Genomic DNA, 57,324 nt, shown 5'->3' with positions numbered 1-57,324 from the left:
TTCTTGTCTACCGAGGCCTTGTAGGCATGGGCCCGATTGAGCAGGCCCTTGGCCGCTACGCAGGTCAGCAGCCAGGTCAGCTCGGGGATTTCCGGAATATCGGACTGACGGTAGAAGGTCACACGCTCGACATCAAGGCCGGCCGCCAGCCAGGTTGCAGCGATTTCCTGACGCGAACGCTGGATGCGCAGCGGGTCATCGCACTTGATCAGGGCATGGTAGTCAGCCAGGAAGTAAAACGAATCGGCGTTGGGGTCGCGGCTGGCCACGATCGCAGGGCGGATGGCCCCGGCGTAGTTGCCCAGGTGCGGCGTACCGGTGGTGGTGATGCCGGTGAGGATACGAGTACGAGAGGTCATGGGTAATCGCTTATCAGGCTGCAATCAATTCGAAAGGCGTGGCGCTACCAACTCTTTGAGCTCGGGCAGCTTGCCGTGAAAAAAGTGTCCGCATTCTGCCACTTTCAGCAGCTCATGGGGGCGCGACAGGTCGTTTGACCAGTTATAGACCAGCTGCGGGTCGATCACTTCGTCGGTTTCAGGCTGGATAACGGTCAGCGGGCAGTTATGTGGCAAGGCATCTTCGTCACGCAAACGCATCACCGCAGGGGCGATCATAAACACGCGCTCAAGCTTTTCGCCCTGGGCTTCAAGGCGACCACCCAGGCTGGCGGCAACAAAACCACCAAACGAAAAACCGAACAGGGTGATCGGCAAGTCAGGGTGTCTGGCGCGCAACCACCGGGCTGCTGCAAAGGCATCGTCGACTTCGCCGGTGCCCATATCGTGGCTGCCTTCACTGGCGCCGGTGCCGCGGTAATTAAATCGCAAGGTAATCAGGCCAGCATCGCGGGCAGTGCGTTGCAAGGTCGAAACCACTTTATTCATCATGGTGCCGCCCTGTACCGGATTGGGATGGCACAGCAGCGCAAGGCCCTTTGGCTCAGCACAATCAAGGTACAAGGCTTCCAGTTGGCCGACCGGGCCAGCAATTACTACAGGGGTTTCGCGGGTAAGCAAGAGGGAACTCCGTGACCTCAGATTGGGTCGACTCGTCTAGCTGATAGATTCTGTCTGACATATTTGCGAGTGCATCGCGGTATACAGCGCAGGTCCGAGCCGTTAACGTAAAGCAAAGCCGTTTATAGAGGAAGGACTCGTGGAACACTCGCTCTTGATTTGGTTGTTGCCGACTCTCGCTCTGGTTGCCGGTGTCGCCATTGGTTTTCTGGTTGCTCGTCTGCTGCCCAATGCCGTGCCTAACCGCACGCAGCGTCAGCTGGACGACATCCAGGAACGTTTTGACAGTTACCAAAGTGAAGTGGTTACCCACTTCAACACCACCGCCAACCTGGTGAAGAAACTCACACAGAGCTATCAGGACGTGCAAGAACACCTCGCCGAGGGCGCCAACCGTTTGGCCCTGGACGAGCAGACTCGCCAACGCCTGCTGGCTGCCCTGCACCCGGATGTGCCACAACCGCATCGCGAGCGCATCACCCCGCCGCACAGCACCGAGCCGCCATTGGACTACGCACCAAAAAGCCCGAACGGTCCTGGCATGCTGGATGAGCATTACGGCCTGAAGAAGTAATTTCCCCAGCCGGATGCCCAATAAAAAGCCCCGCGATCTGCAAGGATCGCGGGGCTTTTTGTTGTGTGTCTTGCGCCCCCCCGTAGCCGCTGCCGCAGGCTGCGTTCGACGACGAAGTCGTCGCAATATCAGCCAAACCCCGCACTCAGGGTTTACGACTGCTGCGCAGCCGAACGCAGCCTTCGGCAGCTGCTACGAGGTAATGATCAAGGGTACTGCTGCACCTGACCCGGCTGCTGGTATTGCATGCCCGGGATTGGCGCCAGTGTCACTTGTACGCGACGGTTCTGTGCGCGGCCATCTGCGGTGGCGTTGCTGGCAATCGGATCAGCCGGGCCCATACCTTTGACTGACAGGTACTGGCCGCTCACACCTTGAGACGTCAGGTAGGTCGCTACGCTTTGCGCACGCTGCTGGGAAAGCTGCATGTTGTAGTTGTAGTTACCGGTGCTGTCGGTGTAACCCACGATCTGGATCAGGTTCTGGTTGTTGAACTGCTTGAGCGAATTCGCCAGGTTGTTCAGCGGCTGATAGAAGCTGGGCGCAATGTTGGCCGAGTTGGTCGCGAAGGTAATGTTGCCTGGCATCACCAGGGTGATGTTGTCGCCCTGACGCTGAACTTCAACGCCCGTGTTGGCCATGCTCGCACGCAGGGCTGCTTCCTGCTTGTCGGCGTAATAGCCATAACCGGCTGCACCCAGGCCTGCCACGGCAGCACCGATCAGCGCGCCCTTGCCACGGTTGTTATGGTCGATGGCAGCACCCGCCACAGCACCCGCCAGAGCCCCCAGGCCACCGTAGGTGGCAGTCTTGCTCAAGCCCGTCCCGGAAGACCCCTGGCCCTGGTTGTCATACGGGTTAGGCGTAGCGCAGCCAGCCAGCAAGGCCACCGCACTTGCAGCAACAATCAAACGACGCGAAATGAACATGGTGAAGCTCCTGATCAATCTTTCTAGGGGCAAAGGCCATTGGCATTAGACCTTTATAAATCTTGGAACACGACCAACGGTAAAAATTCCTTGGGTCGTAAACATTCGCACCCCACAAACAATAGTCGCCCGAACGCCTCCCAACAAATTCCGGCCTAGAACTTCACACCCATCGTCAGCGCCACAAAGTCGCGGTCACTGAGGGTGTTGTAGCGCCCACCAAAAAAATTGGTGTACGACAGGCTGCCGGTGTAGGTGCTTTGATAGTCACCCTCCAGCCCCAGGGAGATGGCTTTGCGGCCCTCTTCGAAGCTGGCATCGGGCCCCGGCGAATAGCCGCTGACATCATGGGACCAGCCCAGATTGGGCTTGAGGTTCACCCCGGGAACAACGCTTCTGTATTCCCACACGGCGCGACCACGGTAGCCCCAGGAGGTGGCCGTGGTGAAGCCGTCATTACCTTCAGAGCCAAACACCGGATCACGCCCGTAACGCAGCCCTGAAGGGCTATCCAGGCCACCAACCCGGGTCACCCCCACTTCACCGGTCACGGTCAGGTGATCGGCACCCATCGCGTTGTCGAACACATGGCTGAGGGACGTCTGGAACCGGGTGACTTCCTTGCGCCGATAGCCCTGCACATCTGCGCCGGGAGTGACGCTCAGTGGCGATGCATCGGCAAGCCCGGGCAGCAACGTGACATTGGCGTACAGCAAGTCGTTGCTGTTGAGTTGCACCGGCGCATTGGGACGGTAACTCAACTCGCCCTTCCAGGCCGTGCCTGTGGATAAAGTGGTGGAGAAGCTCAGGCCGTAAAGGCGGATGTCTTCAGGGTATTCAACGTAATAGCCCGAATTGCCGGCAACAACCATCGGCGCCAGCCCTCCGGCGCCTGCTGCCGCGTTATAGGCCGACTGCGGCGCCGCGCTGGCGCTGAGGATCGGGTCGCGACTGTGGTAGTTCATGAAGTAGGCACCGAACTCGGTGCCCAGCGGCTCGAACACATAGTGCATGGCCACCCCGAACTGCCCGCTGTTGCGCGCATAACGATTGGCGCCACGGCGTACCAGCACGCCCTCCTCGTTCACCTCAACCCCGGCACCGGTCAGCGCGGCGAGGTCGGCCACATCGAGTGCCGAACGCTTGCTCATGACCCGGTAATTGCCGCTGCAGCCGTCAGCCATCACGTCTGACCGGGAGAAAAACGTCCCGCAGTTGTCCGCTTCGGACGGCTCCCAATCCAGCTGATAAAAGGCTTCAGCCGACAGGTTGTCGGTCAGGTTTTGCGAGAGATAGAACAGGTTGACCGGCACCAGGCCATCTTTGAACTCAGTGCCAGGCCGACGATAGGCGGCAGGGTCGGTGGGGTTGATCGCATTGATGCCGCCACCGATAAACGCACTTTCGCCCCAACTGACCACCTGTTTACCCAAGCGGACTGCGCCGGGCTGATCGGCAATGGCGTAGTTGTGGTAAACGAACGCATCGAGCAGTTGCGCGCCGGCCGATTGCGCGCTGGCTCGGCGGCCTGAGTCACTGATGGGCTTGAAGGGGCGGCTGTCGTCCTGCAACTCGAAGTCATACCAATACTTGCCGCGCACATACAGGCCGCTGTCGCCGTACTTGAGTTCCAGTGCGTGCATGCCGGTAAAGATTTTCGAAAAAGTTTCGCCGCGTTTGAAGTTAAGGCGGCCATCGTCCGAAATGGCCGATTGCCCCGTGCCGCCATTGTTGGCGCCTATCAGTTTGCTGTCGGCCCTGGCGGTGGACCAACTGGCGCCGATGGACAGCTCGGTATCGATCTGCCCCTCAACCGGGCCGACATTGAAGCTCACGCCCCAAGCGGACGTCGACGCAAGGCTGACTGCCAGCGCCAGCCTGGCGCTGCGCCAGGACCGGTGGACTGAGGACATCGATACTTCTCCGTGGGCACACTGCAATAAGCCCGCAAGGATGAAGCAAATCCAGATTTTGACAAGAACCCGACCATCTCCCCGTAGCTGCTGCCGGACGCAGCCTTCGTTCCTCGGCAGCTGCTACGGAACCAAGGTGTGTCAATGCATCTCGGTAAACGCCAGTTTCACGCCCAACGCCACCAGTACCGCCCCCATGGTGCGGTCAAACCAGTGACCCATGCGGGCAAAGCCTGTACGCACGCGCTGATGGCTGAACAGCATCGCGACCATGCAGAACCACACACCGGTTGCCACTGCCAGGTACACGCCATAACCGGCCTGGATCGACAGCGGGGTGTGCGGGTTGATCACCACGGTAAACAGCGACAGGAAAAACAGCGTCGCCTTGGGGTTCAGGCTGTTGGTCACAAAGCCCGACGTGAAAGCCCCGCGTGCCGTGCGCTCGCCCACCGGCAAGCTGGCCGCCAACGCCGCAGGATCGGCCGGTTTGGCCCGCAGTGCCTTGATGCCGATATACAGCAGATAAGCCGCTGCCAGCCATTTCAGGGCGTTGAACAGGACAATCGATTGCGACACGATGATGCCGATACCCAGCAATGAATAGCCGACATGGACAAAAATCGCCGTGCCCACACCAAACGCGGTAAACATCCCGGCACGGCGGCCGTGAGTGACGCTCTCGCGTACTACCACGGCAAAATCAGGCCCGGGGCTGGCCACCGCCAACAGGTGAATCAAGGCTACGGTCAAAAATTCTGTCCAGTACATGCACGGCTCCATTACAAATTGTTTCTTCTGTTAGGCTCGCCACATTACGCCTTCATTTCACAGCACAAAAGGTACAGTTGATGACTAACACTCAGCGCGCCGTATTCCTTGATTACACCTCACTGGACCTGGGCGATCTCGACCTCGACCCGCTGCGTCGCAGCTTCGGTGACTTGCAGCTGTGCGCAGACACCACGCCAACCAATGTGATCGAGCGTCTGCAAGGCGTCAGTGTGGCCATCAGCAACAAAGCGCTGCTCAACGCCCAGACCCTGGCTGCCTGCCCGGAGCTGAAGTTGATTCTGGTGGCAGCCACCGGCACCAACAACGTCGACCTTGAGGCCGCCCGAGCCCTGGGGATCACCGTGGCCAACTGCCAGGGCTACGGCACGCCATCGGTGGCGCAGCACACCCTCGGCCTGCTGCTGGCACTGGCTACGCGCCTGGTCGATTACAACAAGGCCGTGGCCGACGGCCAGTGGCAGCAAGCGAAGCAGTTCTGCCTGCTGGACTTCCCGATTGTCGAGCTGGAAGGCAAGACCCTGGGCCTGTTCGGTCACGGCGAGCTGGGCAGTGCGGTCGCGAAACTGGCCGAAGCCTTCGGCATGCGCGTGCTGATCGGCCAGATCCCGGGGCGTCCGGCCCGTGCCGGGCGCCTGACGCTGGACGAACTGCTGCCCCAGGTCGACGCGCTGACCTTTCACTGCCCGCTCACCGAGCATACGCGTAATTTTATCGGCGCCCGCGAACTGGCACTGCTCAAACCCGGGGCCTTTGTGGTCAATACCGCACGTGGCGGCATGATCGACGAACAGGCACTCGCCGACGCCCTGCGTAGCGGCCATCTGGGTGGCGCGGCCACCGACGTGCTCAGCGTCGAACCACCACGCGACGGCAACCCATTGCTGGGGGCCGACATTCCGCGCCTGATCATCACCCCGCACAGTGCCTGGGGCAGTCGTGAAGCACGCCAGCGCATCGTCGGCCAACTGGCGCAAAATGCCGAAGCGTTCTTCAACGGTACAGCGCTGCGGGTCGTCAGTTGATAGACTGCGCCCCTTTTTGAGGAGCAGATTATGGATCCGCGCAGTGAAGTACTGCTTCGTCAGCCTGAATACTTTCAAGGCTCGGTGCTATTGGTCGGCTTGCCCGCTGACGAACTGCTGGGCGAGTTGCCCGATGCCCATGGCTGGTGCTGGCATGCCGGCGACCAGGCCGCGCTCGACGCCCGCTTTGCCGGGCGTGTGCAGTTCGGTGTCGATATCCCTGAGCGGGCGTTCGACACCGCCGTGGTGTTCCTGCCCAAGTCCAAGGAACTGAGCGACTACGTGCTCAAGGCCGTGGCCGCCCGCCTGCCGGGTGCCGACGTGTTTCTGGTCGGTGAAAAAAAGGGTGGCATTGAAGGCGCGTCCAAACAGTTGATCCCGTTCGGCAAGCCACGCAAACTCGACAGCGCGCGGCATTGCCAGCTGTGGCAAGTGACGGTGGATAACGCCCCGCCCGTGCCGGTACTGCACGATCTGGCGCAACATTACGAACTGCCGCTGCCCGAAGGCCCGCTCAAGGTCGTGAGCCTGCCGGGCGTGTTCAGCCACGGTCGCCTGGATCGCGGCAGCGCCCTGCTGCTTGAGCATCTGGACAAGTTGCCCAGCGGCCACGTGCTGGACTTCGGCTGCGGTGCGGGCGTGCTCGGGGCTGCGGTCAAGCGCCGCTACCCGCACAACAACGTCACCCTGCTCGACGTGGATGCTTTCGCCACCGCCAGCAGCCGTTTGACCCTGGCGGCCAACGGTCTGGAAGGGGAAGTGATTACCGGCAACGGCATCGACGCCGCGCCCATGGGTTTGAACACGATTCTGAGCAACCCGCCGTTCCACGTGGGGGTGCATACCGATTACCACGCCACCGAAAACTTGCTGCAAAAAGCAGTGAAACATCTGAAATCAGGTGGCGAACTACGGATTGTCGCCAACAGCTTCCTGCGATATCAACCGCTGATCGAAGAGCATTTCGGTGCCTGCACGGTCAAGGCCGAGGGCCAGGGTTTCCGGATTTACAGCGCCAAGCGCCGTTGAGCCTGCGGAAAAATAAGAGCTTGCCGGATCGGATTTGCCTAGGCAGAATCCGCTCCGTCCTAGGGGAGTAGTCTCCCACGAGCGTCAAGCTCGTCCGGCATACGTCAACATACTTGGTCAACAGACCATGGCGTATGCGACCCAGTGTCCGCACAGACGGACCGGGGTTTGACAAGACCTATGACACGAACACCTTACCCGGGGCGGGGAGGCTGTACGTGTCATAGCCGTGTCGACCCGCCCCTGGAAACCACCTGATGATGCTCGATTCCCTGCTTGTCCCTACTGCAATCGTTGCCTTGGCCGAAATCGGCGACAAGACGCAACTGCTCGCCCTTATTCTGGCCGCACGCTTTCGCAAACCCTGGCCGATAATCGCCGGTATCGTGGTCGCGACCCTGGCCAACCATGCCGCCGCCGGTGCTGTAGGCGCCTGGTTCAGCACGTTCTTCAGTGACGCCATGCTGCACTGGATCCTCGCCGCGAGCTTTACCGCCACCGCGCTGTGGACCCTGGTGCCGGACAAGATGGACGACGACGAAGCCAGCACCGCACGCAAGTACGGGCCGTTCGTGACCACATTGATCACCTTCTTCATTGCCGAAATCGGTGACAAGACCCAAGTGGCGACGGTGATGCTCGCCGCACAATACCCGGATCTGTGGCTGGTGATTATCGGTACAACCCTGGGCATGCTGATTGCCAACGTGCCGGTGGTTTTGGCGGGCAACTTTGCCGCTGACAAACTGCCGTTGACCCTGATCCGCAGACTGGCTGCCACCGCGTTCGTAGTACTGGCTGTAGTGGCCGTGTACAAGGCGATGCAGATCAGCGGCTGGGTGTAACCCACACTTTGTGTGGGAGCGGGCTTGCTCGCGATACAGGCACTGCGGTCTTTCAGTTGAACCGCGTAGACGCCATCGCGAGCAAGCCCGCCCCCACAACAAGCGTCACGATTTCGGCGCTTGCTGATACAGCGGCATCACCTTCGGAATGGCCGCCTCCAGCGCAGCAATCCGGCTGCTTGAAGCCGGGTGGGTGCTCATGAATTCAGGCGGCGCATTCTGTGATTGCTGAGCCATTTTCTGCCACAGGGTGATCGCCGCATTCGGGTTGTAGCCCGCACGGGCTGCCAGCTCCAGACCGATCAGGTCCGCTTCGTTTTCATTGCTGCGGTTGTTGGGCAAGGTCAGGCTGTAGTTCACCACCGTGTCGGCCAGGCCCAGGCTGTCCTGGCCCAGGCCCAACAAGGCGCCAGCACCCTGCTTGGCGATTTCGATGCCATAGGCCTTGGACATGGATTCACGCCCGTGCTCACGCAAGGCGTGGGCAATTTCATGGCCCATGATCGCGGCAATTTCATCGTCACTCAGTTTGAGTTGCTCGATGATCCCGCTATAAAAGATGATCTTGCCGCCAGGGCCGCAGTTGGCGTTGAGCTCGTCACTCTTGATCAGGTTGACTTCCCAGTTCCATTGCGCGGCATCCGGGCGAAAGGCCGGCGCCTGGGCAATCAGTCGGTTGGCGATCGCCTGCAGGCGCCTGGCGTTGGCGCTGGTCTTGTCCAGGACGCCCTTGGTGCCCGCCTCGCTGACGGTCTGTTGATACGACTGGGCGTACATCTGGTCAACCTGCTGGCTCGACAGCATGCTGAACATGTACTGCTTGCGCTCTACGCCCACGGCGCCGCCATTGGTGGTATTCACCGCCTGGCATCCACCCAGCAACAACCCGGCGCCCACGGCGCACACTACCGCTAACTTACCCATCAAAAGTCTCCATAAAGATGGCGCGTATCGTATCTCAACCCGGTGTCAGGCACTCGGGCGCGTTGAGTTTTGGATCGTTGACCAGATTGGCCAGCGGTCTTTCTCGCAGCGGCATCTGCGCACTGGCCAGCAGCGCCTGCAAGGCCTGCAGCGGAGTCTGAGGGTCAAGCCAGGCCTGCTGGCCGGCCTCATCCAGAATCAGCGGGCGACGCTGGCTGGCCGCTGCCTGTGTAATCACGGCGGTGCTCAGCCACACATGCCCCTCAACGGGGTATGCCTCCCAGATACCGGCAAAAAACAGCGAGGAGCCTTCACCCGGCGTCAGCCAGTAGGGGCGTTTACGGGTCGTGCCGCGCCATTCATAAAAGCCGTTGGCCGGGATCAGGCAGCGGCGCTCACGCAAGGCATCGCGGAACATGGGCTGCTCGGCCACGGTTTCAGCACGGGCATGGGCCGGAGTCCGTGACAGGTCGGTCAGCCACGCCGGGGTCAGGCCCCAGCGCGCTCGCGCCAGCTCTCGCTGGCCAGGCTCAGCACCGGCGCGCAGAATCAATACCGAATCATTCGGCGAAATATTCCACTGGGCCTGCTGATCCGCCGGGAAACCGGGCAAGGCTGCAAATGCAGGGTTCCAGCGAAACAGGGCAAAACGTCCACACATGGGGCAGCACAACTCTTCTTTTGTATAGCAATGAATAAACCGTCGCTGGCATCAGCAATCCAGCACATCGGGGAAACTCTCAGGCTCATCACCAGCCACCGGTGACGCGGCATTGTACGCATCGATCAACTCCCGTGCGTATTGCGCCCGATCATTGGCCACCGCCAGGCCGAGCAAGCCGAACACCGGCAGCTCCCCCGTGGCGCCGACCAGATCACGGCCCTGTAGCCGGGCCTCGACCCCTTCACTGGCCAGCATGCCCAGCAACAGTTCGGCTTCCATCAGGTTTTCCGGCTCGTAGATGCGTTGCATGGTCTTCACTCACTACTCATTCTCGGTATGCACATCGAGCATCCATTCATGGCCATCGGTCTGAAGGTGAAAAAGGATCGGCCGACAGCACACCGGGCAGTCTTCGATGTAGCTCTGATCACCCCCCGACAGGTCGAGCACCGCTTCAGCCGGCTCGCCGCAATAGGGGCATTCATAGTGTTCAGTTTCAAGCATCGCGGTCTCCAGAGTGACTTGTGCGTATAATCGCCGGTCTATTAGCAGGGCTATTATTTTTGCCCTGCCCTGCGTACCAACCCTAGTCGTTTCCAACAAGAGAGCATGATGGGCCAATTCGATAGCATCCGACCTTACGACGACGCCGAAGTACCAGCAGTGCTGGCCCGGCTGCTCAGCGACAAGGCGTTTCTGGATATCCTGACCCACTTTCGCTTTCCGCGCCTGGCTGGCGCTTTCGGTTGGCTGTTAAAACCACTTATAGCTCATCGCCTGCGCAAAGAGTTCGCCAGCGTCAATTCGGTCGCGGCCCTGCAGGACAAGGTCGAGGTGTACGTCGATCGCACCATCGAACATGCCACCGACGGCGTAACCTATACCGGCGTCGAGCAACTGAAATCCGGCAGCGCCTACCTGTTTCTGGCCAACCACCGCGATATCGTGATGGACCCGGCGTTCGTCAATTACGCCGTGTACCACGCCGGCCTGCCAACGCCGCGCATCGCCATTGGCGACAACCTGCTGCAAAAGCCGTTTGTCAGCGATCTGATGCGCCTGAACAAGAGCTTTATCGTGCACCGCTCGATCACCGGGCGCCGGGAAAAGCTCGCGGCTTATCAACTGCTGTCGGCATACATCAACCACTCGATCCGCAACGACTGCCAGTCAATCTGGATCGCCCAGGCTGAAGGCCGGGCCAAGGACGGTGATGACCGTACCGATTCGGCGATCCTCAAGATGTTTCATATGAGCCGTAAAAACGAGCCGTTTGCCGAGGTCATTCAGTCATTGAACCTGACCCCGGTTTCCATCAGCTACGAATACGACCCCTGTGACCAGGCCAAGGCCCGCGAGCTGTTTATCCGCGCCACTACCGGCACCTACAGCAAGGCTCCTGGCGAGGACGACACCAGCATCGCCAACGGCATTACCGGCTACAAGGGTCGCGTGCACGTGAACTTCGGGGCGCCGGTGACCGAGTTGTTCGAAGACAGCAAATTGCTGGCCGCCGAAATGGATCGTCATATCCTCGGTGGCTACCGCCTGTTCCCCGCGCACTACCTGGCGTATGCGCAGTGGAGCGACCACGACCCCGAGTTACAAGTGCCGACGGCCGCAGAGGTATTCGGTGCCGAAGAACTGGCCAAGGCCCAGGAAGAATGGCAACGCCGCCTGGACGCCTGCCCGGCCGAGCACCGTCCGTATCTGGTGCTGCAATACGCGATGCCGGTGCGTAACCAGTATCGGATCAAGGCTGGCCTGGCGCTGTAACCCAATAAACCCGTGGGAGCGAGCCTGCTCGCGAAGGTTGTTCGCGAGCAGGCTCGCTCCCACAGAAGGGCTTAAATTCTGCTGTCACCGTATCGTCATATTGAGAGGCCACTCTGTGGCCCCTCGACACCGACACGGAGCTTGTCATGCTGCACGCAGAAAACCAGGACCGCCTTTACCTTATCGCGCCCAGCGACGAACAACAGGCATTGATCGAGGGCTTGGCCTTTAACGTGCAAGACCGCCACTGGCTGGTTTACTGCGCCCTGAGCGGCCACGCCCATGCCGACCTGCCCGAGACGGACCTGCTCACCGGCGTCAGCCGCCTGGAGCTGTATGCCGAAGCGGCCTGAATGTTTCGAACACAAAAAAGCCCGAGCTCACTGAGTTCGGGCTTTTTTATTTTGCCGGCTTACTCGCTGAGCAAACGACCGATGGACGGGTCCTTGAACACACGGGTCAGGGCATCACTCAACACATCGCTCACCAGCTTGGTGTTGGTCTCCTGGTTCGGCGCCATGCCGAAGCGCTGATCCAGGGACGCGCCATAACGGCCGCTGTAGGTACGACCACCGTTCTTCACATCGGAACGGAAGGTCGCGCCAATGGTGGCTTCAGTCACGTACATGGTGTCCTTGGGCGACTGATACTTGAGTTCGGCCAGGGTCACGGTCAGCGTTGGCGCGTTCATCGCATTGGCTGTCGGGGTGAAACCCAGCAAGCGCACGGCTGCTTCAGCCTGGGCTTGCAGCTTGGGAACCAGGTCGGCACTGCTGACGCTGATCGCGCTGGTCTCGGGGTACATGCCACCACGGGTCCCCAGGGTTGGGGAAGGACGACCGTCCACCACACGCACAACCACCGGCTGGCCACGACCCACTGGCGCAAGCTGGGTGGTCAGCTTAGGTTGCGGGCTGAGTTGTTGCGGGCTGTGGGCGCAGCCGACCAGGGTCAAACTGGTCACAGTAATCAAACCGAACAACAGGCGTTGCAACATGCTTATCTCTCCAGGACTGGGTATAACAGGCCGTCAGTATAGGGTGCCGGACGCCTGCGAACTAGCGGCTTGCCGTCACCCGCCTGTCATCGCCAATTCATCCGTATGTCACCTGCACAGGGCATAGTCTCGACGACTGACTCAACAGGTGCCGCCATGAACATGCTCTTGACCCTGCTCGGCTTCAACCGCCCCGAGCGCTGCTTCGCCCGCCTGGATTCGGCAGGTCGCTGCCAGGCCTTCAAGCAGTGCAAACAACCGCCGGTCGGCGACAGCTGGGTCGAAATCGAAGAAATCCGTCTTAACTGGTTGCACCAGGTGCTACCTGCCAACGCCCGTATTGCCTCGCCCGCAAGGCATTCGTCAGGGCACCCGCTGCCGGGCCTCTGAACGGCGCACCAATAAAAGTCATTTAACAGGATCAATTGCCCACGTTTCTTCGCTACAATCTCCCCCCGATTATAAGGACGTCTCCTGATCGGGCCCCGCAACATCGCTAATGCGCTTGTATTGGCACCCCAAAACCGCCCACAGAGAGCCGCCCACACAGATCATGTGAAGCTGGCGCGCTTGAATTTCATTGCGTAACCCCCACTTTCTGCATGGTCTGCCAGAGCTGCCACAACGCTCGGCCACTGGTTCGGTGCCCAGCGTGCGGTAGCCCTTTTTTGAGGTTCACGTCTTCAAGAGAGCGTGAAAAAAACGGGTTTCACAACTTCACAAGAGTGTGGCGAGCAAATGAAAAGTTTTGCGTCTGAACATGCACCATTAGCGTCTGATATTGCCTCACCAAGCAGGATCGAAGTCGGCTCCACAGCACGAGACTGAAAGCCTGTCCGCTTACGGATTTGGTTGCACAAACGGACGCTCTAGACATTAAGTCGAATTGCCTCCCGAGTACTGAAATGCGTTCATATGAACCTTGAAGGCCCGGTTGGTGGCGTCCGCTAAAGTTGCAAGAAATTGCGAAGAATCGGACATGGCGATCCTGGCCATGAGTGGCCCGGGGCTAATCAGAACCACGCCCCGGACACCTGGCAGCTATGCCGTCAATTTGGTGCCGTAGATTTTGGAGACGCGTTAATGGCGCATAACGAAGCAGTCGACGTAGTACTGGTTGGGGCGGGCATCATGAGTGCCACCCTCGCCGTACTGCTCAAAGAGCTCGACCCCGGCATTAAGCTGGAAGTTGTTGAGCAAATGGACTCAGGTGCTGCGGAGAGTTCCAACCCGTGGAACAACGCAGGCACCGGTCACGCCGGCCTTTGTGAGCTGAACTACACGCCGCAGGCGGCTGATGGTTCGATCGACATCAAAAAGGCTGTGCATATCAATGCCCAGTTCGAAGTGTCGAAACAGTTTTGGGCCTACCTGGCGCAAAAAGGCACCTTCGGTTCCTGCAAGTCCTTCATCAGCCCGGTTCCTCACCTGAGCTACGTTGAAGGTGAAAAAGGCGTGTCGTTCCTGAAAAAACGCTTTGACGTGCTGAGCAAGCACCATGCGTTTGCCGACATGGAATACACCGAAGACAAGGCCAAAATGACCGAGTGGATGCCCCTGATGATGCCGGGCCGCCCTGCGGATCAGCTCATCTCGGCCACCCGCGTGGAACATGGCACCGATGTCAACTTCGGCGCCCTGACCCAGCAACTGCTCAAGCATCTGGCCAGTGCACCGGACACCCAGATCAAGTACAGCAAAAAAGTCACCGGCCTCAAGCGTAACGGTAACGGCTGGACAGTAAGCATCAAGGACACCAACAGCGGCAATACTCGCCACGTTGATGCCAAGTTCGTATTCCTGGGCGCCGGTGGCGCGGCCTTGCCGCTGCTGCAAGCCTCGGGCATCGAAGAAAGCAAAGGCTATGGCGGCTTCCCGGTCAGCGGCCAATGGCTGCGTTGCGATAACCCGGAAGTGGTCAAGCTGCATCAGGCCAAGGTTTACAGCCAGGCTGCCGTCGGCTCTCCGCCGATGTCGGTGCCGCACCTGGACACCCGTGTGGTCGATGGCAAAAAGTCGCTGCTGTTCGGACCTTATGCCGGTTTCACCACCAAGTTCCTCAAGCATGGTTCGTTCCTTGACCTGCCGATGTCGATCCGTCTGGGCAATATCGGGCCGATGCTGGCCGTGGCTCGCGACAACATGGACCTGACCAAGTACCTGGTCAGCGAAGTGCGCCAGTCGATGGAACAACGCCTGGAGTCCCTGCGTCGTTTCTATCCACAGGCCAAGGCTGAAGACTGGCGTCTTGAGATTGCCGGGCAACGGGTACAGATCATCAAGAAAGACCCGAAAAAAGGCGGTGTGCTGCAGTTCGGTACCGAACTGGTTGCGGCCAAAGACGGTTCGCTGGCCGCTCTGCTGGGGGCTTCGCCGGGCGCCTCGGTAACCGTTTCGATCATGCTGGACCTGATCGAGCGCTGCTTTGCGCAGAAAGCCACGGGCGAGTGGGCGACCAAGCTCAAGGAAATCTTCCCTGCACGGGAAAAGGTCCTCGAAACCGACGCCGACCTGTACCGCGAAATCAGCACCCGCAACTCCGAGCTGCTGGAACTGGTTACGCCTAAAACAGCCAGCACCAGTATCGCTTAATGCAACATTGACGTTTCATGCGTCATAAAAAGCCCCTCGCCCTATTTCAGGGCGAGGGGCTTTTTTGTTGCCCTGATTCGGGGCACTGCAAAGGCGTAAGCCCAATGCAAGGTAACTCGTGAATCAGAACATGAAACAAGATCCGTAGCAGCTGCAGGAACACTGCAGCTGTGGGAGCGAGCCTGCTCGCGAAGGTCGTTCGCGAGCAGGCTCGCTCCCACAATAGGGCTTGACCTGCAACAGAGTATCTACAGGGTGTGGATCAACCGCGAGCCTGGTTGATCAGCTCGATGTAGTCGTCAGCATTGCGCTGGTCCTTGATGATGTCCACGAACGTCTGACCCTGTTCGTCTTTGCCATCCAGGTCGTAGCCAGCTTCCTTGAAGAAAGCCAGGAAGCGCCCGAAGTCATCGATGCGCAGGCCACGATAAGCCTTGATCAGTTTGTGCAGCGACGGTGAAGTAGCGTCCACAGGCTCAAAGTCCAGGAACAACTTGATCTGCTCGTCGCCGATCTCGTCACCAATCAACTGCTTTTTGTCTTTACGCATGTCCGGCTCCAGCCTGTTGATACTTCACGGGGCCCGCAGTTTACCCAAGGCTTATCGTGCGCGCACGCTGCCGGTGTGCAAGTCGGCCCAAATATGGCCATTGGCATAGGTCAAGAACTGGACATAAAGCGTGTCATTGCGCAGCAAATCAATCACGACCCGGTACTGGCTCTGTGGATAAGACAAGCTCAGGGTTCGCGTCTTGCTGTCGAACACGGGCTTTTTCAGGCTTTTGCTTTCGCCATCAAATGAAATCAGCACCTGACGCACGGTAGCGCCCTGGCTCATCGGCTTGCCCTTCAAGCGCACCAGCAGTGGCGAAGTCACCGGGATAGGCTGCTGATTGGACTGGCGCTGGCTACCCACCACCACCGAGTACGAAGTCACCAGCATCAACTGCTGTTGCTCGGGTACTTCGCTGCGCACTTGCAGATCATCGGCAGGCAGAAACTGCCCGTGCAACAGCGGTGTGGCCACAGGAGCCGCCGCCAGAGGCAGGCTGGCCAGCAGCAGGCTCAGGGCAACACTGCGAAATAGAAGACTCATGTCAGGTTCCAGAAAACGGGAAGCAGCACTCTAGCATGTCGCGCGCCCGCCTCTTCTACTGTGCAACCAACTGCCCCGCCACGATCCGCACATGCTGCGGATGAAAGCGCGCCAGGCTGCTGCGATGGCCCACGCTGACAATGCTCAAGCCCGGCAGTTGATCGATCAGGGCCTGGTACACCATGGCCTCGTCTTCCTCGTCCATTGCCGAGGTTGATTCATCCATATACAGCCACTGCGGGCGATACAGCAGCGCGCGGGCAAAAGCCAGGCGCTGCTGCTCACCACCGGACAGCAACCGTTGCCAGTGATTGATCTCATCAAGCTTGGGAATCAGGTGCTCAAGCCGGCAAGTACGCAGCACCTCTACATAACGCTCAAGGGTGTAGGTGTCCCCGGTCTGTGGATAACTCAGGGCATCGCGCAAGGTGCCTATGGGCAAGTAGGGTTTTTGCGGCAGAAACAGTGCACGCTCGCGGGGCATGCAGATCGCCCCGCCCCCTCTAGGCCAAAGCCCGCCCATCGCCCGCAGCAAGGTACTCTTACCACTGCCGGAGCGACCGCTGAGCATCAGCCTCTCGCCCTCCTGCACCTGCAGGCTGGCGTCACGCAGCAGCGGGCGACCATCGGCCAGATCCAGGCTCAAGTCATGGATCTGCAAGTTTTCGCCCAGATGCTGCACATCAATCGCCGGGCTGCGCTGCTCGTTGTCGGTCATGGCCTGACGAAAACTCAGCAACCGGTCGCAGGTGGCACGCCATGCCGCCAGAGTCACGTAGGCATCGATAAACCAGCTGAAGTTCTCTTGCACATTGCTGAAGGCCGAGTTGATTTGCATCAGCTCACCCAGCTCGATCTTGCCGGAAAAGTAACGCGGGGCCGCGACGATAAACGGAAAGATAATGGCGATCTGCGAGTAACCGGCGGTGAAAAACGTCAGGCGTTTTTGTACCTTCATTTGCGTCCAGAAGTTTTTCCAGACCTTGTTGAAACGCGTGCTCAGTTGCTCATGCTCATTGGTTTCGCCGTTGTACAAGGCAATGCTCTCGGCATTCTCGCGCACCCGCACCATCGAGAAACGCAAGTCAGCTTCGAAGCGCTGTTGCTGGTTGCTCAAGCCAATCAGCCGCCGACCGATCAGATGCGCCAGCCAACTGCCCACGGCGGCATACAACAGCGCGCACCAGAACATATAGCCGGGGATGGTGACGCCAAAGACTTCGATGCTGCCCGAAACGCCCCACAGGATGATCGAAAACGACACCAGGCTGACCACGTTACGGATCAGCCCCAGGCCCAGGGTCAAGGTGCTGTCGGTGAACGAATTGATATCTTCACTGATGCGCTGGTCAGGGTTGTCGGTATAGCCGCCCTGCTCCAGCTGGTAATAGTTCTTGTGGGCCAGCCAGCGTGCGAAGTGCTGCTCGGTAAGCCAGCGGCGCCAGCGAATGGTCAGCATCTGGGTCAAATAGAGCCGATACACCGCGCCGACAATACCCGCCGCGGCAATGATGCCGAAGTAGCCGATCAGGCTCCAGAACGCCTTGGCGTCCTTGTTTTCCAGGGCATTGTAGAAGTCCTTGTACCAGTGGTTGATCCACACCGAAATGCCCACGCTGACCAGCGACAAGGCAACTACGGCGATCAACAGCAACCACGCCCTGGCGCGTTCTTCACTGCGCCAGTAGGGGGTTATGAGGCGCCACACCCGAGGGATGAAATCCCCACGCACAGCATCATTCACTACAGAAGGCTCGGCGTTCTGATTCATCGTTCAGGCTCGTTCGGAGTAAAGAGCAACCTGCAAGCTGGTCAGGACAACCGGCCCACGACGCTGGGACACGTCTTGTTACAGGTTAGAAGCTGTAGCCGTCAGCATGCAAGGCGCAATGCAAATGCTACAGCTCCCGTTCAGCGTCGCACCGGACGCTTCTGCAATTTGCGCTGCAAGGTACGCCGATGCATGCCCAGGGCGCGGGCAGTGGCCGAAATATTGCCTTCATGCTCACCCAGCACGCGCTGGATGTGTTCCCACTGCAGGCGGTCAACCGACATCGGGTTGTCCGGCACCAGGGTTTCCAGGTCGGCATGCTGGGACAGCAAGGCAGCGAGCACGTCATCGGCATCGGCTGGTTTGCACAGGTAGTTGCAGGCTCCGCGCTTGATCGCCTCAACGGCGGTGGCGATGCTCGAATAACCGGTGAGGATCACCACCCGCATCTCCGGGTCGAGTTCCAGCAGCTTGGGCAGCAGGACCAGGCCGGAATCGCCGTCCATTTTCAGATCCAGCGCGGCAAAATCGGGCAGATCCTGTTGTGCCAGGATCAGCCCCTCTTCGGCGGAACCTGCCGTGCTCACGCGAAAACCGCGTCGGCTCATGGCGCGAGCCATCACACGGGTAAAAGTGGCGTCGTCATCTACCAACAACAAATGCGGCAGTTCTTCGCCTTCGACCTGAATTTCTTCACTCATTTTCATTTCCTCGGGCGACACGTGGCAGGCGCAGCTCAGTGAGCGTACCGCCATCCTCATGACTGTAGAGTTTTACCGAGCCGCCAGCGCGGGTCACGCTGGCCTTGCTCAAGAATAGGCCCAGACCGAAGCCTTTGCCCTTGGTAGTAAAAAAGGGTTTGCCGATTTGTTCGGCGATGGCCAACGGTACACCCGGACCGTGGTCACGAATACTGATTGTCAGATCAACCGCATCCCAGTCGACTGTCACTTCCAGCCCTTCCGGGCAGGCATCGGCGGCATTGTTGAGCAGGTTGAGCAGCGCCTGGGTCAAGTCAGGTGGCGGCGCCAGGCGCGGAACCGGCGCGTGGCCCAGGCACTGGAAGCGATAAGTGGCTTCAGGCCGCATCAAGTGCCAGCGGTTCAGGGCTTCATCCAGCCATTGCGTAACGTCCTGAACCTCGATCGCCAGCCGGCGGTTGGCCTCGGCGGCACGCACCAGTTGCTGCAGGGTTTCCTTACACAGCTTGACCTGATCCTGCAGCACGCTCAGATCGTCCTGCAAATCCGAGTCAAGGTGATCGCGACGCATCTCCTTGAGCAGCACGCTCATGGTCGACAACGGCGTCCCCAGTTCATGGGCTGCACCGGCCGCCTGCGTGGCCACGGCCAGCAATTGCTGGTCGCGCAGGCCTTCTTCACGGCGCAGGGCGCGCAGTTCTTCCTGACGGCGCAGTTCCTCACCCATTTTGGCGGCAAAGAACGTGATCACCGCAGCTGACAGGGCGAAACTCAACCACATGCCATAAATCTGCAGCTTTTCGCGAAAGAACGGCACGGTATCTATAGGGTAGAACTGCATCAACAGCAGCGTATACAGCGCCAGCGCAATCCCGGTCAGCACCAGCGAATAGCGCCAGGGCAGCGTGACGGCGGCGATGGTCAGCGGCACCAGATAATACGAAACAAACGGGTTGGCCGAGCCACCCGAAAAGTACAGCAGGGCACTGTGGATAAACAGGTCACAGGCCAGTTGCAGCGCATATTCCAGCTCAGTCACCGGCCAGGTGGTGCGCAACCGGATCGCGGTAAACGCGCACAACAGCATGGAAAACCCAAGGGTGATGCTGAGCTGAAACCAGGGTAATGGCAGCAGGTTGAACAGATAGGCAAAGCCCACTGAACCCGCTTGCGCGGCCAGCACCAACATGCGGATAAACGTAAGACGCCAGAGGTTCTGGCGTGTTGCGGACAATAACTGAACGGGGGCGAGCATGAGCTCTCCTGATGAGCGCTCCAGGCGGATCACCGGGAGTATAACCAAGCAGGCGGCCCCGCAGGCAAAAGTGCGGCAAACAGCCACAGTGTTTTTTATGAAAATGCGGCTAAAAGCCTGCGCAAAAAACGCCCTCGTAGCAGCTGCCGAAGGAACGAGGCTGCGTTCGGCTGCGAAGCAGTCGCGAAATCAGACATTGCGATCTATTAGTTAAATCTGGTTCTCAGCATTGACGACCGCTTCGCGCTCGAACGCAGCCTCGTTCCTTCGGCAGCTGCTACGCAATCTGTGGAGACCATATGTATCGAAAATGTAATTGGGCGAACTGATGGCCACTGATTAGAGTCATATGGCCATTGCTGTTCTCAATCAAGGAGCTTCCATGTCCAACTTCCAACGCACCGCTGCCCTTTTGACCCTGAGCATCGGCGCACTTGCCAGCCTGCCGGCCCTGGCAGACGACATTCATTACAACCAGATTTCCCTGCGTGCCGAAGCCAGCCAGGAAGTGCCTCGCGACTTGATGATCGTGACCCTCTATACCGAAGCGCAAAATACCGACGCCGCCAAGTTGGCCGCAGAAATCACCACGTCGATGAACAAAGCCATCGGCCAGGCCAAATCCGTCAAGGAAGTCACCCTGCGCCAGGGCAATCGCAACAGCTACCCGATTTACGACAACAAAACCCAGAAGATCACCGGTTGGCGTGAACGCGCAGAACTGCGCCTTGAAAGCACCGATTTTGCAGCTCTGTCCAAGCTCACCGGCGATCTGATGCAAACCCTGAAAATGGGCAGCATGCAGTTCACCGTCGCCAATGCCACGCGCAAAACCAGCGAAGACGCGCTGCTCAAGGACGCTGTCAATGCGTTCAAGGCTCGCGCCCAGTTGGCCACCGACGCCCTGGGCGGCAAGGGTTACAAGATCGTCAACCTGAACCTCAACACCAACGGCTACCCGCAACCTTACCTGCGCAGCGCAATGATGATGAAGGCCGCAGCCCCGGCGATGGACTCGGCGCCTACCCCGGAAGTCGAAGCCGGCACCAGTGAAGTCAGCATGAGTGCCGATGGCGTGATTGAAGTGCAGATGCAGTAAGCCTGATACGCCCTGCCAACCCCTGAAGCCAGACCGTTTCAGGGGTTTTTTTATGCCCCCGGGAAAACGCCTGCAATCGTTCTAGAATCTCAAGGTGATTACCTGCAGCAGCGCTGCCCTTCACAACAATGTTTCCCGCACAGGGGTATTGATTAGTAACAACACTGTCCTAAAACAGTGCAAGAAGGTCGCAAAAGCCCCCCGCAGATGTAAGCAAATGAGTCGAAATGCCATGCGCAAACGATCAAATGCGTCATAAGTTATATAAAAGCGACATTCCTGTACGATCGTCCCACCTTTTCAAGCTTCAACTGCTTCCACATATTGCATTGGGTATGGGCTGTGCATAAGTATCGCCGGGTCGACTCATAAGGTCGCCCTCAAACCAAAAATGACAAAAATCATGAGGCCACCATGTTCAAACACGCGGTCATTCCGTTTTTAGTAGGCGCCAGCCTGTTGGCAAGTGCACCTTTCGCCCACGCTGCTTCCAACCTGGTGTTTTGCTCTGAAGGCAGCCCGGCAGGTTTTGACCCTGGCCAGTACACCACCGGTACTGACTTTGATGCGTCGGCCGAGACCATCTTTAACCGCCTGAGCCAGTTCGAACGTGGCGGCACCAAGGTTGAGCCCGGCCTGGCGACCAGCTGGGATGTCTCGCCAGATAACCTGACATGGACTTTCCACCTGCGTGATGGCGTCAAGTTCCACACCACCCCTTACTTCAAGCCAACCCGCGATTTCAACGCCGACGACGTGCTTTTCACGTTCAACCGCATGCTCGACAAAGACATGCCGTTCCGTAAGGCTTACCCCACCGAATTCCCTTATTTCACCGACATGGGCATGGACAAAAACATCGCCAAGGTGGAAAAAATCGACGACAAGACCGTCAAGTTCACCCTGAACTCGGTCGATGCCGCGTTTATCCAGAACATGGCGATGCACTTTGCATCCATCCAGTCCGCCGAGTACGCCGACAAGCTGCTCAAGGAAGGCAAGCCTGCCGACATCAACCAGAAACCGATCGGCACTGGCCCGTTTGTGTTCAAGAGCTACCAGAAAGACTCGAACATCCGCTACACCGGCAACAAGGACTACTGGAAGCCAGAAGACGTCAAGATCGACAACCTGATCTTCGCCATCACCACCGACCCCTCGGTACGCGTCCAGAAGCTCAAGAAGAACGAGTGCCAGGTCACCCTCTTCCCGCGTCCGGCCGACCTCAAGGCCCTGAGTGAAGACCCGAATCTGAAGATGCCCCATCAAGCGGGCTTCAACCTCGGTTACATCGCCTACAACGTGATGGACAAGATCAAGGGCAGCAACGAGCCAAACCCGATGTCCCAGCTCAAGGTCCGCCAGGCCCTGGACATGTCGGTGAACAAACAGCAGATCATCGACTCGGTATACCAGGGTGCAGGCCAACTGGCGGTGGGTGCCATGCCTCCGACCCAATGGTCCTATGACACCAGCATCAAGGACGCACCTTTCGATCCGGAAAAAGCCAAACAACTGCTCAAGGAAGCAGGCGTCAAGGAAGGTACCGAGATCGTACTGTGGGCCATGCCGGTGCAACGCCCGTATAACCCCAATGCCAAGCTGATGGCTGAAATGCTCCAGTCGGACTGGAGCAAGATCGGCATCAAGGCCAAGATCACCAGCTACGAATGGGGCGAGTACATCAAGCGCTCCAAAGGCGGCGAGAACGGCGCTATGCTGATTGGCTGGAGCGGCGACAACGGTGACCCGGACAACTGGCTCGGCACCCTGTTTGGCTGCGACTCGCTGGAAGGCAACAACTTCTCCAAATGGTGCGACCCGGAGTTCGACAAACTGGTCAAAGCCGCCAAGGCCACCACTGATATTGCAGAGCGCACAAAACTGTACCAACAGGCGCAGCAACGACTCAAAAGCCAGATTCCGATGACACCTATCGCACACTCGACGGTGTATCAACCGATGCGCAAAAACGTAGAAGATTTCAAGATCAGCCCGTTTGGCCTGAACTCCTTCTACGGGGTCAGCGTCGGCAAATAACAAGGACCGGTGAATGCGGCTACAAGGCTGCATTCACTTATCTACCAGGACGGTGGAAATCACCTACAGCCTAAAGCCATATCTGACTACATCAGAGGCTATAGGAAGCCAAGACGATTCCTACAAGATTGTCAGATCCCATGTATTTACTGCTGAGCGCCGGCTGCTTAACTTCGGCCAAGGGCAGTCTATTGCAGCGGGTGAGGCGCAGTAGTTGATGGCATCGACGCCCTGAACCGTACGCCTTCGATCAAGGCGCGCTCAGGACTCAAAAATAAAAAAAGGATAGGGAACGCCATGCGCAACCCTCTGGTTTTATCAGTATTGATCGGCGCCGGCGTACTTGCCGGCAGCCCACTCGCAAACGCAGCCAACAGCCTGGTGTTTTGTTCCGAAGGCAGCCCGGCCGGTTTTGACACCGCGCAGTACACCACCGCCACCGACAACGACGCGGCCGAGCCCATTTACAACCGCCTCGCTGAGTTTGAAAAAGGTGGCACCGCAGCCGTTCCGGCCCTGGCAACGAGCTGGGATGTTTCCGAAGACGGCCTGACGTGGACGTTCCACCTGCGTGACGGGGTCAAGTTCCACACCACAAAATGGTTCACCCCGACCCGCAACTTCGATGCCGATGACGTGCTCTTTACGTTCAACCGTATGCTCAACCCGGACCATCCCTTCCGCAAGGCCTACCCCACCGAGTTCCCGTACTTCAACGGCATGAGCCTGGACAAGAACATCGCCAGCGTCGAAAAAACCGGTCCCATGACCGTGGTCATGAAACTCAACTCGGTAGACGCCGCCTTTATTCAAAACCTGGCCATGAGCTTTGCCGCCATCCTGTCGGCCGAATACGCCGACCAGTTGCTCAAGAGCGGCAAGCCCAGCGATATCAACCAGAAGCCTGTCGGCACCGGCCCGTATGTGTTCCATCGTTATCAGAAAGACTCGAACATCCGCTACGCCGCCAACAAGGACTATTGGGCCCCCAGCCAGGTCAAGCTCGACAACCTGATTTTCTCGATCAGCGTCGATGCCTCGGCGCGCATGCAAAAGCTGCGTAAAAACGAATGCCAGGTCTCGCTCAACCCGCGCCCGGCCGACGTTGCCGGCCTCAAGGCCGATCCGAAGCTGCAGGTGATTGAAAAGCCCGGCTTCAACCTCGGTTACATAGCCTACAACGTGCAGCACAAACCGTTCGACCAGTTGCAGGTGCGCCAGGCCCTGGACATGGCGGTCAACAAGGACGAGATCCTCAAGGCGGTGTATCAGGGCGCAGGCCAAAAAGCCGTCAACGCCATGCCGCCAACGCAATGGTCCTACGACGAAACCATTACCGACGCCCCCTACAACCCGGAAAAAGCCAAAGAGCTGCTCAAAGCCGCTGGGGTCAAGGACGGCACCGAAATAACCCTGTGGGCCATGCCCGTACAGCGCCCCTACAACCCGAACGCCAAGCTGATGGCCGAAATGCTGCAGTCGGACTGGGCCAAGATCGGCCTCAAGGTCAAGATCGTCAGCTATGAATGGGGCGAGTACATCAAGCGCACCAAAAACGGTGAGCACGACATCAGCCTGATTGGCTGGACCGGCGACAACGGTGACCCGGACAACTGGCTCGGCACCCTCTACAGCTGCGACGCGATTGGTGGCAACAACTACTCCATGTGGTGCAACAAGGAGTACGACACCCTGGTCAAGAATGCCAAGGTCGTGACCGATCGCGATCAGCGCACGGTGCTCTACAAACAGGCCCAGCAGTTGCTCAAGCAACAGGTGCCGATCACCCCCATTGCGCACTCCACAGTCAACCAGCCGCTGAGCGCCAAAGTCGAAGGGTTCACGGTCAGCCCCTTTGGCCGTAACGCCTTCTCAGGTGTCAGCCTCAAGGACTGATTACTCCAATAGAACAGTGCCACTGTGGGAGCGAGCCTGCTCGCGAAGTCCTCAAGAGCAGCGCGGTATCGCCAACGACCTTCGCGAGCAGGCTCGCTCCCACAACAGAGATCACAAACAACACCGCTCTTTCAGCAGGTCACTTAACCCATGGCCCGCTAAAACTTCGCCAAATCTGCACCAGGCAAACGTTTGCAATGCTTTAAATCGTTTTACAACAGCCGAGTCATCACAAAAAAAGACCGGCCATAAAAAGAAGAAACCAAAGAGGAGCCTCAACCATGAAACTCACCAGCCGCGCGTTATTGGCCTTGTCCATCAGCAGCATCACTGCGATGGCCAATGCCGATGAATTCATGCCGACCGAACTCAAAGCCAGCAGCGCTCAAAGCGAGACCAAGGGCTTTGTCGAAGACCAGACCCTGGGCGGCACTACCCGCAACTGGTACGCCAACGAGCTCAAGCGTCGCGATGACCGTTTCAGCTACAACAACCACGGCACCCGTGAATCCACCCCGCGCCGGATCAACTGGGTACAGAGCACCATCCTCGACTACAAGTCGGGCTTCACCGAAGGCACCGTAGGCTTCAGCACCCAGGTCGCGGCTTACAACGCCATTGCCCTGGATCGCGACGCCAAGGACATCGCCGGGCCAAACAACCGCACCCTGACCCACAGCGACGGCGACGCCGTCGGCCAGTGGAGCAAGCTGGGCCTGGCCAACCTCAGCGCCCGCATCTCCAACACCACGCTGACCGTAGGCCGACAGAACTTCAGCAGCCCGACCATCGACGTGATCGGTAACCGCGCACTGCCTTCCAGCTTTCAAGGGGTGGGCCTGCACAGTGAAGAGTTCAACAACCTGTCGTTCGATGCCGGCTCCTTTGACCGCGTGTCCCCGCGTACCGAGTCGAGCCTGAGCAAGTTCCGCAGCGAATACGGCGCAACCGGGGTTGAAACCGATCGCGCCAGCGTCGCCGGCCTCAACTACCAGCCGTTCAAGAGCCTGAAGACCACGCTGTACGCAACCCACGTTGAAGACTTCTGGAACCAGTACTACTTCGGCGCCGTACACGACATGGGCGACAACGCCACCCTGGGCCTGAATACCAACTTCAACTACTACAAGACCCTGGATACCGGCAGCAAGGCCCTGGGCAACATCAACAACGACGCCTACAGCCTGGCCTTTGCCCTGACCCACCAGGCCCACACCCTGAGCCTGTCGTTCCAGCAGATCGTCGGCGACGAATACTTCGACTACCTGCACGAAACAAACGGCATCTACCTGGCCAACTCCCTGCTCTCGGACTTCAACGGCCCGAACGAGAAATCCCTGCAACTGGCCTACAGCATCAACATGGCCCAGTACGGCATTCCGGGCCTCAAGTTCAACGCCTACCACGCCCGCGGCTGGGATATCGATGGCACCAAGTACACCGGCACCGCCTACGACGTGAAGAACATGGACGGCGAAACCCATTACGAGTACAGCGTTGGCACGTCCTATGCAATCCAAAGTGGCCCGCTGAAAGCCACCGCGATTCGCGCGACGTACACCACGCACCGCGCCAGCAAAAACCAGTCTGACGGCAACATCAACGAATTCCGCCTGGTGACCACCATTCCGTTCAACATTCTGTAAAAAACTGCTCAAACCCGAAGGCTGCGGCTGATTCGACGAATCAGCCGCAGCCGTTACGCTGGCTCACCCGACTCTGGAGAGGGTTGCTATGAAAAGATTCCCACTACGCACTGCCCTGGCCGCGGCACTGCTCTGCACCACTGTGAGTGTCAGCGCGAAAACCCTGGTGGTCTGCACTGAAGCCAGCCCTGAAGGGTTCGACATCGTCCAGTTCACCACCGCCGTGACTGCCGATGCTTCGGCCGAGACCATACTCAACCGCCTGGTCGACTTTGCCCCCGGCACCACGGATGTGGAGCCCGCCCTGGCCGAGCGCTGGGACATCAGCCCGGACGGGCTTGAATACACATTTCACCTGCGTCCCGACGTAAAGTTTCACACCACTGATTATTTCAAACCGACCCGAACCCTGAACGCCGATGACGTGGTCTGGAGTTTTCAGCGCCAGCTGGACCCGAATCACCCGTGGCACAAACTGTCGCTGGTCGGTTACCCCTACTTTGAAAGCATGGGTTTCAAGGACCTGCTCAAGAGCGTCGAGAAAGTTGACGACCTGACGGTAAAAATCACTCTCAACCACCCTGAAGCGCCGTTTCTGCGCGACGTGGCCATGCCGTTCAATTCCATCTACTCCGCCGAATACGCCGACCAGTTGCTCAAGTCCGGCAAAACCGCCGACCTCAATGCCAAGCCGATCGGCACCGGCCCGTTTATCTTCGTGCGCTACAACAAGGATGCCCAGGTACGCTTCAAGGCCAACCCGGACTACTTCCGTGGCAAACCGCCCAGTGATGCGCTGATCTTCGCCATCGCCACCGACAGCAACGTGCGCCTGCAAAAGCTCAAGGCCAACGAATGCCAGATCGCGCTGTACCCCAAGCCTGATGAGGTCAAGAACATCCGCAAGGACCCCAACCTCAAGGTCGATGAGCTGGCCGCCCTGATGACCAGCTATATCGCCATGAATACCAGTCACAAGTACCTGAGCGATGTGCGCGTACGCAAAGCCATCGACATGGCCTTCGACAAGCAGACCTATCTGAACTCCGTCCACGGCGAAGGCAACGCACTGCTGGCCGTCAACCCTTACCCGCCGACCATGCTGGGCTACAACACCAGCATTCAGCGGCCGCCCCGCGACCTGGACAAGGCCCGGGCCTTGCTCAAGGAAGCCGGGGTACCTGAAGGCACGGTACTGACCCTATTCACCCGCAACGGCGGCGGCCCGACCAACCCCAACCCGATGCTGGGTGCGCAGTTGCTGCAGTCCGACCTGGCACAAATCGGCCTCAAGCTGGATATCCGGGTCATGGAATGGGGCGAAATGCTCAAGCGCGCCAAAAATGGCGAACATGATCTGGTGTCGACCGGTTGGGGCGGCGATAACGGCGACCCGGATAACTTCCTGACCCCGCTGCTTAGCTGCGAGGCGGCCAAAAACGGCGAGAACTACGCCCGCTGGTGCAACAAGGACTTCGAAAGCCTGATCACCAAAGCCCGTGGTATCACTGAACCCTCGCAACGGGCCGAGTTCTATCAACAGGCACAGATGATTTTTAATCAGGACCAACCCTGGATCAACGTAACCCATCCTATGCTGTTCACGGCGATGCGCAAAAACGTCGAGGGCTATACCCTTAGCCCCCTGACCAACAACAACTTCGCCACAACCCAGGTGAAGTAGAACAATAAAAACCCGCCAGGGTTTACCTCAACCCCGGCGGACCTGCCTGACCGGCTGATAAGGAACACCACACGATGTTTAGTTTTATTGCCCGCCGAGTGGGGTTGTTGATCCCCACGTTCTTCGGCATCACCTTGCTCACCTTTGCCCTGATTCGCATGATCCCGGGTGACCCGGTCGAAGTCATGATGGGTGAGCGCCGGGTAGACCCTGAAATGCACGCCCAGGCCATGGAGCGCCTGGGTCTGAACAAGCCGCTGCACGAGCAGTACATCGACTACGTCAGCAAACTGGCACATGGCGATCTGGGCGAGTCATTGCGCACCCGTGAAAGCGTGTGGAGCGAATTTTCCGCACTTTTCCCCGCCACGCTGGAACTGGCCAGCGCCGCCCTGTTGTTCGCCGGCATCCTCGGGCTACTGGCGGGAGTGATCGCGGCACTCAAACGCGGCTCATTGTTTGACCACGGCGTGATGGGTATCTCCCTGGCGGGGTATTCGATGCCGATCTTCTGGTGGGGCCTGATCCTGATCATGTTCTTCTCCGTGGGCCTGGGCTGGACCCCGGTGTCCGGGCGTATCGACCTGCTCTACGACATAGAGCCCAAAACCGGCTTCATGCTTATCGACACCCTGCTCAGCGACGAGCCCGAAGCCTTCTGGGACGCGTTGCACCACCTGATTCTGCCGGCCATTGTGCTGGGTACCATTCCGCTGGCCGTGATCGCGCGGATGACCCGCTCATCCATGCTTGAAGTGCTGCGCGAAGACTACATCCGTACCGCCCGCGCCAAAGGCCTGTCACCCGCCCGCGTGGTGTTCGTGCACGGCCTGCGCAACGCCCTGATCCCGGTACTGACCGTGGTCGGCCTGCAAGTGGGCACCCTGCTGGCCGGTGCAGTCCTGACCGAAACCATTTTTTCGTGGCCTGGTATCGGTAAATGGCTGATCGAAGCCATTGGCGCCCGGGACTATCCCGTGGTGCAAAACGGCATCCTGCTAATCGCCTGCCTGGTGATTCTGGTCAACTTCGTAGTCGACATCCTCTACGGCTTTGCCAACCCACGCATCCGTCACCAGCGCTGAGATCCTGACCATGAGCACCTCCCCAAGCACGACCGAAGTGGATCAAAGCCTGCTTTATCCATCACCGTACAAAGAATTCTGGCATGCCTTCTCCCGGAACAAGGGCGCTGTGGCGGGTCTGATTTTCATGACCATCATCGTGTTCTGCGCGATCTTCGCCCCGTGGGTCGCCCCCCATAGCCCGAGTGAGCAATACCGCGACTTTCTGCTGACCCCGCCGGTCTGGCTGGAAGGCGGCAACTGGCAATTTCTGCTGGGCACCGATGAACTGGGTCGCGACCTGCTGTCACGCCTGGTCGAAGGTTCACGGCTGTCGCTGTTGATCGGTTTGTCGTCTGTGGTCATCTCGCTGATTCCGGGCGTGATCCTGGGCCTGTTTGCCGGCTTTTTTCCGCGCCTTCTCGGCCCGGGCATCATGCGGTTGATGGACATCATGCTGGCCCTGCCTTCCTTGCTGCTGGCCGTGGCGATTGTCGCCATCCTCGGCCCTGGCCTGATCAACACCGTGATCGCCATTGCCGTGGTGTCGTTGCCATCGTACGTGCGTCTGACCCGTGCCGCCGTGATGGGCGAGCTGAACCGCGACTATGTGACCGCTGCCCGCCTGGCCGGTGCCAGTCTGCCGCGCCTGATGTTTATCACTGTGCTGCCCAACTGCATGGCGCCGCTGATCGTGCAGGCCACCCTGAGTTTCTCCTCGGCGATCCTCGACGCCGCAGCACTGGGCTTTCTTGGCCTCGGCGTACAACCGCCAACCCCTGAGTGGGGCACCATGCTGGCTTCGACCCGCGACTATATCGAACGCGCGTGGTGGGTCGTCAGCCTGCCTGGCTTGACCATTTTGCTCAGCGTGCTGGCAATCAACCTGATGGGCGACGGCCTGCGCGATGCGCTGGACCCGAAACTCAAGAACGCCGCCTGAGGAGATTCCCATGTCACTGTTAGAAATCAAGAATCTCAATGTCCGTTTTGGCGACGCTACGGCCGTGCCGGTGGTAGACGGCCTGAGCCTGTCTGTGGATAAAGGCGAAGTACTGGCAATTGTCGGTGAGTCGGGGTCGGGCAAGTCCGTGACCATGATGGCGCTGATGGGCCTGATCGAGCACCCTGGTATCGTCAGCGCCGACGCGCTGACCTTCGACGGCAAGAACATGCTGACCCTCAGCGCGCGTCAGCGCCGCCAGATCGTCGGCAAGGACATGGCGATGGTCTTCCAGGACCCCATGACCGCACTGAACCCCAGCTACACCGTGGGTTTCCAGATCGAGGAAGTGCTGCGCCTGCACCTGAAAATGTCCGCCAAGGCAGCGCGCAAACGGGCCATCGAGCTGCTGGAAAAAGTTGAAATCCCGGGGGCTGCCAGCCGCATGGACGCCTACCCGCACCAACTGTCAGGCGGCATGAGCCAGCGCGTGGCGATTGCCATGGCGATTGCCGGTGAACCCAAACTGCTGATCGCCGACGAACCTACCACGGCCCTGGACGTAACCATCCAGGCGCAGATCATGGACCTGCTGCTGAGCCTGCAACGCGAACAGAACATGGGCCTGGTGCTGATTACCCACGACCTCGCCGTAGTCGCCGAAACCGCCCAGCGGGTATGCGTGATGTACGCCGGCCAGGCCGTGGAAGTCGGCAACGTGCCGGGGCTGTTTGATGTGCCCGCGCACCCGTACAGCGAGGCACTGCTGGCTGCGATCCCGGAACACAGCATGGGCGCTGCCCGTCTGTCGACCTTGCCCGGCATCGTGCCCGGTCGCTATGACCGGCCCAAAGGCTGCCTGCTGTCACCGCGCTGCCCGTATGTACAAGAGCAATGTCGTCAACAACGTCCTGCGCTGGAGCAACAGGCTCACAGCCAGGTGCGCTGCTTCTTCCCCTTGAATCAGGAGGTGGCGTAATGACTGTTGTTCTTACCGCCCGCGACCTAACCCGTCACTACGAAGTATCCCGTGGCATGTTCAAAGGCCATGCGCTGGTGCGCGCACTCAACGGCGTGTCATTTGAACTGGAAGCCGGTAAAACTCTTGCCGTGGTGGGAGAGTCCGGTTGCGGAAAATCCACCCTGGCCCGCGCGTTGACCTTGATTGAAGAGCCCTCCTCGGGCTCGCTGAAAATTGCCGGGCAAGAAGTTGCAGGGGCCAACAAGGCCGAGCGCAAACAACTGCGCAAAGACGTGCAGATGGTGTTCCAGAGCCCCTACGCCTCGCTCAACCCGCGGCAGAAAATCGGCGATCAACTGGCCGAGCCGCTGCTCATCAACACCAGCCTGAGCGCCAGCGAGCGCCGCGAAAAAGTCCAGGCCATGATGAAACAGGTCGGCTTGCGCCCCGAGCATTACCAGCGCTACCCGCATATGTTCTCGGGGGGCCAGCGCCAGCGTATCGCCCTGGCCCGGGCCATGATGTTGCAACCCAAGGTGCTGGTGGCGGACGAACCAACCTCGGCGCTGGACGTGTCGATCCAGGCGCAGGTGCTTAACCTGTTTATGGATTTGCAGCAGGAGTTCAACACTGCCTACGTGTTCATTTCCCATAACCTGGCGGTGGTGCGACATGTGGCCGACACGGTACTGGTGATGTACCTCGGTCGCCCGGTAGAGATGGGCCCCAAGGAGGAGATCTACACCCGGCCGTTGCACCCCTACACCCAGGCGCTGCTGTCGGCCACGCCGACGATCCACCCCGATCCGCTCAAGCCAAAAATCAAGATCGTCGGCGAGCTGCCCAACCCGCTGAACCCGCCATCAGGTTGCGCCTTTCACAAGCGCTGCCCGTATGCGACCGAGTTGTGCAGCACAGACGAACCTGTACTGCGCCTGCTCGACAACCGCCAGGTTGCCTGCCATCACGCGGAGCAGTTTTTGCAGAGCTAAACACGACCCGTAGCAGCTGCCGAGGAACGAAGGCTGCGTTCGGCGGCACAGCCGTCGTAAAATCGAGGCCCGCGGAGTAACAGACATACCGCAAGCTCAGGTTTTACGATTGCTTCGCAATCGAACGCAGCCTTCGGCAGCGGCTACACATAGAGGTAATGCATTACGTCTGGCTATCGCCTTCATCGCCCTCATCGCCGTTATCCCCACCGTCACCGCCGCCATCACCATCGGTCTGGTCATCATCCCCCGAACTGCCGCCCTGCCCCTGGTCCCCAGGTTCGGAATCCGACTTGTAGATGGCATGAAGTGTCGGCCCCGGCACGCCTGTTACTGAAAACCCGGCCCCCGTGCTGCTCAGCGGGTTGCTCGCCCAAGCCGCCGAGGCACTCACCGTCAGCAGCACCAGCACCTTGAGCAACAGCACAATGCGTTGAAAAAGCTTCATCGCGATTTCCATCCTGTTATGAGAAAAGCACCCTTTAAACCTAGTTCGCCCCTTTCAGCTTTTCCAGAAACTCACAGGCTGGGATATACCCATTCGGAGTAACGCAGCCGCGTTTGTCGATACTATGTGGTGGGCCATACGCTCACTTGTAGCCGTTGACGAGCAGCGCGAGGCTACGTCCGACTGCGTAGCAGTCGTAAACTGCTTCGGACGCGATCACAGCCTTCGGCAGCGACTACTGAAGACACGTGCGTTAGATAGTTGAATTGATAGCCGTAGACATTTAGCCAATAAAAAGCCCAGCCACCCATGATCACTGGATGGCTGGGCTGAACAAGCAAAAATCAAGCAGATTTGAAGCCAGGCTTACCGTTGGCGGCTCGCCATTCACTGACTTTCTTGGTTATAGCTTCTGGAGTGCTGTCCAAATCAGATGCGGCATAGTAGATAAGGTCTGTACCTTCAGGATGCTCAGTGACTTTTTCAAAATGCGCCAGAAGCTTGTCAAGGCGTTCATCAGTTTCAGCAATGTTCTCCTGGAATATTTCTTTCATAAACACCAAGAACTCGGCTTCCGTATACTCAGAGAAACTACTTTTCAGCTCCATCATTTCGCTCCTTTATGAATATCCAGGTGACGCTTAGGGGTCAAAATCAACATATTTTCAACATTGTAAATATCTCCCCCCTTAGCGACTTCATGGACATGATGTATTTCAAATGAGGACCGCTTGCCCACTGCATCACTTTTCCTGGTCTTAGCTGCATTACCGATGCTCATTCGGGCTCTATTTGGAGCTATAAACTGCTGTGACAGCACCGGATCTTTCGTTATTTCTACCCAAAACGCCTCTCGAAACGCCTTGAAATTCTTGAACTCCCTTCCCCGAAGCCGATCAGCAATCTGTGACGGCACCGCAGCACCCTCACCCTGCGCCGCAGCCCCCAGCCAGATACCCGTACTGGCGTGACAGTGGCGCCAGTGTAAACCGTTGGCACTGGTTGCTCGGCAGGGGAAGTAGTCGAGCTATTCCCCGGATCGACGATGGGTGTCCAGGTCAACGTCCTTGGCGGTACATCTTCAGTGGTTACGCTGTAAACATTCAGCTGTGCGTTAAACGTTGCAGCTACAACCCTGACATTCGACGGCACAGTTATGCCATCCGCCAAAGCGACAAAAACTTCAGACTGCCCATCTGCGGCTGTTTTTGAACTGATACGCACTGGCAGATCAACATTGCCATTGGCGGCAGCAATTGCTGATAGATCGTCGTTGAGCCCAGGTGCCAGATCCGAGAGCGGCCTACTAAATGCATAGCGCTCAGGCAATTCGCCATTTGCCAGTTTGGGCGAATACACCAAGGCAGACACCCCCACCAAAAACCCCGAAGCTGTGCCTGCGAATAAACCGGACAAGGCGCGAATAGGTCCGCAGGCCTTTGCGCTCCTAAGGGCTCGATCGCAGTCTGCGGCAGCGGTTACAAAATTTGCGCAAAAAAAAGCGAAGCCCAAGGGCTTCGCTTTTTTATCAACCAGACACCTGAGTGCTTAGTGATGCTCGCGGGTTGCGCGGAACTTCACATCCGGCCAGCGCTCTTCCATCAACGCCAGGTTGACGCGGGTCGGAGCCAGATAGGTCAGGTGACCGCCACCGTCCACGGCCAGGTTTTCCACAGCTTTGACGCTGAACTCTTCGAGCTTCTTCTTATCGTCGCAATCAATCCAGCGAGCCGAGTACACAGTGATCGGCTCGTAGGAGCATTCCACTTTGTATTCTTCTTTCAAGCGGCTGGCGACCACGTCGAACTGCAGCACACCCACGGCGCCCAGGATGATGTCGTTGCTGCGCTCCGGGAAGAACACCTGGGTGGCGCCCTCTTCGGCCAGTTGCTGCAAGCCCTGGCGCAATTGCTTGGACTTGAGTGGATCGCGCAGACGTACGCGACGGAACAGTTCCGGGGCAAAGTGCGGAATACCGGTGAAGCTCAGGCTCTCACCTTCGGTGAAGGTGTCACCGATCTGGATGGTGCCGTGGTTGTGCAAACCGATGATATCACCCGCAAAAGCCTCTTCGAGCTGTTCACGCTCGGAGGAGAAGAACGTCAGCGCATCGCCGATACGAACATCTTTGCCGGTGCGCACATGGCGCATTTTCATGCCCTTTTCGTATTTGCCCGAGCAAATGCGCATAAAGGCGATACGGTCGCGGTGTTTCGGGTCCATGTTCGCCTGGATCTTGAACACGAAACCGGTGAATTTCTCTTCAACCGGCTCGACGGTACGCTCGTTGGCAACACGGGCCAGCGGCTTCGGGGCCCAGTCAACTACCGCGTCGAGCACATGGTCGACACCAAAGTTGCCCAGTGCGGTACCGAAGAACACCGGGGTCAACTGGCCGTCGAGAAATTCCTGCTGGTTGAATTCATGGCAAGCGCCCTGAACCAGTTCCAGTTGATCAACAAAACGATCGTACTCGTCACCCAAGTGGGCACGGGCTTCATCGGAATCGAGCTTTTCGATGATTTTGGTTTCGGTGCGCTCATGCCCATGACCGGCGGTGTAGACGATGATGTAGTCGTCTGCCAGGTGGTAGACACCCTTGAAATCGCGGTAGCAGCCGATCGGCCAGGTGATCGGCGCCGCCTTGATTTTCAGGACCGCTTCGATCTCGTCCAGCAACTCGATCGGGTCGCGAATATCGCGGTCGAGTTTGTTGATAAAGCTGACGATTGGCGTGTCACGCAGACGACACACGTCCATCAGGGCGATGGTACGTGGCTCAACGCCCTTACCGCCGTCGAGGACCATCAGCGCCGAGTCGACCGCGGTCAGCGTGCGGTAGGTGTCTTCGGAGAAGTCTTCGTGGCCCGGGGTGTCGAGCAGGTTGATCATGTTGTCGCGATACGGGAACTGCATGACCGACGTGGTAATCGAAATACCCCGTTGTTTCTCCATTTCCATCCAGTCGGAGGTGGCATGGCGGTCGGACTTTCGCGATTTCACCGTACCGGCGACAGCAATCGCCTTACCCATCAGCAAGAGCTTTTCGGTGATGGTGGTCTTACCCGCATCGGGGTGGGAAATAATGGCGAAAGTGCGGCGTTTCGCGACTTCGGCGGCCTGGTTGGTCATGGGAAATCGCCTGACGATTGATTCAAAAAAGGGCGCGGATTATAGCTCAAATCAGGCGCCTACAGCCACCGTTGGAACCGTGGCTCGTCGGACAAGGGTGGCAATGTGCCGTAAAAAATGTGAACCTTTTAAACAGTGGAGGCGTCCACTCTCCTGATACGACAAAGCGTCAGGGGCTGAAATATCAGCAAGTTAGCCTGACGAGGCTGCGCTAATGACAGGTGTTGAGGGCGCATTTTCGCCACCACCTGTTGCTCTTCGCGAACATATTGCCGGCAGCCAGGAATGGCCTTGCCACACGACGATGTGTTCGCCGACTGAAAAAAAAGGAGTCCGTCTATGGCGAATCGCTATGGAAAAGGGCTTATAGGATGCGCGGTCGTTATCGCGCTTCTGGCCCTGTTGGTCCACTGGATCGGCATCAGCACTATCGAACACTATCAAGATGATTTGTTGTTCTACCTGCAAGCCCACCTGTACCTGGTACTCGCTTCAATGCTCGCCGCCCTCCTTGTAGGGATACCTGCCGGCATTTTCCTCAGCCGACCTTCAATGGCCGGACGTGCGGAACGCTTCATGCAAGTCTTCAACATCGGCAACACCGTGCCTCCTCTGGCGGTACTGGCCATTGCCCTGGGTTTCCTGGGCATCGGTAGCGGCCCTGCCATCTTCGCCCTGTTTCTCGCCTCGTTGCTGCCCATTGTGCGCAATACCTACGAAGGCTTGAAAAACGTCCAGGGTTCGCTCAAGGAAGCCGCCGTCGGTATCGGCATGACCCCGCGCCAGGTGCTGTGGCGGGTCGAGTTGCCCAACGCCGTGCCCATCATCATGGGCGGTGTGCGCGTGGCACTGGCGATCAACGTCGGTACCGCCCCGCTGGCGTTCCTGATCGGCGCCAACAGCCTGGGCAGCCTGATTTTTCCAGGCATTGCCCTCAACAATCAGCCGCAACTGATTCTCGGCGCCGCCTGTACTGCGCTGCTGGCACTGCTGCTCGACGGCCTGGTGATACTCATCAGCCGCCAGTGGTTGGAACGCGGTCTGCGACCTGCTTAAGGTCTGGCTGAGCAAAGGAATAACCATGAAAAAAATTAGCTTTTTACTAGGCTGCATCCTGCTGTGTGCAGGAATTGCCCAGGCTGCGGAAAAACCCTTGATTCGCATTGGGGCGCGGGTGTTTACCGAGCAAACCCTGCTCGCGGAAATCACTTCGCAATACCTCAACAGCAAGGGCTATAACGCTCAGGTCACCGGCGGGCTGGGCAGCAGCCTGGCGCGTTCGGCCCAGGAGTCGGGGCAACTGGACATGGTGTGGGAATACACCGGCGTTTCGCTGGTGGCCTACAACCACATCACCGACAAACTCGACAGCCAGCAATCCTACGACCGGGTAAAAGAGGTCGATGCTAAAAAAGGACTGGTCTGGCTGCATCCGTCCAAGTTCAGCAACACCTATGCGCTGGCACTGCCACAAAAGGTGGCCGAAGCGTTTCCGGGCATCAACAGCATCAGCGACCTGAACAAGGCAATGCGCGAACCGGACAACAAAAATGCGCTGGTGGCCCTGGACACCGAGTTCGCCAACCGCTCCGACGGCTTGCTGGGTATGGTCAAGCTCTACGACATGGACCTGACCCGTCGCAATATCCGCCAGATGGACGCCGGGCTGGTCTACACCGCGCTGAAAAACGGCCAGGTGTTTGCCGGACTGGTCTACACCACGGACGGTCGCTTGAGCGCCTTCAATCTCAAATTGCTTGAAGACGACAAGCACTACTTCCCGGACTACACCGCCGCGCCGGTAGTGCGTCAGGCCTATCTGGATCAGCACCCCGACCTTGCGGGGCTGCTTAAGCCACTGGCCGATCTGTTTGACGATGAAACCATGCGTCAACTCAACGCCCGGGTCGATGTAAACCACGAAAGCCCGTCCAAAGTCGCCGCAGACTTTCTGCGCCAGCATCCACTGAACTGAAAAGAGGAGAAGACATGGAATTTTTAAACGCCTTTTCCCACATGGACTGGTCGCTTGTTCTGCATCTGACCTTGCAGCACATCACCCTGGTCGGCATTGCCGTGATTCTGGCAATCCTGATCGGCGTGCCGCTGGGCGTGCTGATGACACGCTTTCCGTCACTGGCCGGCCCGCTGCAAGCCAGCGCCACGGTGCTGCTGACCATTCCGTCAATTGCCCTGTTCGGCCTGCTGCTGCCGTTCTACTCGAAGTTCGGCCAGGGCCTTGGCCCTATGCCGGCCATTACCGCCGTGTTTTTGTACTCACTGCTGCCGATCATGCGTAACACCTTCCTGGCCCTCACCGGCGTGGAACCGGGTATTCGCGAAGCCGCTCGCGGTATCGGCATGACCTTCAGCCAGCGCCTGCGCATGGTTGAACTGCCCATCGCCGTGCCGGTGATTCTGGCCGGTGTGCGTACCGCCGTGGTCATGAACATCGGCGTCATGACCATTGCCGCCACCATCGGTGCCGGTGGTCTGGGTGTACTTATTCTTGCTGCAATCAGCCGTAGCGACATGTCGATGCTGATCGTAGGCGCCGTGTTGGTCAGTGTTCTGGCCATCATCGCCGACCTGCTTCTGCAATGGCTGCAACGCTCGCTGACTCCAAAAGGACTGCTCAAATGATCGAACTTCAAAACCTCAGCAAAACATTCCAAAGCAACGGCAAAGATGTAAAGGCCGTGGACTCGGTAAACCTGACCGTCAATGAAGGCGAAATCTGCGTATTCCTCGGGCCTTCGGGCTGCGGCAAAAGCACCACGCTGAAAATGATCAACCGTCTGATCAAGCCCACGTCGGGCAAGATCCTTATCAATGGCGAAGACACCACTGACCTCGACCCGGTAACCCTGCGTCGCAATATTGGTTATGTGATCCAGCAGATCGGCCTGTTCCCCAACATGACCATCGAGGAGAACATCACCATCGTTCCGCGCCTGCTGGGGTGGGACAAGCAAAAGTGCCATGACCGTGCCCGCGAACTGATGAGCATGATCAAGCTGGAGCCCAAGCAATACCTCAACCGTTATCCGCGCGAACTGTCTGGTGGTCAGCAGCAACGAATCGGCGTGATTCGCGCCCTGGCGGCCGATGCGCCGCTGCTGCTGATGGATGAACCGTTTGGTGCGGTGGACCCGATCAACCGCGAGATGATCCAGAACGAATTCTTCGAGATGCAGCGCGCGCTGAACAAGACCGTAATCATGGTCAGCCACGACATCGACGAAGCGATCAAACTGGGCGACAAGATCGCCATCTTCCGTGGCGGCAAACTGTTGCAAATGGACCACCCGGATACCCTGCTCGCTCACCCGGCGGACGACTTCGTGAGCAACTTTGTCGGCCAGGACAGCACCCTCAAGCGCCTGCTGCTGGTCAAGGCCGAAGATGCCGCGGACAACGCGCCATCGGTGAGCCCGGAAACCCCGGTGGCCGAAGCCCTGGAGCTGATGGACGAACTGGACCGTCGCTATGTGGTGGTCACCTGTGCCGACAACAAGGCACTGGGGTATGTACGTCGTCGTGACCTGCATCGCCAGACAGGCACCTGTGGCCAGTTCCTGCGGGAGTTCACCGCGACCGCTGCGTCGGAAGAACATTTGCGCATCCTGCTGTCGCGCATGTACGAGTTCAACCGCTCGTGGTTGCCGGTGATGGACGCCGAACGCGTATTCCAGGGCGAAGTGACGCAAGAATCGATTGCGGCGTACCTGAGTTCGGGTCGTTCGCGTGGCGCCAAGACCAGCATTGTTTCACCGGCTGAAATAGCTTCCGCTTGAGCCCTGTAGCCGCTGCCGCAGACTGCGCCGGGTTGCGCAGCCTGCGGCAGCGGCTACAACCTGTTGTATCCAACACGAATCATGTTCTGAGCCATCACTGCATCGCCATTGATGGTGCTCCCCGCGTCCTTATGATGGTTCGCACGCCTCCCGCTGCGAGCCATCACCATGCCCCATGCCAAAACCCTCTACGACAAGCACATTGATGCGCACACCGTGTGCGCGCTCGATGATCAAGGTCACGTCTTGCTATACATAGACCGTCAGGTCATTAACGAATACACCAGCCCGCAAGCCTTCAGTGGTTTGCGTGAAGCCGGGCGCGAAGTGTGGCGCCCGGAAACCGCCCTGGCGGTGGTTGACCATGTGAACCCGACCGCCCCCGTGCGCGTGGCCGCCATGGCCGATGCAGGCGGCGCTTTGCAGGTGTCGTATCTGCAACAGAACTGCGAAAAGTTTGGCATCGAGCTGTTCGATGTGCTCGACCAGCGCCAGGGGATCGAACACGTTATCGCCCCCGAGCAAGGCTTCATCCTGCCCGGCATGATGATCGCCGCAGGCGACAGTCACACCACGACTTATGGCGCGCTGGGTGCCTTCGGCTTTGGTATCGGCACCTCTGAAATCGAGCACCTGCTGGCCACTCAGACACTGGTCTACAAACGTCTGAAAAGCATGCGAGTGACCGTCCAGGGCGCGCTGGGCCTGGGGCTGACGTCAAAAGACCTGATCATGGCCCTGATCGCCAAAATCGGCGCTTCAGGCGCCACCGGCTATGCCATTGAATTTACCGGCTCGACCATCGATGCATTGAGCGTCGAAGCGCGCATGACCATCTGCAACATGGCCGTGGAAGCCGGTGCCCGCGGTGCTTTTATGGCGCCCGATGACAAGGTGTACGCCTACCTCAAAGACAAACCCCGTGCCCCACAAGGCGAGTTGTGGGAACAAGCGGTTGAGCATTGGTGCCTGCTTTATAGCGACCCCGACGCGCAGTTCGATCAAGAGGTGCAAGTGGACGCCACTGACCTGCAACCGATGGTCACGTGGGGCACCAGCCCCGATCAGGCCGCCGCCATTGGCAGCCGCGTACCGGACCCGCAGGCGATCAGCGACTTGATCTTGCGTCAGGACATGCGCCGGGCCTTGAACTACATGGGCCTGGAGGCTGGCGCGCCGCTCAATGAAGTGGTGATCAGCCATGCCTTTATCGGTTCGTGCACCAACGCCCGCATTGAAGATTTACGTGACGCCGCACAGGTGGTGCGCGGCCAGAAAGTGGCCACGCATGTGCGGGCGATGATCGTGCCGGGGTCGACTCAGGTGCGTGATCAGGCCGAGGCCGAAGGGTTGGCCGCGATCTTTATCGACGCCGGTTTTGAGTGGCGCCAGTCCGGGTGCTCCATGTGCCTGGCCATGAATGATGACGTACTCGCCCCCGGCGACCGCTGCGCCTCCAGTACCAATCGCAACTTCGAAGGCCGCCAGGGCGCCGGGGCACGCACCCATTTGATGAGCCCGGCGATGGTCGCGGCCGCCGCCATTACCGGCCATCTGGTCGACGTTCGCCAACTGTCAGGGAGAGTCTGAGCATGCAACCTTTCACCACCGTCAGCGGCAAGGCAGCACCGATGCTCGCGGCCAACATCGATACCGATGTGATCATGCCCAAGCAGTTTCTTAAAGGCATTGATCGCAACGGACTGGATCGCGGTCTGTTTTTTGACCTGCGTTTCCTGCCTTCGGGCGAGCCGAACCCGGCGTTCGTCCTTAATCAGCCGGGCTGGCAAGAGGCACGCTTTTTAGTCACCGGGCCGAATTTTGGCTGTGGCTCCAGCCGTGAACATGCGGTCTGGGGATTGAAGCAACTCGGTATCCGGGCCTTGATTGGCAGCAGCTTTGCCGGGATCTTTTATGACAACTGCCAGCGTAACGGGGTGTTGGTGATTACCCTGGAAGAGGCGCAGGTGCAGGCGCTAGGGCACACTGTCAGCCACGCAGATATGGCTGAAATTGCCGTTGACCTGCCGAGCCAAAGCATTTGTCTGGCCGATGGTTCAACGGTTGAGTTCCAGATCGACGGCCTGCGTAAAACCGCGCTGTTGCAGGGGCTGGATGCCATTGGCAGCACCTTGCAACGCAGTCGGCAGATTCGCGAGTTCCAAGAGCGGCACTTGCAGGCCAACCCTTGGTTGAGCTGAAAAGCGCCCTCACGGCAGAGGTCACAAGCGCCCCAATTGCGTCTGCAAAAACTCCACACACACCCGCAGCTTGCCCGAGTTAGCCAGCCGTGTCGGGTACACCGCCCACACGTCAGCGCTTTGCCAGTATTCAGGCAGTACCTGCACCAACCTGCCCTGTTCCAGCAGTGGCCTGACATCCCACATCGAGCGCAGCAACACGCCACGCCCGTCCAGTGCCCACTGCAACACTATCTCGCCACTGTTAGACGACAACGGCCCGCTGACGCGCACGCTGGCTTCGCCTTCCGGGCCTTGCAGTTGCCAGATACCAAACGCGTTGTCGCGCTCTTTAAGCACCAGGCAATCGTGCTGCCCCAGGTCTTCCAGATGTTGAGGTACACCCCGGCGCTTGAGGTAGTCAGGGGAAGCGCACAACACGCGATTGTTGGTCACCAGCCGGCGCCCGATATGCTGGCCCGGAATGTCATCGCCCACATGAATCTCCAGATCGAAGCCTTCATGGACGATATTCACCACTCGATCAAACACGTCGAGGCGAATCTCCAGCTCGGGGTACTGCTCGGCCAGCAAGGAAATGGCAGGCGCCACATGGTTGCGGCCAAAACCGAAAGTACTGCATACGTGCAAGCGTCCACGCGGGGCCGAATGCGCTTCGGACAGCTCATCCTGTAGCTGCTGAACATCATCCAGAATCCGTACCGCCCAGCGCTGCACCCGCTCGCCGTCATCGGTCAGCGCGATACGGCGGCTGGTGCGATGCAGCAAGCGACTGCCCAGGGTAGTTTCGAGAATTTGAATACGTTTGCTGACATAGGCTGGAGACAACCCCAGCTCTTCTGCCGCTGCGGCAAAGCCACCTTTGCGCACCACCGTGAGGAAGACCCGCAGGTCTTCAGGCAACGGCGCACTGTATTTTATTGGCGGCATGGTCATGAGCGGCTTGGCGGCAAGAGCGTACAGAATAGCTCAGCGCAGAAAAGGCAGCACATGTTCAAGCAGCAGTTCAGGGACTTCTTCGGCAATGTAGTGCCCGGACGGCAACGCCTGGCCACGCACATCGGTCGCGACTTTCTGCCATTCGCCAAGCGGGTCGAAACAACGCCCCACCGTGCCCTCCGCGCCCCACAACAGCAACACGGGCATATTCAAATACCGACCTGCGGCAATGTCCTCGCGGTCATGCTCAAGGTCAATCCCGGCGCTGGCACGATAGTCTTCGCAGATCCCCCGCGCCGCGCCCGGCAGTTTGATGCAGCGCACGTATTCAGCCAGCGCTTGGGCCGTAAACGGTTGCAAGCCCGCACTGCGGCTGCCCATCACGCTGAGCAGGTACTGTTCAGGATCGGCCTCGATAAGGCGTTCAGGCAACGGCGCCGGGCGAATCAAGAAGAACCAGTGCCAGTAAGCACGGGCAAAGGCCTCATTGGTTTGCGCGTACATGGCCAGCGTCGGCGCAATGTCGAGCATGACCAGGCGGTTAATCGCCTGCGGATGGTCCAGCGCCAGACGATGGGCAACTCGCGCGCCACGGTCATGGGCCAGTACCGAAAACTGCTCGAAACCCAGGCTGCTCATCAGCCTCAGCGAGTCACGGGCCATTTCACGCTTGCTGTAGTTGCTATGGTCGGCTACCGCTTCGGGCTTTTCACTGTCACCGTAGCCACGCAAATCGGCCACGACCACTGTGAAGTGCTCGGCCAATTGCCCGGCAACCTTGTGCCAGATCACGTGCGTCTGCGGGTGCCCGTGAATCAACAGCAACCCCGGCCCGTGACCGCCGACCCGGAAGGCAATCTGCACGCCATTGACCTGGCGCTGTACTGTGTTAAAACCGGCGAACATGAGGCTGCTCCTTCTAATGGTCAGCCCATGCTAGAGCTCCCAGATTCGGCGACAAGGGCCAAACCGTGGCGGCTTGATTCATGAAGTGTGGTACACCAGCTCGGCATCAAGGTCGGTGACTTAAATAGATCTCTCTACCCCCGGATCAAGGCTTTTGAAGTTCCGACTTGTTGAGTTGATCTCAAGCCTTTGCCTGAGCGCTTGCGCCCTCACCCTCCCTGAGCGGCAAGAAAATACAGGCGGTCAAACCTCCTCCTTCACGATTGCCAAGCACCAGGCTGCCCTTATGGCTGACGGCAATACGCCTGGCGATACTAAGCCCCAGTCCAAAACCGCCAGATTGATCATTGCGTGAGGTATCCGCACGTACGAACGGATCGGTGACTGAATGCAGAACAGATTGCGCTATACCAGGCCCGCGATCATTGACTCGCAATGTCACACCGCTTGACGAGCGCTCGACCTCAATCGTTATTTCCCGGGCATAGGCTTGCGCGTTCACCAGCAAATTCTGCAAGCAACGGTGCAGCAACACGCCGTTTGCGTAGATCATCCCGCCCCGGCCACTGACAGGCAATGGCTCGGCGGGTGTCGACAACTCGGTACACAGGTTGCGCAATACGCTGTCGAGATCAATAAACTGGCATGTGTGTTGGTTGGCACTCTGCAGATAGACGAGTACCTGAGTAATCATCTTGTCCATTTGATAAATGTTTTGCTTCAAGCGCTCACGCTGATCGAGATCGTTCAACCGCTCAATGCGTAAACGCATGCGGGTCAAGGGCGTTCGCAGATCGTGGGACACTGCCGCCAGAAAAAAACTCTGGTCATTGACCATCGCGACAATCTGTTTCTGCATGGTGTTAAACATCTGGGCGGCCTGGCGGACTTCCAGAGGCCCTTCAATCGCCAACGGCGTCTGATCAAGGTTATCGCCCAACGCATTGGCGGCGTCACTGAGCCGTTTTAGAGGGCGCAGGCACAGTCGCACAGCCAACCAGCACATCCCGATGACGCCGATAATGCGCACCACATAGACCCGCAGAATGTAGTCGGCAATTAACGCCCATGCTGACTCGCCGCTCCAGCCCTGCAACTCGTGCCCCTCGATGCTCAACCAATGACCATCGGCCAGGGGCACGGCGAAATCCACATGGGCGGTGGCCGTTTGCAGGCCAAAAAGGCTGCGCCAGACCAGCGGCTGACCGGATGCATCGGTCAGGTCGACCTCTATCATCTCAATCGCTGGCGCGTATCCCAACTCATACGCCAGTGCCTGTTTCAACAGCAAAGCCGTGCGTCGGGCCGCGCGATCATTGCCGGGTTGAGTATCGGGTTTCGTGGCCAGGCACCTGGCCGTGTAATTGGCCGGTGCTGTCTGGGGTTGCCCCGCAATGCAACTGTCTTGGTTAATCAATTGTGCCGTTCGGCTGGCCATCAACCGGACAGGCGCTTCGAGGACTTGCGCATAGCGCACGTCGAACCAGATGCTGCTCGACAACAATTGAATAGCCAGCGTGCCGCTGACCAGAATCAGCGTCAGTTGGCCGAACAGGGTTTTGGGCCACAGGCGCATCACCCCCCGCACCAGAGCATCGCGCACCTGGTTAAACCGCCGCTTCAGGGCTGTAGACACTTAGCAGGTAACCTTCATTACGCACGGTCAGTATCTGGACGTGCCCCTCCTTGAAATGCTGGCGCAGACGGCTGATGCACATGTCGATCGAGCGGTCGTCGGGCGAGTATTCTCGTCCCATCGCACTGAGTGTCAATTGATCACGCGACAACACTTGTTCACGGGCCTGGAGCAAATCACGCAACACCCTGAAGTCGGAGCGCGGCAAGGTCAGGGTCTGGCCACCCGGGGTGTGTAACAGGCGCTTTACATAATCGAGGCGATAGCCGACGAAGTCGCGGTGGGTCGTGACCGGGCGATCCGCGATGGGCTCGGCCCGTGCTTGCCGGCGCAGCACCGCCTTGATTCTGGCCACCAGCTCACGGGGCTCGAAAGGCTTGGTCAAATAATCATCGGCGCCTACCTCCAGGCCAATGATGCGATCCAGCGCTGATCCCTTGGCGGAAAGCATGATCACGCTAAGGCCGGGGCGCGATTGAAGCTGGCGACACAGACTCAGGCCGTCTTCTCCCGGCAGCATGACGTCCAGCACGACCAGATCGACAGCCTGGCGCTCCAACTGCGCCCACATCTCAAGGCCATCGGCTGCTGCCAGCACATGGTCGCCGTTCTCACTCAGGTAATCACATAACAACTCGCGAATTTCATCATCGTCATCCACCACCAACAGCGTTTTGGCGGCCACGGGAGGTTTTGACGTGGGTAAAACATGGCGCTCATTACATTCCATTACATACCCACACATATCCGTAATAGTGCCTGGCGGCGTGATACCTAAAATGCTACCAAACATTATCTGCAAATACGAAGTATTACCAATGACAACGCAGGGCATGATGACGGATCTCTCAGCACGACCTTTGATGCTAACCACCCCGGCTCGCCGAAATGCACCCCGCAACCAGGCCGCGCTCATGGCCGCTATCAGCCTCAGCGCCATGGTCGGCTTGGCCAGCCAACCGGCAATAGCGGGGACGATTGAACTGGACACCCTGAATGTCGAAGGTACCCAGCCATCAGCCGATGAAAACACCGGCCAACTGGGTTACACCGTCAAGAGCACCACCAGTTCCACGGGCATGAAACTCACCCCGCGCCAAACGCCACAATCGGTCACCACCATCACCCAGGAACAAATGGCAGACCGCCAGATCACCAATATCGAGCAAGTGCTGGACAGCGCACCCGGCGTCACCATGAGCAAGTCAGAAGTGGGCGGACGCACCGAGTACCGCGCACGCGGCTATCCGATTACCAACTGGAAAACCGACGGCCTGCAGTTTCAGGGCGGCTCGGACTTCAGTGGCGCAGGCAGCTCGCTGAACATGGATATGTACGAGCGTATCGACATCGTACGCGGTGCCAATGGCCTGCTGGGCGGCACCGGCGACCCATCGGCCACCGTCAACCTGATCCGCAAACGCCCTGGCTACGAGTTCGGCGGCAGTGCATACGCCACCTATGGCAGTTGGGACAAGCGACGCCTGGGCGCTGACCTGAACCTGCCCTTGTCTGAAGATGGCCGATTGCGCTCTCGCCTGGTCATGACGCAAGAGGACGCCAACTCTTTCCGCGATCAACAGTCCGAGCGTTCACGGGCCGCGCTGGCCAATGTCGAGTTTGACCTGACGGATGCCACGACCCTCGGTGCCGGCTATCAATATGAGTACTACAAGATCGTGGGCGGCGGCTGGGGCGCGAACATCCCTATCTGGTACGGCGATGGCAGTAAAACAAGCCTGCCGCGCAGCACCAACGTGGTGCCCAGCTGGAGTTTTGGCGAGTACACCACGCGTACAGCGTTCGGCTCGCTGGAGCATCGCTTTGATAATGACTGGACGCTCAACGTCAAAGCGGCGCAAAGCACCACCGATGCGTTGAATCACCGCGGGCTGGCCAAGGTCAACTCCATAGGTGGCGGCGCATTCGGCGGTTACTGGAACCAGGATGGTACCGGGGCCATTCTCAATGGCCTGCACAGCTCCACCGACACGACCCAGCAATCGGCACAAGTCGACGTGACCGGACCTTTCAGCCTGTTCGGACGCACCCACCAGGCCATGTTCGGCTACAACGACAGTCGCACCGTCGCCTGGTCACCTCAATATCGTTGCAATATGGTCAGCGATGACCGCACCAGCCCTAGCGCGCTGGGGTGCCAGTTCCGGGCAAACAACGGTTTCCCGATTACCGACTGGCACAACGGGGTCGATAGCGACTACCGGATCAACGCTTACAAAACCGGCCTGCACAGCAAAACCACCACCCGCCTGCAAGGCATGTATGCGGCCACCCGCCTGAGTATTACCGACCCGTTGTCGGTGATCCTGGGCGCGCGCATCAGCGATTACAGCAGCACCACGGTGTCGACCGCCGGAGTGCGCAGCAATCAGCAACAAAACGGTATCGTCACGCCTTACCTGGGGGCGGTGTATGACCTCAACGACACCTACTCGCTGTACGCCAGCTACACCGATATCTTCAGCCCGCAAAGCGAAGAAAACGCCAGCGGCAACAAGCTCGAGCCGATTCGCGGCCAGAGTTATGAAACCGGTATTAAAGGAGAATGGTTTGACGGTCAGGTCAATGCGCAAGCGGCCTACTTCCTGACCCGCCAGGAAAACAAGGCAGTGACCGATGGCGCCAACCTGACGCCCACCGGAGCCCAGGCCTACACGACCGGCACCGGCGTAGAGACAGAAGGTATCGACCTCGAAGTCTCCGGCGCGTTGACGCCCAACTGGAATGTCTACGGTGGCTACACCTATCTGCACTTTCGTCGCCTTAACGCCGACGGCCAAAGTGACCCGTCGCACCTGTTCAAGGCTTCAACCACCTACCGCCTGTCGGGTGCTCTTGATCGCTTGACCGTGGGTACCGGTGTCACCGCGCAAACCAGCATTCGCGCCACCTCTACTCCGGCAGGCATTCCCACAGACGGTGTGAGCCGCGGCCCCACCGATGTGACCTGGGCAGGTTATGCCATCTGGAGCGCAATGGCCAAATACGACCTCACCGAAGATACGGCCGTTACCCTGAACGCCAACAACCTCTTCGACAAAACCTACTACACCCGCTACGGCTTCTACGCTGGCGCCATATACGGTGATCCGCGCAGCCTGTCGTTGACCCTGAGTACTGCATTTTGAGACCTGGCCTGTTCCTTCCCCCAAGGTAAGCCCTGCTTCAACATGCAACTACCGAAGCCCGCCCAATGGCGGGCTTCGTCTGTTTGGCAACGGCCAAAAAAGCCACTGGGGGAACATCACACCGTCATCAAGGTCGGTTACTTAAATGGCTCACTTTGGCCCCACGACGAAGGCTTATAAAATTGCGACATTTTTTGTTGATCTAAGCGCAGTCACGCCCTAAAGTTCGCGCCGAACATCCATGCTGGAAACGATCCATCCGGCTCAAGTACTGACGACGAGACAGCAAGGTCCATTTACCTTATTTGCTTTCGGCGGACATGCCTTGGGAAGTAGGCGAACCAAAGTGGGGATACGGAGGATGTTCAGCTGCACCCATTTATTGATGACGTTTGCCACAGGAGTTCCCCAGCATGTCGATCCAGGTCGAAGACTATTACGCGCGCGACACCTTCAACAAAATGAAGGCGTTCGCTGACACCCAGGAAACACCGTTCGTGGTGATCGATACCGCCATGATCAGCAAGGCTTACGATGACCTGCGCGCAGGCTTCGAATTCGCCAAGGTGTATTACGCGGTGAAGGCCAACCCGGCCGTCGAAATCATTGATCTGCTGCGCGACAAAGGTTCGAGCTTCGATATCGCGTCGATCTATGAGCTGGATAAAGTCATGGACCGCGGCGTCAGCCCGGACCGCATCAGCTACGGCAACACCATCAAGAAATCCAAAGACATTCGTTATTTCTACGAGAAAGGCGTGCGTCTGTTTTCCACCGACTCCGAAGCCGACTTGCGCAACATTGCCAAGGCCGCACCGGGCGCCAAGATTTACGTGCGCATCCTTACCGAAGGTTCGACCACCGCTGACTGGCCTCTGTCGCGAAAATTCGGCTGCCAGACCGATATGGCCATGGACCTGCTGATTCTGGCCCGTGACCTGGGCCTGGTGCCTTACGGCATTTCGTTCCACGTAGGTTCGCAGCAACGTGACATTAGCGTGTGGGACGCAGCCATCGCCAAGGTCAAGGTGATCTTCGAGCGTCTGAAAGAAGAAGACGGCATCGTCCTCAAGCTGATCAACATGGGCGGCGGCTTCCCGGCCAACTACATCACCCGTACCAACAGCCTGGAAACCTACGCCGAAGAAATCATTCGTTTCCTGAAAGAAGACTTCGGTGACGACCTGCCAGAAATCATTCTGGAACCGGGCCGTTCGCTGATCGCCAACGCAGGCATCCTGGTCAGTGAAGTGGTTTTGGTCGCACGTAAATCGCGCACCGCCGTCGAGCGTTGGGTGTATACCGATGTGGGCAAATTCTCTGGTCTGATCGAAACCATGGACGAAGCCATCAAGTTCCCGATCTGGACTGAAAAGAAAGGCGAGATGGAAGAAGTGGTCATCGCCGGCCCAACCTGTGACAGCGCCGACATCATGTACGAAAACTACAAATACGGCCTGCCCCTGAACCTGGCCATCGGCGATCGCCTGTACTGGTTGTCGACCGGTGCCTATACCACCAGCTACAGCGCCGTTGAGTTCAATGGCTTCCCGCCGCTGAAATCGTTCTACCTGTAACAACTGGCCCCCCGCGCAAGCGTGCGGGGGGCAGCCCCTATCGGCTGATGTGCCGTAAGAAACGCAGAAAACCCGCCAGCTCTGCCGAGGCTTGCACCATCGAGTGCTCATTTGCATCAATGGCTGCATTGACCCGAGTGGAAAACACGGTCAACCCGTTGGCAATCCGCTTCATGTTGTCGACCCAGTACGCCCGCGCTTCAACCAGCTCTGCGTGACGCCTTATTTTTTCAGCGCGCTCCTTGAGCACGCGCCTGTCTGACTTGTCCCTGGATTTACGCATGCTCAAATCAGCCAGTTTGTCGGTGATTTTGTTGCGTGCTTCAATCAGCGAAAACATCCTGTACCCACTGTCAATAAAACCCAGGTACTGCGTTATACGCTCAATGGCGGCAGTCACCACATCCGCCTCGACCTTTCCCACTGCAGCTGTTGTCACAAGTACCTGAATTTGTTCAATACCAGGCAGCAAATCCCTTGCATGATCAAGCCAGGTCCTGGACTGAAGGATCTCCAGAGCCGCGACGACAACCTGTTTGTCCGCACGCAATTGATCTTCTTCCAGTTGCAGCGTAATCGCCTGTTGCTCCAGTTCATCCAGCCTGGCCACGTCATACGCCAGCAGCGGATCGGAATAGTGTTCGAGATTCAGTCCCTCGCCTTCGGCAGTACGCAATGCTATTTGCGCTTTGGCCGCCGCAACAGCACTCACCAGGCGCCGGCTTCGCTGAGTGAAAGTTTCATTCAGAATATGGATTGCAGAGGTGCGAGCCTCAGGCGTTAATGGGCCATGAGTGTGAATGGCTGCCCATTGTTCCGCCAGTTCATCAAAACCCGCACTGTCCACCATTACTTCAAGGCTACGCACCTTGTCGACAATACTGCGCGCACCACGACTCAAGCATCTGGCCGCCAGGCTTAAACGCTCCTGCAACGATGGAATAAAATCGTATTCATGACTGACCGCCACTGCATTAAACTTTTTTAGCCCGCTGAAAACACCTGGCATATCAGGGGTTTCATACTCCACTTCATCGACGCCCGCATTCATATTGTGACTTCCTTTTCAAATACGCTTTTCAATAATCTCATTAAATGCATTGGATATTTGCACGCTGTAATCCTTAACACGCTTCCACGGATTCAGCAGCTGTGCAAAATCAACTTTAAGTTTGTATAAGCGACCAAAAGAATCCACGCACCCCAATTCATGATCAACTTCATCCAGGTAGTTACTTATATAGCTCCATACTTGCGCCAGACGCTTGGCGCCCTCTTCTGCTCCCAGCATGCGACTGCGCAAGTCGGTAAAACGCTGCTGGGTGGCATCCAGCACCATCGCGAGTTGCTCTTGCTCCTGGCTGCCTTGCCTGGCAATGTCACGCTCGGCAATCAGTTTGTTTTTTCGTGTGCGTATTGCTTCGGCCTTTACCCCGAATATCCCGCCTGTGACAGCCAAGCCGATAGGCCCCAGAAAAATCCCTGAGTGCCCGTACAAAACCTGAGACCTGTAATCCCTTATCAATCGCTCGATTTCGCTGTCCAGCTCTTTGATGCGCGCAGTCAGTGTTTCACGGTCCCTGGAAAGGCCCGCTTTGGCATAGGCATCCAGTTTGGCATTGACTTCATGAATCAATTCATCGGACAGGACGCGCTCAAACTCGGCCGCCAATGCCCCCACTGCGTAGGCTCTTTTTATATAGGAATCGGTGCTGCTTTTGATCGACTTTACATGTTCGCGCATGATGGTGACTGCCTTGAGTTCTGTAGAGCTAAGCCCATCAGCCAACTGCGCGGTTTCCGCGGCCGTCAGATCGTCCAGCCCACCAGAGAACAGCCGATCGGAATCCAGCCTGTTTATTAATTCAATGATGCCATTGGCATGGGTAATGAAACTGTCCGAGAACCGGTTCAGTTGGCGAGCAAGTTCCTTTGTTTCCCGCTCGAGCGCCGACCAGCTGCCGGCATGCTGCACGACGCGTTGATGAAAAGACTGAATACTGGCGGGTTCTAGCCCCGGAATACTTGTAGTGTCCAGACCAAACCAGGCCACAATCTTGTTGTAGTCCACGGGTAACTTGCGTGACTCACTCACATAGGCTCGAACACTGTGAATATCACTGCGCCGGATAATAAAACCCAATTCTCCCTTTGAAACAGCGGAATCTTTTTCACCGACCAGCATTTGAATATAATGCGATGGCAAATAGATAGCCGCTTCCAGAGCGCTCATTTTCTCAAGCGATCTGGCCTCCTCAGCACTGTTGCTGAACGCCTTATTATCAACCTGCATATTAATTCCCTTTAAAAAATGATCCTGTTCGAACAGCATCACTTCTCAAAGAGCATCCATCAATAACAGAACTACCCGAGTACCTGTAAGACCGGGACAAAAATAAAAATGAATAATTACCCGAATAAACAGTTATTGGCTAGGACACGCTTGAAAGCCGCGTACGAGCATTAACTTTGACGGTGTAATCACGGTCAGCCGTTGTTGCCCTGCAAGGCATCGATACGCACTTGCCAGGCAGCGCTCAGTGCCCGGATACGGGGTTCCCGAGCCTCTAGCAGGGTGCCCAGGGTCACCCGCAAGAAGTTCAGATTGCCGCCATTCAGAGCACGCTCGAACCAGCGCAACGCGTCATCAATATTGCCGTCTTCGGCCAGTACCGAGGCATGGCTGAACTGGCCACGAAAATCACCGCCGCGTGCCGAGCGCTCGTACCAGAGACAGGCCTCGGCTTTGTCGGCCGGGCAATGCTCGCCTTCTTCGAGGTAACGCCCCAGCAGGTTCATCGACTTGGCATGGCCCGCCTGTGCCGCCACCCGGTACAGCTGGTACGCCGCGTTCTGGTCTTGGGTTACGCCGCGACCGGTAGCGAGCAAGTTGGCGTAGTTGTAGAGCGCCCAATCCAGTCCAGCTTCAGCGGCTTGTCGATATTCCAGGCTTGCCAGGGTGCAGTCGACGGGCCCGCCCCAACCATGCTCCCAGCAGCGACCCAGCATGTTGCGGGCCATCAAGTGGCCGGCATTGGCCGCAATCTGAAACCAGCGCTTGGCCAGCACCGGGTCGCGCTCGATGCCCTGGCCGTCGAGCAGGATCTGCCCCAGCAACGCCTGACCATCGACGATGCCCTCTTTGGCCGCCATCAAAATGGCCTGGGCCGCTTTGGCCGGGTTCTCGCTCAACATGGCGCTCAGCTGGTCACCATTGAGTACTTCTTCGCGGCGTAATTGAAAGCTCATGAATTACACCTCGGCCCATCGACGCAACAGGTTGTGATAAGTGCCGGTGAGCTGGATCAGCGAAGGATGATCAGGAACGTCACGGGTCAGTTGCTGGATCGCGCCGTCCATTTCAAACAGCAACGTGCGCTGACTGTCCTCGCGTACCAGGCTCTGAGTCCAGAAGAACGACGCAAAACGTGCCCCACGGGTAACGGCATTGACCTTGTGCAAACTGGTACCGGGGTACAAGACCATATCGCCAGCAGGCAGTTTGACCTGCTGCACACCATAGGTGTCCTGAATCACCAGTTCGCCGCCGTCGTACTCCTCGGGGTCACTGAAAAACAGGGTCGCCGACAGATCAGTACGCACCCGTTCAGGGCTGCCCTTGGGCTGGCGCACGGCATTGTCGATATGGAAGTCGAAACTGCCGCCCCCGGTGTAGCAGTTCACCAACGGCGGGAAGACCTTGTGTGGCAGGGCCGCCGACATATACAGCGGATTTTTCCACAGCCTGTCTACCATCGCCGCGCCGATCTCCTTGGCGAGGGGATGGTCTTCGGGCAGTTGCAGATTGTGCTTGGCCTTGGCCGATTGAAAGCCGGCGGTGATTTTACCGTCAGCCCATTGCGTCTGCTGCAGCGCCTCACGGATGCGCTGCACCTCTTCACGGGAGAACAAGCCGGGGATATGCAGCAACATGACGCAATACCTGATAGCAAAGGGATGGCAATGGTATTGATTCTTATTGTCTATGTAAAACTTTGTTAAGAGACCTGTAGACGAACGAGTGTGAAAAAACCGTAAAGGCAATTTGTAAAGAATGTAAATTCAGCGCAAATAGTAATGCCTCTCAATTGATAGTCAGAATTGTTTGCCATATATTTCGCGGCTCAAATTCTGGGGGAAGGGATCTTCAAATGTCGCGCCAACAAATAAAAATACCCGTCAGCTCACCGCGTTTACTGGCTTCGGCCATCGGTGTCGCGATTACCGCGACCTCGGCAGGCCATATGGTTCAGGCTGCCGAGAGCACTGACAGCAAGGCACAGGGCAGCAGTATTTCCCTTGGCGCGACCACAGTTACCGGTGAACAGACCGAGCAGTCTTATCAAACCGAAAAAGCCAGCTCCCAAAAATACACAGCGCCCCTGGTAGATACCCCGCGCTCTGTCACCGTGATCCCACAGCAAGTGCTGCAGGACACCGCAGCCACTTCGCTGCAGGATGCATTGCGCACCGTACCGGGCATCACCTTCGGCGCAGGCGAAGGCGGCAACCCACAGGGCGACCGTCCATTTATCCGTGGTTTTGACGCACAATCCGATATGTACCTGGACGGCGTGCGCGATGCTGGCGGCCAGACCCGGGAAATCTTCGACATCGAATCGATCGAAGTCAGCAAAGGCCCGAACTCCACCTTTGGTGGTCGTGGCTCGGCTGGCGGCAGCCTGAACATGGTGAGCAAGACCGCCAAGGCGGGTGACTTCCTCAACGGCGGCTTCACCTATGGCTCCGACCAGACCCGCCGCTACACCCTGGATGTAAACCGCCAGTTCCTGGACACCGCAGCGTTCCGCCTGAACCTGATGAGCCACGAGCAGAATGTCGCTGGCCGTGAGTCGGTCAACTACGACCGCTGGGGCGTAGCGCCATCGCTGACCTTCGGCCTGGGCACTGAAAACCGCCTGAACGTCAGCTATTACCACCTGGAAAGCAACGACCTGCCGGACTCGGGCATTCCATACGGCTACAGCAACAGCTCCAAGACCGCTGTTCACGCCCACGACAAACCGGACGATGGCGGCGACAGCAAAAACTTCTACGGCTTGAAAGACCGTGACTTCCGCAAGACCCGCGTGGACATCAGCACCATCTCGTTCGAGCATGACTTCAACGATGCGATGACCCTGAAAAACACCTTCCGTCACGGCAACACCGGCCAGGACTACATTCTCACCCAGCCGGACGACAGCCAGCACAACGTCAACCAGTACGGTACCGTATGGCGTCGCGCCAACACCCGGGTTTCGACCACTGAAACCACTACCAACCAGACCGATCTGTTCGGCAACTTCCAGGTCATGGGTTTCAAGAACAACTACTCCACAGGTGTTGAATTCACTCGTGAAGAGACTCGGGCCAGCAGCTACAACGTATATGGTCCAGATGGTCTGATTCAGGGCAATCCAAAACCTAACGGATGCACGCCTAGCATGGTAGGCAATAGTGGCGGCGTATGCACCTCGCTTGATAACCCTAACCCGAATGATGTCTGGGGTGGCTCCGAATCACGCAACTACTACGGCACCAACACCGTGGGTGTGACCAAAGCTGCCTACGTGTTCGACACCATCGAGCTGGATCCGAAGTGGCTGTTGAACGCCGGCCTGCGTTACGACGCATTCAGCACCACCGCCAATACCAATGCGGCGAGCGGTCGTACCAAAGCCTCAAACGACAGCCATTTCTTCAACTGGCAGACCGGCCTGGTCTGGAAGCCACTGGATAACGGCAGCGTTTACCTGTCCTACGCGACCTCGGCTACCCCGCCAGGCGGCGTGGTGGGTGAAGGGGTCGAAGGTAACGGCATACCTGCTCCAGGCAGCGGTATCACCAGCGACCTGAAGCCGGAAGAAACCGTCAACTACGAACTGGGCACCAAGTGGGACGTGTTCCACGATCGTCTGTCGCTGACTGCAGCCATCTTCCGTACCGAGAAAAAGAACACTCGCGTCCTGACTGACTCGTTCACCTACGAAAACGCCGGTGAATCCCGCGTTGACGGTCTGGAACTGTCGGCCAGCGGTAAAATCACTGACAAATGGCAAGTGTTTGCAGGCTACAGCTACCTGAAAAGCGAGCTGGTTGATCCAGGCCAGAAAGCCAACCGTAACGGCACTATCAATACCGCAGCGGTTTCGGACAAAGGCAACGAAATGCCGAACACCCCGAAAAACAGCTTCAGCCTGTGGACAACCTATGAAGTGATGCCAAAGCTGACCATCGGCGGCGGCGCGTTCTATGTTGACGAAGTCTACGGCGACACGGCCAACACCGTTTACGTGCCGGCTTACACTCGCTACGACGCAATGGCCAGCTACAAGCTGACCAAAAATATCGACCTGCAACTGAACGTACAAAACCTGACCGACAAGACCTACTACGACAAAGCCTACGCTGCGCATTTCGCCAGCCAGGCAGCGGGCCGTACTGCCCTGTTGACCACCAGCTTCCACTTCTAACTCGAAGTTGAGCTGAACCAAGCCCCGTCCATTCAATGGTCGGGGCTTTTGTGTGTAAAAAGACGTACACGGCATACTGCGCCGTGATGAATTCAATTGAGCAAGCAAGGCGGTCGTTGTGTTCAAGAAAACACTGTTTCAGCTGCACTGGTTTTTCGGCATAACCGCCGGGCTGGTTCTGGCCCTGATGGGGATAACCGGTGCCACGGTGTCGTTTCAGGACGAGCTGCTGAACTTGCTCAACCCTTCAGTGCTCAAGGTCGAGAAACTCGACAGCGGCGTGCTGCCACCGGCCGAGCTGGTGCGCAGGGTCGAGGCCACCGAGGGCAAGCAAGTCGCCATGCTCTGGGTGGGCGTGGACAGCGGCACCGCTGCACGCATCTTCTTCACCCCGCCACCGGGCGAGCGTCGTGGCCAGTTGCGTTATGTTGACCCCTATACCGGTACCTATCAGGGCGAGGCCAACGGCCAGGGCTTTTTCGACCTGATGCTGCAATTGCACCGTTTCCTGGCCATGGGCCAGAGCGGTCGCCAGATCACCGGCGCCTGCACCCTGATGCTGGTGTTCTTCTGCCTGTCGGGCCTGTACCTGCGCTGGCCGCGCCAGGCGCTTAACTGGCGCACCTGGCTGACCCTGGACTGGGCGAAAAAAGGTCGCAGCTTCAACTGGGACCTGCACGCCGTGGCGGGCACCTGGTGTATGGTCTTTTATCTGCTGGCCGCACTGACCGGCTTGTCGTGGTCCTATGAGTGGTACAACCAGGGCCTGCAAAAACTCCTGTCCGATGCCCCGAGCGGCGAGCAGCGCCAGGGCGGCGGTCGCGGCCCCCGTGGTC

55 protein-coding genes and 1 riboswitch (1 of these 56 only partly in view) are annotated in these 57,324 nt (G+C 58.3%); of the genes, 27 read left to right on the top strand and 28 right to left on the bottom strand.

The features are described 5' to 3' along the window. Together GHO03_RS07800 and GHO03_RS07795 are read right to left on the bottom strand one after the other, a co-directional pair. Positions 1-359, bottom strand: the start of a protein-coding gene (locus tag GHO03_RS07800) for a tryptophan--tRNA ligase (RefSeq protein ID WP_095001552.1). Its footprint begins 997 nt before the window's first position; only the first 359 of its 1,356 coding nucleotides appear in the window; its start codon is at positions 357-359; its stop codon lies beyond the left edge, outside the window. Between the two features lie 24 nt (positions 360-383). Then, positions 384-1,019 carry an alpha/beta hydrolase gene (locus GHO03_RS07795; RefSeq protein WP_095001553.1) on the bottom strand — a complete coding sequence of 212 codons (636 nt, stop codon included), beginning with the start codon at positions 1,017-1,019 and terminating at the stop codon, positions 384-386. A 139-nt stretch (positions 1,020-1,158) separates the two neighbouring features. Between GHO03_RS07795 and GHO03_RS07790 the strand changes: the two genes are divergently transcribed. Then, positions 1,159-1,593, top strand: a complete 435-nt coding sequence (locus GHO03_RS07790) for a YhcB family protein (protein WP_016779504.1) — start codon at positions 1,159-1,161, stop codon at positions 1,591-1,593. Between the two features lie 206 nt (positions 1,594-1,799). On the opposite strand, the gene GHO03_RS07785 is transcribed toward GHO03_RS07790, so the two are convergent. The 3 genes from GHO03_RS07785 to GHO03_RS07775 all read right to left on the bottom strand — a co-directional run bounded on the left by GHO03_RS07785 (position 1,800) and on the right by GHO03_RS07775 (position 5,206). Then, positions 1,800-2,522 carry an OmpA family protein gene (locus tag GHO03_RS07785; RefSeq protein WP_095001554.1) on the bottom strand — a complete coding sequence of 241 codons (723 nt, stop codon included), beginning with the start codon at positions 2,520-2,522 and terminating at the stop codon, positions 1,800-1,802. 155 nt (positions 2,523-2,677) lie between these two features. Further along, a complete protein-coding gene (locus GHO03_RS07780) occupies positions 2,678-4,435 on the bottom strand; it encodes a DUF1302 domain-containing protein (RefSeq protein WP_133144786.1) in 1,758 nt (585 codons plus the stop codon). A gap of 141 nt (positions 4,436-4,576) precedes the next feature. Then, positions 4,577-5,206, bottom strand: coding sequence for a LysE family translocator (locus GHO03_RS07775; RefSeq protein WP_153399519.1), 630 nt, complete (start codon positions 5,204-5,206; stop codon positions 4,577-4,579). 80 nt (positions 5,207-5,286) lie between these two features. Here GHO03_RS07775 and GHO03_RS07770 point away from each other — a divergent pair, with 80 nt between their 5' ends. The 3 genes from GHO03_RS07770 to GHO03_RS07760 all read left to right on the top strand — a co-directional run bounded on the left by GHO03_RS07770 (position 5,287) and on the right by GHO03_RS07760 (position 8,126). Continuing rightward, a complete protein-coding gene (locus GHO03_RS07770) occupies positions 5,287-6,252 on the top strand; it encodes a 2-hydroxyacid dehydrogenase (RefSeq protein WP_095031988.1) in 966 nt (321 codons plus the stop codon). Between the two features lie 30 nt (positions 6,253-6,282). Next, the gene (locus GHO03_RS07765) at positions 6,283-7,281 is read left to right on the top strand and encodes a class I SAM-dependent methyltransferase (protein ID WP_095001557.1); all 999 of its coding nucleotides are present in this window, start codon (positions 6,283-6,285) and stop codon (positions 7,279-7,281) included. 50 nt (positions 7,282-7,331) lie between these two features. Then, positions 7,332-7,450: riboswitch (yybP-ykoY riboswitch) on the top strand. A 91-nt stretch (positions 7,451-7,541) separates the two neighbouring features. Beyond that, positions 7,542-8,126 (top strand): TMEM165/GDT1 family protein, encoded by a 585-nt coding sequence (locus tag GHO03_RS07760; protein ID WP_086799543.1) that lies wholly within the window; start codon positions 7,542-7,544, stop codon positions 8,124-8,126. A gap of 105 nt (positions 8,127-8,231) precedes the next feature. On the opposite strand, the gene GHO03_RS07755 is transcribed toward GHO03_RS07760, so the two are convergent. Genes GHO03_RS07755 through GHO03_RS07740 form a run of 4 tightly spaced genes read right to left on the bottom strand, consistent with a single transcriptional unit; the run spans position 8,232 to position 10,218 of the window. Continuing rightward, positions 8,232-9,050: a M48 family metallopeptidase gene (locus GHO03_RS07755; RefSeq protein ID WP_153399517.1), complete on the bottom strand. Its 819-nt coding sequence runs from the start codon at positions 9,048-9,050 to the stop codon at positions 8,232-8,234. A gap of 34 nt (positions 9,051-9,084) precedes the next feature. Next, positions 9,085-9,711 carry an SOS response-associated peptidase gene (locus GHO03_RS07750; RefSeq protein ID WP_095001559.1) on the bottom strand — a complete coding sequence of 209 codons (627 nt, stop codon included), beginning with the start codon at positions 9,709-9,711 and terminating at the stop codon, positions 9,085-9,087. 51 nt (positions 9,712-9,762) lie between these two features. Continuing rightward, positions 9,763-10,023 carry a putative signal transducing protein gene (locus tag GHO03_RS07745; RefSeq protein ID WP_095001560.1) on the bottom strand — a complete coding sequence of 87 codons (261 nt, stop codon included), beginning with the start codon at positions 10,021-10,023 and terminating at the stop codon, positions 9,763-9,765. 12 nt (positions 10,024-10,035) lie between these two features. Next, entirely contained in the window at positions 10,036-10,218 is a 183-nt protein-coding gene (locus GHO03_RS07740; RefSeq protein WP_095001561.1) for a CPXCG motif-containing cysteine-rich protein, read from the bottom strand. Positions 10,219-10,323: 105 nt separating this feature from the next. On the opposite strand from GHO03_RS07740, the gene GHO03_RS07735 reads away from it, so the two are divergent. Next, positions 10,324-11,490 carry a 1-acyl-sn-glycerol-3-phosphate acyltransferase gene (locus GHO03_RS07735; protein ID WP_095020337.1) on the top strand — a complete coding sequence of 389 codons (1,167 nt, stop codon included), beginning with the start codon at positions 10,324-10,326 and terminating at the stop codon, positions 11,488-11,490. Positions 11,491-11,636: 146 nt separating this feature from the next. Beyond that, positions 11,637-11,843, top strand: coding sequence for a hypothetical protein (locus tag GHO03_RS07730; protein WP_016779492.1), 207 nt, complete (start codon positions 11,637-11,639; stop codon positions 11,841-11,843). A gap of 59 nt (positions 11,844-11,902) precedes the next feature. On the opposite strand, the gene GHO03_RS07725 is transcribed toward GHO03_RS07730, so the two are convergent. Further along, the gene (locus tag GHO03_RS07725; RefSeq protein ID WP_095001563.1) at positions 11,903-12,487 is read right to left on the bottom strand and encodes a YajG family lipoprotein; all 585 of its coding nucleotides are present in this window, start codon (positions 12,485-12,487) and stop codon (positions 11,903-11,905) included. A 156-nt stretch (positions 12,488-12,643) separates the two neighbouring features. Here GHO03_RS07725 and GHO03_RS07720 point away from each other — a divergent pair, with 156 nt between their 5' ends. Then, a complete protein-coding gene (locus GHO03_RS07720) occupies positions 12,644-12,877 on the top strand; it encodes a hypothetical protein (RefSeq protein WP_095018287.1) in 234 nt (77 codons plus the stop codon). Between the two features lie 693 nt (positions 12,878-13,570). Further along, positions 13,571-15,079 carry a malate dehydrogenase (quinone) gene (mqo, locus tag GHO03_RS07715; protein ID WP_095001565.1) on the top strand — a complete coding sequence of 503 codons (1,509 nt, stop codon included), beginning with the start codon at positions 13,571-13,573 and terminating at the stop codon, positions 15,077-15,079. A 262-nt stretch (positions 15,080-15,341) separates the two neighbouring features. Here the strand turns inward: mqo and GHO03_RS07710 are convergent, their stop codons facing one another. The 5 genes from GHO03_RS07710 to GHO03_RS07690 all read right to left on the bottom strand — a co-directional run bounded on the left by GHO03_RS07710 (position 15,342) and on the right by GHO03_RS07690 (position 19,902). After that, on the bottom strand, positions 15,342-15,629 hold the full coding sequence (locus GHO03_RS07710) for a PA4642 family protein (RefSeq protein ID WP_095001566.1): 288 nt from the start codon (positions 15,627-15,629) through the stop codon (positions 15,342-15,344). 51 nt (positions 15,630-15,680) lie between these two features. After that, complete coding sequence (locus GHO03_RS07705; RefSeq protein ID WP_095001567.1) at positions 15,681-16,175, bottom strand: hypothetical protein; 495 nt, start codon at positions 16,173-16,175, stop codon at positions 15,681-15,683. 55 nt (positions 16,176-16,230) lie between these two features. Beyond that, positions 16,231-17,946: an ABC transporter ATP-binding protein/permease gene (locus GHO03_RS07700; RefSeq protein WP_133144785.1), complete on the bottom strand. Its 1,716-nt coding sequence runs from the start codon at positions 17,944-17,946 to the stop codon at positions 16,231-16,233. 140 nt (positions 17,947-18,086) lie between these two features. Next, entirely contained in the window at positions 18,087-18,647 is a 561-nt protein-coding gene (locus GHO03_RS07695; RefSeq protein WP_016779485.1) for a response regulator transcription factor, read from the bottom strand. Then, on the bottom strand, positions 18,640-19,902 hold the full coding sequence (locus tag GHO03_RS07690; protein WP_133144784.1) for an ATP-binding protein: 1,263 nt from the start codon (positions 19,900-19,902) through the stop codon (positions 18,640-18,642). The genes GHO03_RS07695 and GHO03_RS07690 overlap by 8 nt, the downstream gene beginning before the upstream one ends. Before the next feature lie 382 nt (positions 19,903-20,284). On the opposite strand from GHO03_RS07690, the gene GHO03_RS07685 reads away from it, so the two are divergent. The 9 genes from GHO03_RS07685 to GHO03_RS07645 all read left to right on the top strand — a co-directional run bounded on the left by GHO03_RS07685 (position 20,285) and on the right by GHO03_RS07645 (position 32,227). Beyond that, positions 20,285-21,001 (top strand): SIMPL domain-containing protein, encoded by a 717-nt coding sequence (locus tag GHO03_RS07685; RefSeq protein WP_095001570.1) that lies wholly within the window; start codon positions 20,285-20,287, stop codon positions 20,999-21,001. A gap of 414 nt (positions 21,002-21,415) precedes the next feature. Further along, complete coding sequence (locus GHO03_RS07680; RefSeq protein WP_095018283.1) at positions 21,416-23,041, top strand: ABC transporter substrate-binding protein; 1,626 nt, start codon at positions 21,416-21,418, stop codon at positions 23,039-23,041. Positions 23,042-23,338: 297 nt separating this feature from the next. After that, positions 23,339-24,937, top strand: a complete 1,599-nt coding sequence (locus tag GHO03_RS07675) for an ABC transporter substrate-binding protein (RefSeq protein WP_153399515.1) — start codon at positions 23,339-23,341, stop codon at positions 24,935-24,937. A 281-nt stretch (positions 24,938-25,218) separates the two neighbouring features. Next, a complete protein-coding gene (locus GHO03_RS07670; RefSeq protein WP_153399513.1) occupies positions 25,219-26,583 on the top strand; it encodes an OprD family porin in 1,365 nt (454 codons plus the stop codon). Between the two features lie 88 nt (positions 26,584-26,671). Beyond that, complete coding sequence (locus GHO03_RS07665; protein ID WP_095001575.1) at positions 26,672-28,267, top strand: ABC transporter substrate-binding protein; 1,596 nt, start codon at positions 26,672-26,674, stop codon at positions 28,265-28,267. A gap of 74 nt (positions 28,268-28,341) precedes the next feature. Continuing rightward, the gene (locus GHO03_RS07660) at positions 28,342-29,352 is read left to right on the top strand and encodes an ABC transporter permease subunit (RefSeq protein ID WP_095001576.1); all 1,011 of its coding nucleotides are present in this window, start codon (positions 28,342-28,344) and stop codon (positions 29,350-29,352) included. Positions 29,353-29,362: 10 nt separating this feature from the next. Next, positions 29,363-30,274: an ABC transporter permease subunit gene (locus GHO03_RS07655; RefSeq protein WP_153399511.1), complete on the top strand. Its 912-nt coding sequence runs from the start codon at positions 29,363-29,365 to the stop codon at positions 30,272-30,274. Between the two features lie 10 nt (positions 30,275-30,284). After that, on the top strand, positions 30,285-31,253 hold the full coding sequence (locus GHO03_RS07650; RefSeq protein WP_095001578.1) for an ABC transporter ATP-binding protein: 969 nt from the start codon (positions 30,285-30,287) through the stop codon (positions 31,251-31,253). Continuing rightward, positions 31,253-32,227, top strand: coding sequence for a peptide ABC transporter ATP-binding protein (locus tag GHO03_RS07645; RefSeq protein ID WP_095001579.1), 975 nt, complete (start codon positions 31,253-31,255; stop codon positions 32,225-32,227). Before GHO03_RS07650 ends, GHO03_RS07645 begins: the two co-directional genes overlap by 1 nt. Positions 32,228-32,390: 163 nt before the next feature. Here GHO03_RS07645 and GHO03_RS07635 read toward each other — a convergent pair whose 3' ends face one another. The 5 genes from GHO03_RS07635 to GHO03_RS07620 all read right to left on the bottom strand — a co-directional run bounded on the left by GHO03_RS07635 (position 32,391) and on the right by GHO03_RS07620 (position 35,807). Then, positions 32,391-32,675, bottom strand: coding sequence for a hypothetical protein (locus tag GHO03_RS07635; RefSeq protein WP_178102596.1), 285 nt, complete (start codon positions 32,673-32,675; stop codon positions 32,391-32,393). Positions 32,676-33,019: 344 nt separating this feature from the next. After that, positions 33,020-33,283 (bottom strand): bacteriocin immunity protein, encoded by a 264-nt coding sequence (locus GHO03_RS07630; protein ID WP_133145186.1) that lies wholly within the window; start codon positions 33,281-33,283, stop codon positions 33,020-33,022. Continuing rightward, the gene (locus GHO03_RS25810; protein WP_306106498.1) at positions 33,283-33,591 is read right to left on the bottom strand and encodes an HNH endonuclease signature motif containing protein; all 309 of its coding nucleotides are present in this window, start codon (positions 33,589-33,591) and stop codon (positions 33,283-33,285) included. Before GHO03_RS25810 ends, GHO03_RS07630 begins: the two co-directional genes overlap by 1 nt. Then, positions 33,513-33,899, bottom strand: a complete 387-nt coding sequence (locus tag GHO03_RS25740; protein WP_345789305.1) for an S-type pyocin domain-containing protein — start codon at positions 33,897-33,899, stop codon at positions 33,513-33,515. Before GHO03_RS25740 ends, GHO03_RS25810 begins: the two co-directional genes overlap by 79 nt. 324 nt (positions 33,900-34,223) lie before the next feature. After that, a complete protein-coding gene (locus GHO03_RS07620; protein ID WP_016779471.1) occupies positions 34,224-35,807 on the bottom strand; it encodes a peptide chain release factor 3 in 1,584 nt (527 codons plus the stop codon). 339 nt (positions 35,808-36,146) lie between these two features. On the opposite strand from GHO03_RS07620, the gene GHO03_RS07615 reads away from it, so the two are divergent. The 6 genes from GHO03_RS07615 to leuD all read left to right on the top strand — a co-directional run bounded on the left by GHO03_RS07615 (position 36,147) and on the right by leuD (position 41,805). Beyond that, positions 36,147-36,863, top strand: coding sequence for an ABC transporter permease (locus GHO03_RS07615; RefSeq protein ID WP_095001582.1), 717 nt, complete (start codon positions 36,147-36,149; stop codon positions 36,861-36,863). 25 nt (positions 36,864-36,888) lie between these two features. Further along, the gene (locus tag GHO03_RS07610) at positions 36,889-37,782 is read left to right on the top strand and encodes a glycine betaine ABC transporter substrate-binding protein (protein WP_133144783.1); all 894 of its coding nucleotides are present in this window, start codon (positions 36,889-36,891) and stop codon (positions 37,780-37,782) included. Between the two features lie 14 nt (positions 37,783-37,796). After that, entirely contained in the window at positions 37,797-38,450 is a 654-nt protein-coding gene (locus GHO03_RS07605) for an ABC transporter permease (protein WP_095001584.1), read from the top strand. Beyond that, on the top strand, positions 38,447-39,604 hold the full coding sequence (locus GHO03_RS07600) for a betaine/proline/choline family ABC transporter ATP-binding protein (RefSeq protein WP_095001585.1): 1,158 nt from the start codon (positions 38,447-38,449) through the stop codon (positions 39,602-39,604). The genes GHO03_RS07605 and GHO03_RS07600 overlap by 4 nt, the downstream gene beginning before the upstream one ends. Positions 39,605-39,772: 168 nt before the next feature. Beyond that, positions 39,773-41,194 carry a 3-isopropylmalate dehydratase large subunit gene (gene leuC / locus GHO03_RS07595; RefSeq protein WP_095031994.1) on the top strand — a complete coding sequence of 474 codons (1,422 nt, stop codon included), beginning with the start codon at positions 39,773-39,775 and terminating at the stop codon, positions 41,192-41,194. Then, positions 41,191-41,805, top strand: a complete 615-nt coding sequence (leuD, locus tag GHO03_RS07590; RefSeq protein WP_095001587.1) for a 3-isopropylmalate dehydratase small subunit — start codon at positions 41,191-41,193, stop codon at positions 41,803-41,805. The genes leuC and leuD overlap by 4 nt, the downstream gene beginning before the upstream one ends. A 21-nt stretch (positions 41,806-41,826) precedes the next feature. On the opposite strand, the gene GHO03_RS07585 is transcribed toward leuD, so the two are convergent. From GHO03_RS07585 to GHO03_RS07570, 4 genes are all read right to left on the bottom strand, one after another. Next, positions 41,827-42,735, bottom strand: a complete 909-nt coding sequence (locus GHO03_RS07585) for a LysR substrate-binding domain-containing protein (protein WP_205125793.1) — start codon at positions 42,733-42,735, stop codon at positions 41,827-41,829. Positions 42,736-42,774: 39 nt separating this feature from the next. After that, positions 42,775-43,650, bottom strand: coding sequence for an alpha/beta fold hydrolase (locus GHO03_RS07580; protein ID WP_133144782.1), 876 nt, complete (start codon positions 43,648-43,650; stop codon positions 42,775-42,777). Between the two features lie 181 nt (positions 43,651-43,831). After that, positions 43,832-45,238 carry an ATP-binding protein gene (locus GHO03_RS07575; RefSeq protein ID WP_165484596.1) on the bottom strand — a complete coding sequence of 469 codons (1,407 nt, stop codon included), beginning with the start codon at positions 45,236-45,238 and terminating at the stop codon, positions 43,832-43,834. A gap of 19 nt (positions 45,239-45,257) precedes the next feature. Next, positions 45,258-46,016: a response regulator gene (locus GHO03_RS07570; RefSeq protein ID WP_095001591.1), complete on the bottom strand. Its 759-nt coding sequence runs from the start codon at positions 46,014-46,016 to the stop codon at positions 45,258-45,260. Between the two features lie 184 nt (positions 46,017-46,200). On the opposite strand from GHO03_RS07570, the gene GHO03_RS07565 reads away from it, so the two are divergent. Together GHO03_RS07565 and GHO03_RS07560 are read left to right on the top strand one after the other, a co-directional pair. Then, complete coding sequence (locus GHO03_RS07565; protein WP_133144781.1) at positions 46,201-48,435, top strand: TonB-dependent siderophore receptor; 2,235 nt, start codon at positions 46,201-46,203, stop codon at positions 48,433-48,435. A 413-nt stretch (positions 48,436-48,848) separates the two neighbouring features. Beyond that, positions 48,849-50,012 (top strand): type III PLP-dependent enzyme, encoded by a 1,164-nt coding sequence (locus GHO03_RS07560; protein ID WP_095001593.1) that lies wholly within the window; start codon positions 48,849-48,851, stop codon positions 50,010-50,012. A 37-nt stretch (positions 50,013-50,049) separates the two neighbouring features. On the opposite strand, the gene GHO03_RS07555 is transcribed toward GHO03_RS07560, so the two are convergent. The 4 genes from GHO03_RS07555 to GHO03_RS07540 all read right to left on the bottom strand — a co-directional run bounded on the left by GHO03_RS07555 (position 50,050) and on the right by GHO03_RS07540 (position 53,945). Continuing rightward, complete coding sequence (locus GHO03_RS07555; RefSeq protein ID WP_133144779.1) at positions 50,050-51,063, bottom strand: alpha-xenorhabdolysin family binary toxin subunit B; 1,014 nt, start codon at positions 51,061-51,063, stop codon at positions 50,050-50,052. Between the two features lie 15 nt (positions 51,064-51,078). Continuing rightward, complete coding sequence (locus GHO03_RS07550; RefSeq protein WP_256668447.1) at positions 51,079-52,344, bottom strand: alpha-xenorhabdolysin family binary toxin subunit A; 1,266 nt, start codon at positions 52,342-52,344, stop codon at positions 51,079-51,081. A 155-nt stretch (positions 52,345-52,499) separates the two neighbouring features. Then, positions 52,500-53,261 carry a tetratricopeptide repeat protein gene (locus GHO03_RS07545; protein ID WP_095018272.1) on the bottom strand — a complete coding sequence of 254 codons (762 nt, stop codon included), beginning with the start codon at positions 53,259-53,261 and terminating at the stop codon, positions 52,500-52,502. A 3-nt stretch (positions 53,262-53,264) separates the two neighbouring features. Further along, positions 53,265-53,945 carry a Fe2+-dependent dioxygenase gene (locus GHO03_RS07540; protein ID WP_095001596.1) on the bottom strand — a complete coding sequence of 227 codons (681 nt, stop codon included), beginning with the start codon at positions 53,943-53,945 and terminating at the stop codon, positions 53,265-53,267. A 218-nt stretch (positions 53,946-54,163) separates the two neighbouring features. Between GHO03_RS07540 and GHO03_RS07535 the strand changes: the two genes are divergently transcribed. Next, positions 54,164-56,488: a TonB-dependent siderophore receptor gene (locus GHO03_RS07535; RefSeq protein ID WP_133144777.1), complete on the top strand. Its 2,325-nt coding sequence runs from the start codon at positions 54,164-54,166 to the stop codon at positions 56,486-56,488. Positions 56,489-56,606: 118 nt separating this feature from the next. Further along, positions 56,607-57,324 (top strand): PepSY-associated TM helix domain-containing protein (locus tag GHO03_RS07530; RefSeq protein WP_372241716.1); only part of this gene is annotated, 718 nt, incomplete at its 3' end.

The sequence above is a fragment of the Pseudomonas sp. FSL R10-1339 genome, assembly GCF_009600545.1.
GTDB lineage: Bacteria > Pseudomonadota > Gammaproteobacteria > Pseudomonadales > Pseudomonadaceae > Aquipseudomonas > Aquipseudomonas bubulae.
The sequence above is the reverse complement of the archived record's forward strand: the minus strand, read 5'-3'. Positions and strand labels throughout refer to the sequence as shown.

Coding starts and splice junctions, on each gene's coding strand:
- GHO03_RS07540 (WP_095001596.1), bottom strand. CDS start 53,945: ATGTTGCTGCATATCCCCGGCTTGTTCTCCCGTGAAGAGGTGCAGCGC.
- GHO03_RS07655 (WP_153399511.1), top strand. CDS start 29,363: ATGAGCACCTCCCCAAGCACGACCGAAGTGGATCAAAGCCTGCTTTAT.
- GHO03_RS07685 (WP_095001570.1), top strand. CDS start 20,285: ATGTCCAACTTCCAACGCACCGCTGCCCTTTTGACCCTGAGCATCGGC.
- GHO03_RS07680 (WP_095018283.1), top strand. CDS start 21,416: ATGTTCAAACACGCGGTCATTCCGTTTTTAGTAGGCGCCAGCCTGTTG.
- GHO03_RS07765 (WP_095001557.1), top strand. CDS start 6,283: ATGGATCCGCGCAGTGAAGTACTGCTTCGTCAGCCTGAATACTTTCAA.
- GHO03_RS07775 (WP_153399519.1), bottom strand. CDS start 5,206: ATGTACTGGACAGAATTTTTGACCGTAGCCTTGATTCACCTGTTGGCG.
- GHO03_RS07660 (WP_095001576.1), top strand. CDS start 28,342: ATGTTTAGTTTTATTGCCCGCCGAGTGGGGTTGTTGATCCCCACGTTC.
- GHO03_RS07555 (WP_133144779.1), bottom strand. CDS start 51,063: ATGAATGCGGGCGTCGATGAAGTGGAGTATGAAACCCCTGATATGCCA.
- GHO03_RS07785 (WP_095001554.1), bottom strand. CDS start 2,522: ATGTTCATTTCGCGTCGTTTGATTGTTGCTGCAAGTGCGGTGGCCTTG.
- GHO03_RS07690 (WP_133144784.1), bottom strand. CDS start 19,902: ATGCTCGCCCCCGTTCAGTTATTGTCCGCAACACGCCAGAACCTCTGG.
- GHO03_RS07700 (WP_133144785.1), bottom strand. CDS start 17,946: ATGAATCAGAACGCCGAGCCTTCTGTAGTGAATGATGCTGTGCGTGGG.
- GHO03_RS07730 (WP_016779492.1), top strand. CDS start 11,637: ATGCTGCACGCAGAAAACCAGGACCGCCTTTACCTTATCGCGCCCAGC.
- GHO03_RS07620 (WP_016779471.1), bottom strand. CDS start 35,807: ATGACCAACCAGGCCGCCGAAGTCGCGAAACGCCGCACTTTCGCCATT.
- GHO03_RS07650 (WP_095001578.1), top strand. CDS start 30,285: ATGTCACTGTTAGAAATCAAGAATCTCAATGTCCGTTTTGGCGACGCT.
- GHO03_RS07545 (WP_095018272.1), bottom strand. CDS start 53,261: ATGAGCTTTCAATTACGCCGCGAAGAAGTACTCAATGGTGACCAGCTG.
- GHO03_RS07615 (WP_095001582.1), top strand. CDS start 36,147: ATGGCGAATCGCTATGGAAAAGGGCTTATAGGATGCGCGGTCGTTATC.
- GHO03_RS07710 (WP_095001566.1), bottom strand. CDS start 15,629: ATGCGTAAAGACAAAAAGCAGTTGATTGGTGACGAGATCGGCGACGAG.
- GHO03_RS07585 (WP_205125793.1), bottom strand. CDS start 42,735: ATGCCGCCAATAAAATACAGTGCGCCGTTGCCTGAAGACCTGCGGGTC.
- GHO03_RS07610 (WP_133144783.1), top strand. CDS start 36,889: ATGAAAAAAATTAGCTTTTTACTAGGCTGCATCCTGCTGTGTGCAGGA.
- GHO03_RS07565 (WP_133144781.1), top strand. CDS start 46,201: ATGGCCGCTATCAGCCTCAGCGCCATGGTCGGCTTGGCCAGCCAACCG.
- GHO03_RS07740 (WP_095001561.1), bottom strand. CDS start 10,218: ATGCTTGAAACTGAACACTATGAATGCCCCTATTGCGGCGAGCCGGCT.
- GHO03_RS07695 (WP_016779485.1), bottom strand. CDS start 18,647: ATGAGTGAAGAAATTCAGGTCGAAGGCGAAGAACTGCCGCATTTGTTG.
- mqo (WP_095001565.1), top strand. CDS start 13,571: ATGGCGCATAACGAAGCAGTCGACGTAGTACTGGTTGGGGCGGGCATC.
- GHO03_RS07630 (WP_133145186.1), bottom strand. CDS start 33,283: ATGGAGCTGAAAAGTAGTTTCTCTGAGTATACGGAAGCCGAGTTCTTG.
- GHO03_RS07735 (WP_095020337.1), top strand. CDS start 10,324: ATGATGGGCCAATTCGATAGCATCCGACCTTACGACGACGCCGAAGTA.
- GHO03_RS07535 (WP_133144777.1), top strand. CDS start 54,164: ATGTCGCGCCAACAAATAAAAATACCCGTCAGCTCACCGCGTTTACTG.
- GHO03_RS07570 (WP_095001591.1), bottom strand. CDS start 46,016: ATGGAATGTAATGAGCGCCATGTTTTACCCACGTCAAAACCTCCCGTG.
- GHO03_RS07675 (WP_153399515.1), top strand. CDS start 23,339: ATGCGCAACCCTCTGGTTTTATCAGTATTGATCGGCGCCGGCGTACTT.
- GHO03_RS07550 (WP_256668447.1), bottom strand. CDS start 52,344: ATGCTGTTCGAACAGGATCATTTTTTAAAGGGAATTAATATGCAGGTT.
- leuC (WP_095031994.1), top strand. CDS start 39,773: ATGCCCCATGCCAAAACCCTCTACGACAAGCACATTGATGCGCACACC.
- GHO03_RS07705 (WP_095001567.1), bottom strand. CDS start 16,175: ATGAGTCTTCTATTTCGCAGTGTTGCCCTGAGCCTGCTGCTGGCCAGC.
- GHO03_RS07760 (WP_086799543.1), top strand. CDS start 7,542: ATGCTCGATTCCCTGCTTGTCCCTACTGCAATCGTTGCCTTGGCCGAA.
- GHO03_RS07605 (WP_095001584.1), top strand. CDS start 37,797: ATGGAATTTTTAAACGCCTTTTCCCACATGGACTGGTCGCTTGTTCTG.
- GHO03_RS07635 (WP_178102596.1), bottom strand. CDS start 32,675: ATGAAGCTTTTTCAACGCATTGTGCTGTTGCTCAAGGTGCTGGTGCTG.
- GHO03_RS07645 (WP_095001579.1), top strand. CDS start 31,253: ATGACTGTTGTTCTTACCGCCCGCGACCTAACCCGTCACTACGAAGTA.
- GHO03_RS07755 (WP_153399517.1), bottom strand. CDS start 9,050: ATGGGTAAGTTAGCGGTAGTGTGCGCCGTGGGCGCCGGGTTGTTGCTG.
- GHO03_RS07780 (WP_133144786.1), bottom strand. CDS start 4,435: ATGTCCTCAGTCCACCGGTCCTGGCGCAGCGCCAGGCTGGCGCTGGCA.
- GHO03_RS07560 (WP_095001593.1), top strand. CDS start 48,849: ATGTCGATCCAGGTCGAAGACTATTACGCGCGCGACACCTTCAACAAA.
- GHO03_RS07770 (WP_095031988.1), top strand. CDS start 5,287: ATGACTAACACTCAGCGCGCCGTATTCCTTGATTACACCTCACTGGAC.
- GHO03_RS07745 (WP_095001560.1), bottom strand. CDS start 10,023: ATGCAACGCATCTACGAGCCGGAAAACCTGATGGAAGCCGAACTGTTG.
- GHO03_RS07720 (WP_095018287.1), top strand. CDS start 12,644: ATGAACATGCTCTTGACCCTGCTCGGCTTCAACCGCCCCGAGCGCTGC.
- GHO03_RS07725 (WP_095001563.1), bottom strand. CDS start 12,487: ATGTTGCAACGCCTGTTGTTCGGTTTGATTACTGTGACCAGTTTGACC.
- GHO03_RS07580 (WP_133144782.1), bottom strand. CDS start 43,650: ATGTTCGCCGGTTTTAACACAGTACAGCGCCAGGTCAATGGCGTGCAG.
- GHO03_RS07600 (WP_095001585.1), top strand. CDS start 38,447: ATGATCGAACTTCAAAACCTCAGCAAAACATTCCAAAGCAACGGCAAA.
- GHO03_RS07750 (WP_095001559.1), bottom strand. CDS start 9,711: ATGTGTGGACGTTTTGCCCTGTTTCGCTGGAACCCTGCATTTGCAGCC.
- GHO03_RS07670 (WP_153399513.1), top strand. CDS start 25,219: ATGAAACTCACCAGCCGCGCGTTATTGGCCTTGTCCATCAGCAGCATC.
- GHO03_RS07665 (WP_095001575.1), top strand. CDS start 26,672: ATGAAAAGATTCCCACTACGCACTGCCCTGGCCGCGGCACTGCTCTGC.